The organism is Martinezella sp. CNPSo 3959, assembly GCF_057784355.1.
This window is the reverse complement of record NZ_JBXSOV010000007.1, coordinates 111,310-166,913: the sequence shown is the minus strand read 5'-3', so window position 1 is coordinate 166,913 and position 55,604 is coordinate 111,310. Positions and strand designations below refer to the sequence as shown.

Sequence of the window (55,604 nt, the reverse complement as noted above, 5' to 3'; positions counted from 1 at the left end):
GGCGATCATGTCTGAGACAGGCAGCTTTGCCCTCTTCGCCCGTTCGGCCATCTTGTCCGCGAAAACCGGTGACCCCGGATCCAGAGCTGGGAAATGGGGGTCGAGATCGAACGGCCGTTCCTGCAGCGATATCGAGGGATCAAGCAGCAGCATCGATGTGTGATCGTTGAAGGCAATGGAGGGCCGGCGAGGACCTGACAATGCATCGCGAATAAGATCGATCGCCTCAAAACAAAATGTTTCCCAGCGCAATTGGACCCGGTTGTCGATCATCAACCTGGAAGCCAGCGTATCGAGGGAGGAAACCACCGCGCGGCCGTTGTCGACCGAACGCAACCCCGGCTCCCAACTCAAGGTCAGTGCGTGGAAGGCTGTGGCGATGCCATTGGCAGCAAGCTGTCGATCCGTTTCGAGCAGCGCCGGCGCAACAGGCAACATCGTGCCCGGACGCGGCATGAGCTGTCGCTCGAAAGCGTCGCCGTGGACATCCACGAAAGCCGGCCCGAGAAGATGACCGCGCCCGTCGATAACGGCGGCTCCGTCGCGCGCACCGTCGATATCAGTGATACGTCCCTCTTCGATCCGTATCGATGCTGGTTGCAGACGGTCGCCGAAGACAACGGTGGCACCCTCGATGAGAATGGGAGAATTGTGGTGCATGGGCGGCCTGTTTCGCAACGTGACGAGGGCGGGAATCGCAGCCCTGTAGCGGCTGATTTCCAGCACGTGCTTCTAGTGACATGATATGACAGATTTGAGAATGCCGCTGCTGTTTGGTCTCCGTAGTGAAAACGGTCATCCCGCGAGCAGGGCGATGACGAGGGCTGCCAATATCCCCCACATTTTCATTGGTTAGCCCCATAGATAATTTGGGCGACGGCCCTCAGGCACATGCCGGTAAAATCCTCGCGAGAAAGATTGAAACGACCGGAGCGATGCATTCCGACCCGCCATTGCAGCATGCCCCATGAGAGCATGGCAATCTCCAGCGCATCGCCCTGGTGTACCAAGCCGTGCTGCTGTCCGTCTGCCAGGCGAGCCGCAAAGCCACCGATCACTGGAGGTGCCCACCCTTTTCCCGGTGGCGCACAGGCTGAGCTTGGGCGCAGAAGGCTCGCATCAGAATTCCTATTGCAACCATAGGGTTTTAAAGTATCTTCTAATTAGCGAATGGGCCGTTGCGATACAGGTTTCAGGAGGGAGTCATGAGTCAGCCTTCGAAGTGGTGGTGGGGCCTGATCCCGCTTGCGGTCCTTTGGATTATCGGCACCCTCATTACCGGCAGATCCATCGCCACCGATCTGGGCAACAGGGCGACCTCGTCAGTAGGATCGGCCATTCTCAATCCGGTATTCAACGTGGCTGGCCGGGACCTTGCTCTTAACGGAACGGTGTTCTCTCCGGGAGCGGCGAACCAGGTCGCGTCTTCGGTGGATCAGGTATGGGGTGTTCGCAAGGTTCTGGTCAACGCCAAAGAGCCCGAAGTTGCTAAGCCTTTCAAATGGGCAATAACCCATGAAGACGCTAGCATTGTTCTCTCCGGCAGCGTTCCAAATCCCGAGATGCGCGACAAGATTGTCGCCGCCGCGAAAGCGACCTTCGCCGGAGCTGATGTCAAGGATGAAATGCAATATGCCAGCGGCGTCCCCGCCAGCTACGCGAGCGGTGCCCAATTCGGCATCGATCAGCTGGGCAAGTTGGCAAAAGGTAGCGCATCCTTGTCCGACAATGAACTGACGATTTCCGGCAGTGCCGATACCAATGATGCTTACAATGCCATCTCGGCTGGACTCAAGGCATTGCCGGAAGGGCTCACGCTCGCCAAATCCGACATTTCAGCACCGAAGCCGCCACCGGTGGCGGTCGTCACGCCGGCGGCGCAAACTCCGGTCGCGACAGCCGTTGCGACAGTATCCTCTTCGGTTGCGGCTCTCGCTCCATACGGCTTCGGCGCCGCAAGAGACGCGGATAAACTCACTCTTTCCGGCAACTATCCCGACGACGATATGCATTCCAAGATTCTGGATGCGACCAAGAGCCTCTTTCCGGGTGACGTCGTCAATGACCAGCTGACCGCCGCTCCCGGCGCACCGAACGGCTTTGCAAACGCTGCGCTTGCAGGGTTGAACGCCTTGTCGCGTCTCGCAAAGGGGACCTTCTCGCTTTCCGGGACGAATGCAACCCTCTCGGGCGAGGCGCTTTACGATGGCGCTGTAAGCAGTGTTCAAAGCGGATTTGCGGCGGCACTTCCCGACGGCTTTAAGGCGGCTCCTGCAACAATCGCCGTCAGTGCACCGGCTCCGGCAGTCGACGCGGCCAATTGTCAATCAATGCTCAACGGGATCGTAACCAAATCGAAAATCAACTTCGAAACGGGCAAGGCACAGATTTCTCCGGTCTCCTCCGGCCTGTTGGACACGATCGTCGCTACGATCAATCGTTGCCCGAGCTCAAACATCGAGGTGTCGGGCCACACGGATTCGAGCGGAGATGAGAAAGCGAACATCGCCCTCTCCGAACAGCGTGCCAAGGCGGTCGTCACCTATCTAACGACTGCAGGTGTGCAGGCGAGCCGGCTGACTGCTGTTGGGCTCGGCTCCTCCCATCCGCTTGCGTCAAATGGCACCGAGGAAGGCAAGGCACTCAATCGACGCATCGAATTCTCTGTCAAATAGGGGAAGGGGCAATGACCTATCTGTTGTCAACATACTGGTTGTGGATGCTGCTCGCATTGATGCTCGGCGGCATCGTCGGCTTTACCTCATTCCTGCGGTCGGCTAGCGGTTGGTGGCCGCAGTCTTGGCCCGGTTGGTTCAAGCTGTTGTGCGTTCTGTTCGCGGTTGGTCTTGTCGTGGCACTGCTGAAATGGCTTCCGGGCCTGGCCGGTCATTATCTGGAGACCGCACTACTCTTCGTCGGCAGCTACATCGTCGGCTGCTTCCTTGGCAGCTGGCTCGCAAGCTTACGCGCGACGCGGCCGCTCGTTGCGGGCAATAACGTGGCGACGGCCTCGACAGGTACGCCTTCGCAGCAACCATCGTCCACGCCGGTATCAACTCCGGCGCCATCGCCGGTTCCAACGCCTGCGCCGTCCCTGGCGGCTGTTGCGACCGCCGCGCCTGCATCAACGCCCGTGTCGCCAAAACCGGTTCCGGTCGTACCGGCCGCCGCGGTTTCGCCAATTGTGGCGCCCGTATCGGCGTCAGTGGTGCCAGATCCTGTTTCCGGCGAGCACGAGCATGCCGGCAAGCGCCCCTCGGCTGAGGAAAGAACTGACATCGTGCCTGACAATTTGAAGCGCATTTCCGGCATCGGCCATGTCAATGAGGAAAAGCTCAACGAGCTCGGGATCTGGACTTTCCGCCAGATTGCGGCCTGGACGCCCGAAAACGCCGAATGGGTCGGCAGCTATATGGCTTTTCCCGGTCGCATCGAACGCGAGGACTGGATCGGCCAGGCCGGCAAGCTTGCGCAGGGGGGCGAGACGGAATTCTCGCGCCGGGTCGATCATGGCGACGTGCCGACATCCCTTTAAGCTTTTTCTTCCGCCCTATCGTACTCTGCGGCGTGGCTGCCGCAGAGTACGATAGGGCGGTTTCGAATTAGAACAACATTCTCTTCATGACCTCATCCTTGCGGACGAAATGGTGCCAAAGGGCGGCCAGGATATGCAGGCTGACGACGGCATACAGGCAATAGGCGCCATATTCGTGAATCTCGGCGGCTGTTCTCTCTAGGCCCCTATCGAGCGACAGCAGGTTGGGCCATTGGAAGAGACCGAACCATGGCAGATCATGCCCCCCAGCAGCAGAGGTGGTGTAGCCGGCAAGCGGCATCAAGATCATCAGGGCGTACAGCAGGATATGTGCGCCGCGCGCTGCGTAATGGTTGAAGACGTCCAGCGGACGCCGATGGGCGGGTTCGCCAAACGAAAGTCTCAGCGGCAGTCGGATGGCGATGAGGATAAGCGCCGTCATGCCGAGCGATTTATGTACATCGAGGAGGGCGCGGCGCAGAGGCGTGCCGGGTGTGAGATAAGAGCAATAGAGACCGATGAGGAGCGCGGAAATGATGATGACAGCCATTAGCCAATGCAGGAGCCGTTGCGATGGCCGGTAGCGGGCTGTTGGAACCGCGGTTGATGCTTCGTTGGTGATGGACATATGTTTCTCCGGTCGTCCTGGGGTACGGCGCGGATGCGGTGATCGACGCGAATGTGGCTGATTTGAGGGCCTATTCATTCACCTTCTTGCGAGCAGAGTCGGATCGACAGCCGGCAAGGCTTTCCAGGGCGGCAAAACGGGTTGTCCGTTGCTTCATATTGAACAGGCCTGCCGCCCGGCGCTTTGCTCGTGCTAGTGCCGGTCGCCGATCCTATCGGTCTGCCTTCGGAGGGAGGATCTGGCCCCTGTCGCCGGCGGTAGACAGGATCTCGCAGCTCTCGGTATGGGACGGCGCTTGGCCCTCCGTGGCGAGAGCCTTGGTACAGATGCCGATCTCGTGCCCCTGGATCCGGAAGAAGGCGATGCCTCCGGTCTCGAGCGCCAGTCGCAGTTGCGCTTCCGTCGCCCGATGCAGGCTATGGCGATTGCCCTCGTAATCGCGGATCGTGCTGCGCGACACGCCCGAGCGGTCGGCAAGGTCCATCTGCGTCCAATCGAGGAAGCCGCGGGCCGCCCGGCAGAGCGCTGGTGTCAAAATCATCGCCATCTTACCTTGACGCAGGGTTTCAAGCTGCCCATATTGGGCGATATCTATCATATAGGGCATAATATAGCGGATTTCCAGGGGTTTTGCCGACTGGCGTGATCCGACCAAGCGAAGGAGCAACGTTTTGGGATAACGAGCGGGCCTATTTTTATTTTAGCACTTTTGGCTCTGCCGTTTATCGGAAGTCTTCTTTCCGTATGCCTCTTGCGCACGCAGTCACGGCGTGGCCCGGCCTGGATTGCCGGAGCTGTCACATTTCTGGCGCTGTTGATTTCCGCAAGTTTCTATCCTGCCGTCAAAAACGGCGGCGTCGTCCATTATAGCATAGAATGGCTGCCGCAGCTTGGGCTCGATTTCAGCCTCAGATTGGATGGCTTTGCGTGGCTGTTTTCGCTTGTCATCACCGCCATCGGTTTTCTCGTCATCGTCTATGCTCGTTACTACATGTCGGAGGAGGACCCGGTTCCGCGCTTCTTCTCTTTCCTGCTTGCCTTCATGGGCGCGATGCTCGGCATTGTGCTGTCGGGCAATGTCATCCTGCTCTCGATATTCTGGGAGCTGACCAGCATCTTCTCCTTCCTGCTGATCAGCTATTGGCACAATACCGCCGCGGCGCGCGATGGTGCCCGCATGGCGCTGACGATCACCGGGATTGGCGGGTTCTGCCTGCTGGTCGGGCTGATCCTGCTCGGCCATATCGTCGGCAGCTATGATCTGGATAAGATCCTGGCATCGGGCGATATCATCCGCAATCATCCGCTCTATCTGCCCGCGCTGATCCTCATCCTGCTCGGCGCGCTGACGAAGAGTGCGCAGTTTCCCTTCCATTTCTGGCTTCCGAATGCGATGGCAGCGCCGACGCCGGTCTCCGCCTATCTGCATTCAGCTACCCTGGTGAAGGCAGGCGTTTTCCTGCTTGCGCGCTTCTGGCCCGTTCTCGCCGGCACGAATGAGTGGTTCTACATCGTCGGGGCCGCCGGCATCATCACGCTGCTGCTCGGCGCCTATTTCGCGATGTTCCAGCAGGATCTCAAAGGGTTGCTGGCCTATTCGACGATCAGCCATCTTGGTCTCATCACCACGTTGCTTAGCCTCGGTAGCCCACTTGCGACAGTTGCCGCCATCTTCCACATGCTGAACCACGCGACCTTCAAGGCGTCGCTGTTCATGGCGGCCGGCATCATCGATCACGAGACCGGCACGCGTGACATGCGCCGCTTGAGTGGCCTGTTCCGCTATATGCCGTTCACTGGGGCGCTTGCGATCGTCGCGAGTGCCGCCATGGCCGGCGTGCCGCTGCTCAATGGCTTTCTATCCAAGGAAATGTTCTTCGCCGAAGCGATCGAAACCCATGCGGATTCCATCCTCGATCGTATGCTTCCATATGTGGCGACGCTCGCAAGCGCCTTTAGCGTCGCCTATTCACTGCGCTTCATTCAGACGGTGTTTTTCGGGCCGGCGCCGACCGATCTGCCGATCGCCAAGCCGCATGAGCCGCCGCGCTGGATGCGCTTCCCGATCGAGTTTCTGGTCGTGGTATGCTTGGTCGTCGGCATCGTTCCGGCGCTTTCGGTGGCGCCTTTCCTGCATGCGGCTGTCGTCAGCGTTCTCAACGCCGATACGCCGCAATACAGCCTCTCGCTCTGGCACGGCTTCAATCTGCCTGTTATCATGAGCATTGTCGCATTGGTCGGCGGGACGGTGTTCTATTTCGCCTTCAAGGATTATTTTTCGCGATGTGACGACGGTCCGCCCCTCTTTCGCCGCCTGAAGGGGCAGCGCATCTTCGAGCGGGTGCTGGTCGAGGTTTCCTGGCACTGGGCGCGAATAGCTGAAAAGCGGATCGGCACGCGCAAGTTGCAGCCGCAGCTTCGCTGGGTCGTCGTGACAGGGTTTGCAGCTGGCCTGCTGCCGCTCTATCTGTCGGGCTTCGAGGCGAAGCATTTTGCCTTTTCAGGCGCCGATCCGGTCTTTGCCTCCATTTGGGTGATCGGCATCTGCCTGGCGATCGGCACCGCCTTCTTCGCCAAATATCACCGGCTTGTCGCGCTCGTGATGCTGGGCGGGGTCGGATTGATCGTCTGCATGACGTTCATCTGGCTGTCGGCACCGGATCTTGCGATTACCCAACTTCTCGTCGAGATCGTCACGACGGTGCTCATCCTGCTGGGCTTGCGCTGGCTGCCGAAGCGAACGGAAGGGATTGACGATACGGTGAATTTGCGCGCCCGTTTCCGACGCTTCCGCGATCTGGCGCTCGCTGTCATCTGCGGCGTCGGCATGATGTTCATTTCCTATGCCGTCATGACCATGCCGGTGCCTGACGCCATCGCGAATTACTTCTTGGAAAACGCCTATTCGAAGGGCGGCGGCCGCAATGTCGTCAACGTCATTCTGGTCGATTTCCGTGGCTTCGATACGCTTGGCGAAATCGCCGTCCTCGGTGTCGTCGCCTTGACCGTCTATGCGTTGCTGCGTCGTTTCCGCCCGGCGCCCGACAGCATGGAAATGCCGGAACAGCAGCGGATACAGAACCGTTTCGACGAGGAACGGCCGGAGCGCTCGGCCGGCGATACCGTGCGCGACTATCTGCTCGTGCCATCCGTCATCATGCAGTGGATGTTCCCCTTCGTGATCGCCCTTTCGGTCTATATCTTCATGCGGGGGCATGACGCGCCGGGCGGCGGCTTCTCGGCCGGCCTCACACTCTCGATCGCCTTCCTGCTGCAATATCTTGCCGGCGGTACGCGTTGGGCGGAGGATCGCATCCGCATCCTGCCGCTGCGGTGGATGGGTGCCGGGCTTCTGATCGCGACAGCAACGGGCATCGGCGCCTGGTTCTTCGGCTATCCATTCCTCACCTCGCATTTCCAGTATCTGGACCTGCCGTTGATCGGCAAGGTTCCGGCGGCAAGCGCGCTGCTCTTCGATCTCGGCGTTTTCCTATTGGTTGTCGGCTCCACTGTTCTGATCCTCGTCGCGCTTGCGCACCAGTCGATCCGTATAAACCGCCTGCGTGCGCTCGACGCCGACAAGGCAAAGGGGGACTGATGGAGCTCATCTTGTCCATTGCAATCGGTGTAATGACGGCTTGCGGGGTCTGGCTGATCCTGCGCCCGCGCACCTACCAGGTCATCATCGGTCTGTCCTTGCTCTCCTATGCGGTCAATCTCTTCATCTTCGGCGTCGGCGGTGTGAAGACGAATGTGCCGCCGCTGCTCGGCGATGGCACGGCAACGCACGCCTTGGCAGATCCGGTACCGCAGGCTCTGGTGCTGACTGCGATCGTTATCGGCTTTGCCACAACGGCTCTGTTCCTGGTCGTGCTGCTTGCCTCGCGCGGCCTGACCGGTACGGACCATGTCGATGGCAGGAGTGACCGCAAATGACGGGCTGGTTGCATCATCTCATCATCGCCCCGATCCTGGTTCCCCTTGTCGCGGGTGCGTTGCTTGTCTTCATCGATGAACGTTCGCGCACGCTCAAGGCGCTCATCAGCCTTGTTGCAACGCTGTTGCTGGTGGGCATTGCACTTGCGCTCTTCGGTGCAGAAGGTGGATCGCCTGGTCAGGAACGTGCCTATCTGCTGGGAAACTGGAGCGCGCCCTTTGGTATCGTGCTTGTGCTCGATGGTTTGTCGGCACTCATGCTTCTGCTGACATCCATTGTCGCCGTCGCCGCGTTGATATTTTCGTTGGCGCGTTGGCATGCGGTCGGTGCGCATTTCCACACCATGTTCCAGTTGCTGCTGATGGGGGTCAACGGTGCTTTCCTGACGGGTGATCTCTTCAATCTCTTCGTCTTCTTTGAGGTCATGCTGGCTGCGTCCTACGGCCTTCTGCTGCATGGCTCTGGGCCGCTGCGGGTCAAGGCGGGCATGCATTACATTGCCGTCAATCTCGCAGCCGCGCTGCTCTTCCTTATCGGCGTCAGCCTGATCTATGGCACGGCGGGAACGCTGAACATGGCGGATCTTGCCATGCGCATCCCGGAAATGTCGGCAGATCGCCGCATGTTGATGCAGGCTGGCGCCGGCGTGCTCGGCATCGCATTCCTCATCAAGGCCGGCATGTGGCCGCTCTGCTTCTGGCTGCCGACGGCCTATAGCGCGGCGTCGGCGCCGGTTGCCGGCATATTCGCGATCCTCAGCAAGCTTGGCATCTATGTCATCCTGCGGCTGACCATGCTCCTGTTCAGCGCCGGCCCGTCCGCCGGCTTCGGCGCGACCGTGCTTCTCTATGGCGGGATGGCAACCCTGATCTTCGGAACGGTCGGTGTGCTGGCGTCGCAGGCGCTTGGCCGGCTGGCTGGCTTCTCGGTGCTGGTCTCCTCCGGCACGTTGCTGATGGTGATCGGTATCAATGACGGCTCGATCTCGTCCGGCGCGCTGATGTATCTCGTCAGTTCGACGCTGACGATCAGCGCATTCTTCATGCTGATCGAACTCGTGGAGCGCGGACAGGACGCGGGCGCCAGCGTTCTCGCGGTCACGATGGAGGCCTATGGCGATGCCGAGGAGAAGGAGCCGGCAGAAGGCGATGGCGTGACGATGCCGGGCACGATGGCTATGCTCGGCATCTGCTTTGCCGCCTGCGGCATCCTGTTGGCCGGCCTGCCACCGCTTTCCGGCTTCGTCTCCAAGTTCGCCATGCTCTCGGCCATGATGGGGACCGGCGCGATCGGCATTCCGCCGAGCACTGCCGTCTGGATGTTGATCCTGCTGGTCATTCTCTCCGGCATTGCCGCCCTGATCGCGATGACGCGAGCCGGCATACGCACGTTCTGGAGTTCGCTGGAGGGCACGGTTCCCCGCGTGCTTGTCATCGAGATATTCCCGGTCATGGGCCTGCTCGCCTTGACTCTCGCATTGACCATCTGGGCCGGCCCCGTCATGCAGTACATGGATGCGACCATCCGCACGCTCAGCGATCCCAATCTCTATGTCGATGCGGTCCGCAATGCCGTGGTCGCGCCGGCAAAGACGGGAGGCCTGTGATGCTGCCTTATCCGTTCCTCGCGCTGAGCCTGATCCTGATGTGGCTGCTGCTGAACGGCTTCACGCTCGGTCAGCTTATCCTCGGCATCATCGTCGCGGTCTTTGCCTCCTGGGGGATGGCATCGCTACGGCCTGAAAAGCCGCGGCTCCGGAAATGGTATCTGCTGCCCAAACTCTTCTTCCGGGTCGTTTTCGATGTGGTGAAATCGAATGTACAAGTGGCCTGGATCATTCTGAGAGGGCGCTCGCGCAAGACGACGCCGGGTTTTGTGGTTCTTGAGCTCAGGGTGCGGGACCAGATCCCGCTGGCGCTGCTTGCGGTTATCCTGACCAGCACTCCGGGCTCTGCGTGGCTGGAATATGATTCTAACGACAACACTGTGCTGCTGCATGTCCTCGATCTCGAAAACGAGGCGCAATGGCGCGATACGGTCGCCAATCGCTACGAGAGTCTGCTGATGGAGATATTTGCATGAGCGCCATGATCATCCAGATATCCGTGGCGGCCGCGCAGCTGATGATCGTGGCGGCGATGGCGATCGCCTCCATTCGTATGTTCCGGGGACCGCGCGCACAGGATCGCATCATTGCACTCGACACGCTCTATGTGAATGCGATGCTGTTATTGTTGACCTTCGGCATAGGTACCGGCCGTGTCGTCTATTTCGAGGCGGCACTCGTCATCGGCATGCTGGGCTTCGTCGCAACGGTTGCCTTGGCGAAATTCCTGATGCGCGGGGAGGTGATCGAATGAGCGCGCCATTTGAAAACATACCTCTGTGGGCCGCGATCCCCGTCGGTGGACTTCTCGTGATCGGCGCTTTCCTGGCGCTCGTCGGCGCCATCGGGTTCTTAAGGCTTGGAACATTCTACGAGCGCATTCACGCGCCGACATTGGGAACGAGCGGCGGTATCGGCGCGATCATGATCGCGTCGATGATCTTCTTTTCGGCCGCGACGCGGTCCCTCGTCATTCATGAACTGCTGATCGGTGTTTTCATAACGGTGACGACGCCGATCACCTTCATGCTGCTCGCCCGCGCGGCTCTGCATCGCGATCGTGCCGAGCAGAACGGCAATGTTCCGCCAAAACACTCGCCTGAGCAGAAGCCAGCCGAGGGGCGTCAGTCATAAACGACCAACGACTACTGCCGCATGAAGATGCGGCGCTGCGTCTTCTATGGATCGCGGTACCTAACGCTCAAGCATATAGCAGCACTGGACGATGATTTCGCGACGTGCCCGCGAAAAGAGCTCCCTGTAGCTGGCTTGGCGGAAGCCTAGTTTGGTCAGCACCCGTCCCGAGGCGGGGTTGTCGGATGCGTGACCGGATTCGAGCCTGGACAAGCCGATCGTTTGGAAGGCAAAGCCGATCAGTGCTCGCGCTGCCTCGAAGGCATAGCCCTTTCCCCAGGCTTGCCTTTCCAGCCAATAGCCAAGGCTGCCCTCACTCCCGGTAATGCCATCGACGTCGACGATGCCGATCATTCTTTCCTTTTGTTCGATGGCGAAACGATAAGCGGAGCCTTCGGCCCATTCGCGCTCATGGCTGGAAAACCAATTTCTGATATCGCTTTCGTCCGGAGGGTATGAGGCGTTGCTCAGCATACGTGTCACGGCCCAGTCGCTCTGGATTTCGAATGCGCGTGTAGCGTCGATGGCCGACGTAGGGCGCAAGCGGAGGCGCGCCGTCTCGATGGAAGAGCGCTGGATTGATTTTGCTGTCATCATGGAAGTGTCTTGCCGGTAGAAAGATGGCGATGTGCGGTGAGGGCTCCTGAGTTTACCATCTCTGCGCGAGATGACGATGGGAAGCAATTTTGTTAGGCTGCCGTTTTTTAGTTTTAGCCAATATATTGCCGCAATGGGCGCGCAAAAGCGCCGCCTCTTGCGGGCCTGGCCTGCGGGGATGTGGGACCGGCCGTGAGAGCGTTCCGTTTACGAGGGGCGAACCCCCTTTCGCGGTCCGGTCCTTTATCGCCGCGTCTTCCCGCCGACCGCTGAGGCCGTGCGCGTAGCCTTCATTGAGGCAGCGCGACGGCGCTGCCGGTACTCGCGTCCATGACATCTTCGTCGATTGTTTCCAGAACGTCTGCTCAATCATATTCGCATTGAAGATGCGGCATACGGACATGATAGCTTCGATCAAGATGCTGCAACAAAGTTCTTGTTCGATCGGCATGGCGACCTGACGAAGGTGGTCGCATCGATGAACACCTATGAATTTGCCGGACAACAAAATAGCGGTCAGCGCTAGCTGCTATCAATAAATTGTCGATACGGCACAAGTTTTATACTGTCGCGGGTTACTTCGAAGCGAGTATGCGCAGCAGCACGAGGGTGTCGAAGTTCCAGATCGGAACGAGAGTGGCCTGTCTCAGCGAAGGAAAAGATAAGAAATTTGCGCTTCGGGGTCGAAAAGGCGGCAATAGAACGGCCGAAATGGCGATTTTCCCCGCAATAATAACGGATTATGTTGCCATTATACATCTATCCTTTACATATATGCGGGCATCCCTGTGGAGGAGCTCCGTCAGCTTTTTGAAGCGATGGCGGCGTGACAAGGAACGCTAACCTGAAGAGATCGGATCAATGGCAAACTTTCTTGAGAAATGGACTTCCAAAAAGGCTGACAAGCCGAAGGCTGGTGCGCGGAACGTGGTTGATACATTTCGTGCCAGAGTAGCGGAGCAGAAGGCATATCTGGAGGAGTACGAGCGCGACGCGGCTGGTTTCAGGAAGTGGCGCTCCACCTGGTTCCAGCGCGTTCCAGGCGGATATGGTGTAACGGTCGGTCGTGACTCGATCAATGCCGGCCGCGGCTTGAGCTATGTCGTCGTCGATACCATCAAGGACGTGGCTGAGTTTCTCGATGATCTCGCCTATCATGCGGAACACGATGTTGGTTTCCAGCAGGCTCTCGAGCAGAACCGCCAGCGTCGTGTCGCACTCCTGAACGCGGCAAAGACGGGAGGCAAGGCAACAACGCCTAAAGCGAAAGCCAAGGCAAAGCCCGCAGCGGCAAAACCGGCTGCCGCCAAGCCCGCTGCCGCCAAGACGTCGACGAGAGCTACCCGGGCAAAGGCTGCTGTGGCAGCTCCCGCACCGGCTGCCGCAGAAGCGGCAAAGCCGAAGCGCACTCGCAGGACGAAGGCTGCCGGCGCAGCAGAATAAAGTTGAAGAAGCCCGCCTCGTGCGGGCTTCATTTTGTCTTCCTTCTGCATGGAGGATTATGCGTCAGTTGAGGTGAGACGCAGCATCTATGTTGCAGGTGCCGTTTCACGGACAAGAAAGAATACTCGGATCGCGATAGGCATAGCTGGCACTTCGGTCTTTATCGCATGAGTGGATCGATGAAATTTCCATCATGTGTGGCGGTCATTCAAAAGCCATAAAACTGGTGAGGCTTGGAACGGCAAGATGGATCGGTATGATCCAATAGCCGTTGCTTGATATGTTCGTGAGGCATCAGCCTGCATCACCGCATATCCCTGTTTGCAGCGTGCTCATCCAAAGGACCTGAGTGAGAAGGTTCGCCGCAACCAAAGCAAATCTGCGAGGTTCAATGCGATGCATTCCATCCAAGACCGCGTTCCCGTTTCCATCGTCATTGCGAACTATAACTACGGGCACTTTCTGAGGCGTAGTATCGACAGCGCCTTGGAGCAGGATTACGACGATGCTGAGGTCATCGTCGTCGATGATGCATCGACCGATGCGACCGCTGATGTCATCGCCTCCTATGGCTCTCGAATAAAGACATGTCTGCGTGAGGTGAACGGTGGACATGCTGCCGCGTTCAACACAGGCTTCGCATCCAGCCACGGCGAGATCGTGCTGTTTCTCGATGCAGATGATTATCTTTATCCGAATGCAGTATCGGAAGTTGTCGAAGCCTGGGAAGACAGGACAGCACAGGTGCAGTTCAGACTGCATATCGTTGACGAGCAAATGCAGGTGAAGGATGTATTCCCGCCTGTCGAATTGCACTTCGATTCCGGCGACGTCACTCCGGAACTGCTGCGGAAAGGCCGCTATCAGACGACGGTCACCAGCGGTTTGGCATTCAAGCGTTCGGTGCTGGACAAGGTCATGCCGGTGCCCGAGCCGGAGTTTCGGCAGGGAGCGGATGGATATCTTGCCACGGTTGCGCCGCTTCATGGTGAGGTAACCTCCATCGAAGATTGCCTCGGTGCCTATCGTATTCATGGTGCAAATCATTCTGTCTTCGCCGAAAAGCTCGGACAGCGCGCGCGCTGGCGGATAAAACATGATTTCCGCCGGCTGGAGGCCCTGTCGGATCGGGCAAGCGAGATCGGACTGAACATGCGTGACGATGCCGGCCTCCACGATCCCGTGCATCTGGAAGAGCGTCTGGCATCACTTTGCATCGACAGGGACCAGCATCCTGTCGCGAATGATTCCAGACTCTCCCTAGCCGCGGCCGGCGCGGCTGCCAGTCTCAAGATGAATGCGTCGCGAAAGCGCCGGCTGATGCTGGCCGGATGGTTTCTTTCCGTCGGTGTCCTGCCCAGGGATATGGCAAGGACTATTCTGTCATGGAAGCTCGTTGCCTCATCGAGGCCTCGGTTCCTTTTGCGTCTCTCGAAGACCATAAGACATGCGATGGGATAGCGGGTCCGGAAGACCTAGAGCGCGTCGCGCGAAAGAATGGCATTGATCCTATTCGGCCTTGCCTGACTTGCGTGATGGTCCCATCAAGGCGTCGACCACGGCTTGATGATGGATATTCCTGTCATAGCGGCTGTCGGTCGCAAGCTGCATCAATCCGGCAAAGGCGCTCCTGGCGGAAGGTTTCTTGCCCTCGCCGTTGAGATAGGCAATCAGGCGGCGATAATTTGCATTCGTCTTGATCTCCAGCGGATTGCCGGCGCCCATTTTCTTCAGTGGCCACCATGACCAGCCGATGCCGTTTTTTTCCTGCAATGCGGCGGCGCGGGCATACCATTCAGTATTGTTTTCGCCGGATTCGCCATTCCATAGCGGCATGTCATATTGTTCGCGCAGCTTCAGGAAAGGCTCGATCGATTCCTGCGTCGTCGGTGTCCAGTATTTGTGAAAGCTGAGCGTCGTGTTGCGGTCATCGATCGGCAGCACGCCGGCATAATTGTTGCCCCAGCAATTGCCCTCGATAATAAGCATGTGGTTGGTGTCGATCGCGCGGATCGCGCGGATGGTGCGCTGATAGATATCGCGAAGCGGTTGGTTCTCGGTTTCGCGGCAACCGCCCTTGTCGCCCTGATCCTGAAAATCCCAATTCGGCTCATTGAGGAGATCGTAACCCGCGATCGTCGGTTCGTCCTTATAGCGACGGGCGATCTCGCTCCACAGCGCGATCATCATTGCCTGGTTCTCATCGCTGTGCCAGAGCGACGATTTGTTCGGATTGCGATCGGAAATGGCGATGTCGTGACCCTGGCCGCCGGGTGCTGCATGCAGATCGAGGATCAAGTACATGTCATTGGCTTTCAGCCAGTGGATCACAAGATCGACCCGCCGAAAGCCCTCTTCGTTCCAGACAATGTTCTTGGACGTGTTCCTGCCGTGCTTGTCCTCGATGAACAGGTTCCAGTGCATTGGCAGGCGCACACTGTTGAAGCCCCATTTGGCCATCGCGTCGATATCAGCTTTCGTCACGGCATTATCGAGCCAGGATCGATAGAATTGCTCGGTCCTTTTCTCGCCGATGACTTCGGAAATGCGGCGGCGAATGATGTGCTGCGCCTTAAGATTGGCAAGGCCCATCATGTAGCCTTCCTGCACCATCCAGCCGCCGAGGCCGAGACCGCGCAGGATCAGCGGATTGCCCTTGTCGTCGACGATCCGCTGATGATCGGCGCGAACGAATCCCTCGGCATATGCCGGCGGTGTAAATGACCCCAGGCAGATAGTGAACAGGCCGGCGAGCAACAGCAGAAAATGCCTCATGAATCCCAACTCGCGTGAAACTTTGGCGCCATGTGGGCAAGGTAGCGCGCAGAGGGCCAAAGTCTCGTGACAACATCTACGCCGGTTGCTCCAATGGCGCGCCGAAGATGATTTCCTGATAGGCAGCAAGCAGGGCAGGTTCCTCGATGGAGCCGTGATGGTGAAGCTGACGCCAGACGCCGTCGATCCGGGTGAACCAGCGTGTCGTTCGAATGCGAAGCTCGATACTCCTGTCGGCCGTGACGCAACTTCCCCTCTCACGCCCGACGAACAGGTGCCAGTCATCGCCGCCCTGGCTGGTAAAATCGTGGAATGCGACCTGGACTTTCGCCTTTCCACCAAACAGCTTCGCATAGCCCTCACGGATCGACGGCCATCCGCGCCGAATGCCTCCGATCGGATTGTCCATGCTTGGCTTGTCGCCATCGGCCCAGTTGGCAGCGAGAGCTTCCAGATCGCCGGCATTGAAGGCGCGATAGAAGCCGATAAGGGCATCGAGTGCGCCGCCTTCGCCAAACATGTTTTCGCTGCCGGTAATCTCAGTCAAAAGTTCTGCCATGTCCAATTCTCCTGCTGTTATGAATCATGATCCTGGGCGTGCTTCCGAGCGGATAAACACTGCGACGGAGAGGTCGATCGCCAGGGCGAGAACCATGGCGCCGGCCCCGATCAAGAAGAGCATGCCGTAGTTTCCGCCGGTTCGGGCAAAGACGAAGGAAAGTCCGTAGGCGGCTGCCGCCTGAAACAGGGCGAAGAATACGGTTGCCAGGCTCCAGGCGACTTTCTGTTGCGCCTGATGGTGTGGCAGTAGTTCTGAGATCCTACCGAGCATCAAGGGAACCGTGCCGGTTACGAAGGCGCCGACGATCAGGCTCGAGGCGATGAGCCACGCCTGCCCAAGGCCAGAGGCGGGAATGGCGACTGCGACTGCCTCGAGAAGAAAGGCGAACCGCAGCGCTGCGGCAAAACCGGTGCGATCAGCCAGATGACCGGCAAGGATCGGGCCGATGGTGGCGCCGAGGCCAAACAGCACCCAGTATTCCGCGCCCACCTGCAAGCCCTCTCCCAATCCTCGGGCAACGAAATCCACGAGGAAGATCATGTGCGGAACCCAGCCGGCGGCATTCAGCGCATATTCGATGTAGAGCGCACGCAGCGTCCAGCGTTTCGGGACATGCATGGGATTATGGCTTGTGGCGGTGTGGCCGACGACATCACGCGGCCATCCGGCCCAGGCAATGATCGTGAGCAGCAGCGATAGGGCGCCGAGGCCAAGCCATGTCTCGCCCAGCCCCTGTTGCAGCAGCAGGGGAACCAATGTGCCCGATAGTGCGACGCCAGCGCCGATGCCCATAAAGATTATACCGCTAGCAAGCCCTCGGCGAGACGGTGCGATCAGTGGCAGGACGGTCGGCGCCGCGAGTACCATCAGGGCGCCACCGGCAAGGCCGGCTGCGAAACGCCATGCGAAGAACCATAGAAAGCTGATGGGAAAGGCGCAGGCAAAGAAGGCTGCCGTTGCGGCAAGCATCATGACCCTGACCGTCAGGACGGTGGAAGCACGTGCGGCGATCGTCCGTCCGAGCAATGCGCCGACCAGATAACCGGAAAGATTTGCGGCACCGAGATAGGCGGCTGCCGGGGCTTCGAACCAGTGGGCATCGACGATAGCAGGCAGAAGCGGCGTATAGGCGAAGCGGGCAAGGCCAATGCCGATCAGGCAAGCGCAGAATGCCGACAGGATGGCACGCCATGCCATCCGGGCATTCTGATGGTTCCGGTCGGTTTCATGCGCGGCGGTGTCGGTCATGGGAACTCTCTCAGCGATCTGTGCTTGAGAGAATACGCCGCGCGTTATATCATAAAAACTGAATTATTATGAGAGCAGTTATCTCTATTGGAGATAAGACGAAGATGGACGTATCCGATCTTAGGGTATTCGAAGCGGTATCGCGGCATGGCAGCATGAACCGGGCGGCGCAGGAGCTGCACACTGTTCAATCGAATGTGACGGCGCGGATCCGGGCACTGGAAGAAGAGCTGGGCGTCAGCCTGTTCCAGCGGCATGCAAGAGGCGTGTCGACCACGCCGGCAGGACAACGAATTCTGCCATTTGTCGGTCGCATCACCAGGCTTCTGGCCGATGCCCGCACCGCCGCCAAGGATGATGGCGAGCCGGGCGGGACGCTTTCACTCGGCAGCCTGGAAACAACCACGGCGTTGCGATTGTCACCGCTTTTGGGCCAATTTGCCAAGACCTATCCGCAGGTGCGTCTTGTCGTGACAACAGGCACGACCCGCCGGCTGATTGACGATGTCGTTTCATGCCGGGTTGAGGGTGCCTTCGTGGCGGGTCCCGTCAACCACCCCGATCTCGATCACGAGGTGATCTTTAAAGAGGAGCTTGTCCTCGTTACAACGCCTGCCATTCGTGGAGTGGAAGATCTGGCCGGCATTGTCGATCTGAAGACTATCGTCTTCCAGATCGGATGTTCTTATCGGCAGCGGCTGGAGTCGCTTCTTGCCGATATGGGTATCGTCACGTCGAAGCCGCTGGAATTCGGTTCTCTCGACACGATCATAAGCTGCGTATCGGCCGGCGTCGGCATCACTCTTCTGCCGAGAGGCGTCGTCGCTGCCGCTGTCCGGGAGGGGAGGGTTGCAATCCACGAGCTCCCGCCGGAACGGTCGCTGGTGGATACTCTCTTCGTACGCCGATCGGACGCCTATACGACGAGCGCCATGACCGCGCTTCTCGATATGCTCGGTTCGACGCGTACGGCCTAGCTCGAAGCCATGATCTCCTGCCAGGCGCTATAGGCGGAAAGCACTGTTTCCATCTGCGCGGTATGGCCGGCGATGAATGCGTCGCCATAAATGGTCTCGTCCGGATATTCGGTGATCAAGGTCATAGGCACCGTATGGCGATCGTCGATATTGGCGAGGCAGGGGAAGCCGTTGATGATGCTGAAGCCTGTTTCGCCGGCATGTATTTCATAGAGTGCGATCTGGCGATCGTTATAATCCAGCAGACCCGGTATGGCGCCGAGGTGCCGGGTGACCTTGTCGAGAAGCCGCTCCGCCTGAGCGGCCCAGCCGGAATGATAGCGAGCAATCAGGAAAAAGCCCTTGGGCAGTGTCCACATGGCGAAATTGCGCGGGACATAACCGGAAAGCGGGCGCGTCCATTCATGGGCCGGGTAGCCATGGAGATTGACGTGCAGGCGTGCGCCGCTCAGCCTTTCCGCCTGGAAGCGGATTTTCTTCTCGAGAAGATACGGGCCGGCAGTCTCTTCGGTCCGATATTCGAGATCGTCGCCGAGCGCGGTGTAGCGGGCGGCATGATACATGTGCCGCGGGCTGTCGTTGCGCAGGCGCTGATGCAGTGCGTAACCGTCGGGATTTTCGAGGGGCGAAATAGTGAAATGCGCGCCTTCGAGCTTGGCAAGCCGACGCGCGGCACGCAGAGCTCCCGCGCCGCCGGTTGTCTCGTTGGCGTGCTGTCCGCCGCTGATCATCACGGCTGCATCGCGGCCCTTGATATAGCGGGCTCTGACCGTGCGGCCGGAGCGAGTAAGAGCCTCAAATGCTTGGCCGCCAATCTTGTCAAGCTCGGCCTCGATCTGCTGCACGGCCAGAGGTTCTGTTGCTGTCTCGATCTGCTGTTCGGCTCCATCCCAATAGCGAGACGTCAGCGGCTGCGTTTCCACTCGGACGAAAATATCGCCGGAGGAGGGCAGAATCTGCGGAACGATCTGCCCCGGCTTCAAGCCGCGGTCGCCGAGCGGGCGGCCTGACTTTTTCTGGAAGAATTCGAGCAGGGAAAAATAGAAATCCTCATGCAGCGCCTCGCGAAGGCTCATGACTTCGTCGCCGATAGGCAAGGCCTCATCCAACGCCGGGAGGGCAACGCGAATGTTCAGTTCGTCGAAATAGGGTTCGCTTCCGCCCCAGTCGAAGTGCGTGACCGCTTTGATGGTCTCCTCGAAGAGCTGCTCATAGTCCGTGGCGAGCCGGTCGCCCGCCGCATTGCCGTTCCTCATGAGCCAGCCGGTCGGGGAGACGCTCGTTTCGCCGGCGGCATCAATATGGACGCGATTGGGCGCCAACACCTGCAATCGGCGTCCCTGGCCGGCATTGCCTTTCAGCAGAACGTCATAATGAAAGTCGCTATCGGCTCTTGCGACAAAGGTGATCTCGCGATTTCCCACCATTGCAGCGAGCGGATATGCTTCAAGGCGGAAGCGGTTATCCGGTGCGTTGGGATGAACCGGATAGCGGATCTCGATCGCATCCACATCCTGCAGGTCGATTTCCTCGATGAAGGCATTGACCAGCGGCTTGTACGCGCTGCGAATGCGGGCCTTTATGCCCTTTTCTGCGAGCTTGCGTTCCGTCTGCTGGCGGCTTTCACGGTCATCGAAGGTCCATGCCTCGAAATTCTGGCCGGCCTTGGAATTCACGACGAGCTGTGAAAGCGTCCGTTCGAAGCTTCTTTCGAAAATCAGAGTCATGATGTCTTACCTTGTCGTTCTGCCGGTCGGATCGAGGCTGTCGCGCAGCCAATCACCGAGGAGATTGAGACCGAGCACCGTCAAAAGGATTGCAAGGCCAGGGAAGAGGCTCACCCACCACGCCGTCTGCAGATAGGTGCGGCCATCGGCCAGCATGCCGCCCCAGCTCGGAATTGTCGGGTCGACACCCATGCCAAGGAAGGTGAGGCTGCTTTCCAGAAGGATGTTGTTGGCAATGTTCAGCGTCATCAGCACGATCACCGGGCCGATGAGGTTCGGCAGCAGATGCTGGAAGATAATGCGCCAGTCTTTGACGCCGATCGCGCGTGCCGAGAGAATGAATTCCCGCTCGCGCAGGCTCAGCACGGAACCGCGCACGAGGCGTGCATATTGCACCCATTGCGAGACGATCAAGAGGATGATCGTATTGGTGAGACTGCCGCCGACGATGGCGATGAAGGTAATTGCCAGCAGAATGAAGGGCATGGCGAGCTGAATATCGGCAAAGCGCATCAGCAGCATGTCCCAGATGCCGCGATAGTAACCCGCGGCAAGGCCGACCAGCACGCCGAGCACCACGCCGCCGATCACGGAGGTGAGGCCAACCGTCAGCGATATCTTGCCACCTGCGACGACGCGAGCCAGCACGTCGCGGCCGAGCGGATCGGTGCCGAAGGGATGGGCGAGGCTGGCGAAGGGCTTCGCAAGCCTTGCCATCAGATCGATTTTTTCGGCGCCGCCGGGAAAGAGCACATCGGAGAGAAGCACGGCAAGGCAGATGATGACGGTGATCAGGGCTCCAGCGATGAATTCGAAGCTGTAGAAACGCGAACGGCGTGAAATCGTGGCGGCCATCAGCATTACTCCGTGCGAATGCGGGGATCGACGAGGCCATAGGCGATGTCGACGAGGAGGTTGACGCCGACGATGAATAGCGCCAGCACGGTGATCACGCCCTGCAAGACCGGGTAGTCGCGGGCGCCGACGGCGTCGAATGCCAGTGTGCCGAGGCCGGGCCAGTTGAAGACACGCTCGATGACGACAATGCCGCCGAGCAGGCCGCCGAACTGGATGCCGAAATAGGTAATGAGCGGTATCGCGCAATTGCGCAGCGCGTGCTTGTAGAGCACCTTGCTCTCGCTGAGGCCCTTGGCACGCGCGACCATAATGTATTGAGATTGCAGCGTCTCCAGCATGGCGGTGCGCACCAGGCGAACATTCGTCGCCGTCAGGATGACGCCCATCGTCACTGCCGGCATGACGTAGCTCGAAATCCCGACCATGCCGCTCGGCGGCAGCCAGCCGAGCGTGATGGAAAACAACAGCACCATCATCAGCGCCAGCCAGAAGTTTGGGAAGGAAAGGCCGAGCAGTGAGTGAACGCGGATGATCTGGTCTGCCGTCTTTCCACGTGCCGTTGCCGCCTTGATACCGAGCGGGATGGAGAGCGCAATCGAGACCACCATGGAAATGAAAGCAAGCAGCAGCGTGGCGGGCAAGGCATTGGCGATCAGTTGCGAGACCGGCGTACCGCCGGTGAAGCTGCGGCCGAAATTGAGCGTCAGCAGTCCCTTCAGGAAGCTGAAATACTGCACGAGGAATGGCTGATCGGTGCCAAGCGCTGCGCGAATGCGCGCAAGATCGTCTTCCGTCATGCTGCCGCCGCCCTGAAACATCATCACGGCAGGGTCGCCGGTGAGGCGGATGGCAAATGAGACGAGAAGAGTGATGGCGATCACGACGAAAATCGCCTGCAGCAATCGCTTGATGAGAAAACCGGCCACGTTCTTACCCCGAGAGCTTTCGGATGACGCCGCCGACCGAGCCGGCGGCGCCTGCTTGATGATTAGTCGACGGTGACTTCGTTCAACTTGATGCGGGTATCCGGAGCGGGCACAAAGCCCTTGACGCGCTTGCTGACGCCGTAGATCGCGTTGCTGTTGTAGAGCGGCAGTTCGAGCGCCTTGTCGGCGACATACTTGCCGATGTCCTTCAGCACCTTTTCGCGCTCGGCGCGATCGGTGAGCGGGCGCTGCGATTCCAACAGCTTGTCCAGCGTCGCATCCTTTTCGTAGGGATTCCACTTTTCGCCGGAGTGGTACATCGAATAGGCGGTGTTGTCGTAGTCGAAGGTCCAGCCGCCCCATTTCTGCTGGAACATCGCGCCGGTCTTGCCCTGCGGGATGATGTCGTTCAACAGAACGTTGGTTTCATACGGCTTGATGGTGGCGGTGAGGCCGATCATCTGCAGATAGCTTGCGACGACCTGCGCCACCTCGTTCATCGTCGCATCATTGCCACGAATGTCGATCTGCAATGCCGTGCCCGGCTTCACGCCAGCTTCGGCGAGCAGCTTCTTGGCGCCTGCCGGATCATAGGGAAGTGGCTTCAGATCGGCATCGTAGCCGAAGGACAGAGAATTCTGGAAGCTGACGATTTCTGTTCCCTGTCCAGCGAGGATCGACTTGACGATCGTGTCGCGGTCGACGGCCATGATGATCGCCTTGCGCACGCGCGGATCGGCCGTGATGCCGTCGCGGGTGTTGAAGCGCAGCGCATCGACCGTCGGACCGGGAACGCTGGCAATTTCCAGCTTGGAATCGCCCTGGATGACCGGCAGCATACCGATCGGTATGGTCGGCGGGATGACGAGATCGACGCGGCCTGCCTGAAGCTCGGCAACAGCCGTCGCCGGCTCGCTGATGAAGCGGTATTCGAGCTCCGAAAGCTTCGGCGCGCCGCCCCAGTAATCCGGATTGGCTTCGAGCTTGATGTTCACCTTCGGCGTATAAGAAACGAACTTGAAGGCGCCGGTGCCGACCGGGTTGAGATTGAAATAATCCTCGCCCTTTTCCTTGATGTATTTCGGCGGAACGATCATCGCGCCATAGCCGGCAAGCTTCGTCAGGAGCACGGGGTCAGGCGTCTTCAGCTTCATGTCGACCGTGTAGTCGTCGATGACATCGACGCTTTCGATCGCAGTGTAGTTCGAGCGCTGCGGTCCCTTGGCGCCCTGCTCGCCGAGCAGGCGATCGAAGGTGAACTTCACCGCTTCGGCATTGAAGGGCTCGCCGTCATGGAACTTCACGTTATGACGCAGCTTGAAGCGGATGCGCTTGCCCTGGTCCAGTTCCTCCCAGGATTCGGCAAGGCCCGGCACCAGCTTGAGATCGGGACCGCGATAGGTGAGGCCGTCGAAGATGTTGGTCGAAACGGCGGCCCATGCCACCAGGAAGGTGTCGATCGGGTCCCAGCTGCCGGGATCCTGCGACGATGATACCGTCAGCTTGCCGGCCGCGAAAGCGGGAGCGGCGGTGATGGCGACGCTCGACATGACGAGTGCGGTCAGAGCGGTCTTCAATCCCCATTTCATTCTTTTCATTGAACCTGTTTCCTCTTCAGATCGATGCGATGGTTGGTGGTCGTTTAGGCGCTCTTGGCGATGAAGTGGCCTGAGGTGATTTCCTCGTGAGCCAGGATCGGCGGCTCGTCGCCGACGCGGCGAACGGGATTGGGGATCTCGCCCTCGATGAGCGCGGTTCGGCGCTGCTGCGTCGGATCGGCGATTGGCACGGCCGAGATCAGGCGCTGCGTATAGGCGTGCATCGGTGTTTCGAAGACCTGGCGCCGGCTGCCGATCTCCATGATCTGGCCGAGATAAAGGACGGCGACGCGGTGGCTGATCTTCTCCACGACAGCCATATCATGGCTGATGAACAGATAGGCGAGCCCCCGTTCGGCCTGGAGATCCATCAAGAGATTGATGATCTGGGCCTGGATCGACACGTCGAGCGCAGAAAGCGCTTCGTCGGCGATGATGAGCTTGGGATCGGAGGCGAGGGCGCGGGCGATGCAGACGCGCTGGCGCTGGCCGCCGGAAAATTCGTGCGGATAGCGATCGGCATGGGCAGACGTCAGCCCGACGCGCTCCAAAAGTTCGTCCACCCGGCGGCGGACCGGCTTCGATCCGGAGATGATGCCATGCGTGTTGATCGGTTCTGCGATCGAGAATCCCACAGTCTTGCGCGGGTCGAGCGATGCGAAGGGATCCTGGAAGATATACTGCACGTCGCGGCGCAGGCGGAACCTCTCCAGCGCCGACATGCCGGCAAAGCTCTTGCCATTGAAGGTGATTTCGCCCGAGCGTGCCTTCTGCAACTGCTGGATCGTGCGTCCGATCGTCGACTTGCCGGAGCCGGATTCGCCGACGAGGGCCAGCGTCTCGCCGGGATGTATGTCGAAAGCGACCTTCTGGACGGCACTGCAGCGATGCGTGACCTGGCCGAATATGTTCTTCTTGATATCGAAGCGCACGAAGAGATCGCGCACCGACAGGAGCGGTTGCTGGTCGTAGCGGGCGGTATTCTGCACCCGCTCCTCGCCGACGACTTTCGGCGTGCCGCCGTCCAGCACGGTCAAAGGCATGCGCTTCGGAAAATCCTGGCCGGCCATGCTGCCAAGTTTGGGAACTGCGGCGAGGAGCGCCTTCGTATAAGGGTGCTGCGGATTGGCGAATATCTCGCGAACCGGGCCCTCCTCGACCTTCTTGCCCTTCCACATGACCACGACATCATCTGCCATTTCGGCAACCACGCCCATGTCGTGGGTGATGAAGATCATGCCCATGCCAAGATCCTTCTGCAGATCCCGCATGATGTTGAGAATCTGCGCCTGGATCGTCACATCAAGCGCCGTCGTCGGCTCATCGGCAATCAACAGCTTCGGGCGGCAGGCAAGCGCCATGGCGATCATGACGCGCTGGCGCATCCCGCCAGAAAGCTGATGCGGATAGCGGTTCAAAAGGGCGGCCGCATCGGGCAGGCGTACCATCTCCAGCAGGCGACGAGCTTCCGCCATGGCGGCGGATTTGCCGAGTTTCTCATGAAGAAGAAGGACTTCGCAGATCTGGTCGCCGATGGTGAAGACGGGATTGAGCGAGGTCATCGGCTCCTGGAAGATCATGGCGATCTCCTTGCCGCGAACGGAACGCATGTCCTTCTGCGAGAGCTTCAGCAGGTCCTTGCCGTTGAACAGGATGCTACCCGTTTCGAAGCGCGCGCCCATCATGTCGGCAAGGCGCATGACCGAAAGCGAGGTCACCGATTTGCCGGAGCCGGATTCGCCGACGACCGCGAGCGTCCTGCCTGGCTCGACCGAAAAGGAAAGTCCTTCGACCACGCGGTTTTCGCCGAACCGCACAGTCAGATCCGTTACGGACAGAAGCGGTTTGTTGTCGCCAGCGGCCTTGGTCATGCGCTTACCTCGGTATTGGGCAGGTCGTTCATGGCATCCGGGATGATAGCCGTGTTGTTCCTTGCATCGATGATGCAGGCGCACTCGCTGGGATCGCCACCCGGTTCGGACCGCAGCATGCTCATGCCGGCACCTGTTGCATCCTGACAAAATCAGGCGATGTTTTTCTACAAGACGGGCGTCTCATGAACATCTGTATCTGCGTTCCCATTATATTTGTTAGGGCGTGAGATAGCATCAAACGACAATCCGGTCTATATTGTTCAACAATTTTCATATTGCCAATCAAAAATGGGGACAAATCTGCGCAAAATCGTCCACCGGATCTGGCCGTCGACAGGCCGCCAGCCCCAGGCAAGCGGAATACCCGCTCGCTTTCCAGCCGGCGCCTGATATTGCGGGCGTTCGAGACGATTGAATGCAGATGCCGGGAGAGCGAATGAAGCAGACAAATCTTGCCAGCATCGAGCCGGCGACCGTCGCGGAGACGGGGCAGACGCTTGCAGAACTGACCGCCGCCCGCATCCGAGAGCGCGTGATCAGCGGCACGCTCTCGCCCGGCAGCCATTTATCGGAGGCGGCTCTTTGCGAGGAGCTGCAGGTCTCGCGCAACACTCTGCGCGAAGTCTTCCGGCTGCTGACGAAAGAGGGCGTGCTGCGTCACGAAGCCAATCGCGGCGTTTTCGTTTCCACGCCGAGCATTTCGACGATCATGGACATCTTCCAGATTCGTCGCCTGATCGAGTGTTCGGCACTCGCCAACGCACATCACCGCCACCCGAGCGTCGACAAGATGCGTGCCGCCATCGATGCCGCCGTCCAGCATCGTGAGCGTGGCGAATGGCTGGAGGTCGGCAGCGCCGATATCGCCTTTCATGCGGCGATCGTCGAGCTTGCCGATAGTCCGAGGCTTTCGGCCTTCTATGCGCAGATCTCGCTGGAGCTGCGCCTCGTCTTTGGGCTAATCCGCGATCCCGAATATCTGCACGCTCCCTATGTCGGCCAGAACGCGACCATTCTTGCGCATCTGGAGGCGGGGGCGCCGGCGAGCGCCGCCGACGCACTTGAAAAATATCTGTTCCAGGCCGAGCGCTTCATTCTGGCTGCCTATTCCCGGGCGATGCCTGGCTGAATGCCTAATTGTCCCGATTGATATGATGAATGATGTGGACAATCCACGTCCGAAGGGGGCAAGCGCAATGCAACCATTTGCGTCTCGATCAGCTTTGACGGAAGGATATCCCGCGCCTCGGATGAAGGCGTGATTTGCAACATCCTCGATCCCGCCAATGACCCGCCTTCTTCCCGACGTTTTCCGCGACCCGACCATACGGGTGAGCATGCTTGCGATCTTTGCCTTTGGTTTTGCCGGAGCTGCGACGTCGCCCTATCAATCGGTCGTCGGCATCCGCGAGCTCGGCCTCAGCAACGGGCTCTATTCGACGCTGATCTTCTGCGCGGCGGCGGTGAATGTCGTCGTCAGTATTCTACTTGGAAATCTGGCGGACAGGCTCGGCCAATATAGAGTGATGATGCTGACGGTCGCCACTTTCGGCGTGCTGGGCTATGGCGCCGTCTATATCGTGCCGGCGCAGGCGACTTTCGTGCTCAGCGCCTTGTTCTTCCTGCCGGTCTATGGCTCGCTCAACTCGCTGCTCTTTGCCAATGTCCGCGTTGCGACGAGGGGAATGGAGCGCAACGATATCGCCACGGTCAATTCCGGCGTGCGGGCGATGATCTCTCTTTCCTGGGTGCTGGTTCCCGGCATAACCGGAGCATTGCTTGCAAATTCGGCGAGCATGCTGCCGGCCTATCTGTTCGCCGGTCTCGCCTGCGTCGCCTGTTTCGGATTGATCGCGATTTTCCTGCCGCGCCAGGATGGCATAGACAAGGCGGCTGCCCATCACCTTTCCTATCTTGCGGCGCTGGGTGAGGTCATTTCGCCACCGGTCTTCCTGCGCCTGATCGCCGTCGCGCTGATCAGCAGCACGCTGCATGTCAACGGCGCCATCCTGCCGCTCATCGTCACCGGTGCGGCACACGGAACCGTGGCGGACATCGGCATTTTGGTTGGGATCGTTGCCCTTCTCGAAATCATCTTCATCGTCGTTTGGGGGCGGGCGCAGCGGATTATGAGCCACGTCGTGGCGCTGGCGATCGGTACGGTGATCTATATCGTCTATCTGGTCCTGCTCGGATTGGCGTCTGCGCCCTGGCACGTCTACGCGCTGACCCTCATCAGCGGGATCGGGGCGGCTGCCCTGATTAGTATTCCGATCACCTACCTGCAGGATCTGATTGCCGAGCGCCCGGGTTTGGGCAGCGCCCTGATCTCGGTCAATATCTTTCTGAGCGCAGGTCTTAGCGCCCTTCTTTTCGCGATCGGCACGGCCGTCAGCAATTATTCCGGAACGGCGCTTATCGGGGCCGCTGCCGGTTTGCTGGGGCTCGGCTTGCTGCTCTTCTTCGAAAGGGTGAGACGGCATAGCTAGTCGGTCGTTCGTCTGGTGAAAATCATTGACGAGGCATCGAGTATTGCCTAAGTGATAAAGTCATCCGATGACTTGATGAAAGTTCAGCCGTGCGCGCTCTGACAAAAACGACGCTTGCGGATACAGCCGTTGAAGCAATCCGCAGCGAAATCACCGCCCGACGTTGGCTGGTGGGGGAAAAGCTGCCGAACGAAGCCTCTCTCTCATCCATACTGTCGGTCAGCCGCGGTACGATCCGCGAGGCCGTGAGGGTGCTCGTCTCCCAGGGCTATCTCGAAACCAGGCAGGGATCCGGGACCTATGTTCGGTCGAACAAGGATGTCAGTCTCCCCCTGGATATGGCGCGCCGCGCTGGATTGAGGGATCAGTTCGAGGCCCGGCTTGCGCTGGAGGTCGAGGCCGCACGGCTTGCCGCTCTACGCCACTCACCGGACGTCGTTTCACAGTTGCGTGCCTTGCTGGTCGCCCGCGGCAATTATACGGGGGGCGATAAGGCCGCATTCGTCGAGCGCGATCTTGCCTTTCACAGGGCGGTCGTTGCTGCCTCGCAGAACAGGGCCATGATCGAAATCTATGAGTTCTTCTCTTTCTCGATCGCCGAAACCATCGAGGCGACGCTCGGTGAGGATATTCCCGAGCCGGATATGCAGGCGCATATCGCCATCGTCGATGCCATCGAAAGCGGCAGTCCCGAAGCGGCCGACAGAGCCGTGCGCCACTTCATGGCCCCCATCGTCGCTACTCTCGATCGGTTGCTTATGTCATGACCATGCCCTCGCAAAATCCCGCCTCGGTCGAATTGATCGATGCCGAGGCCGATGAAATTCCGGCACCGCTGCCGCATGAAGGTAAATCGCCGATCGGCAGGTTCTTGCTGGGGGCGAGCCTTGTTCTCATCGCTTTCAATCTGAGGCCGGTCTTTTCCAGCGCATCGACGCTCTTGCCGGAGATACGGACCGGGCTTGGTCTCTCCGCCTTCGGCACCAGCATTCTCACGACCTTGCCCGTCATCTGCATGGGACTGTTTTCACCACTTGCGCCAAGGCTCGCACAACGCATGGGCACCGAGCGTGTTCTGCTCGGCGTCGTTTTCCTTCTTGCGCTCGGTACGGCGTTGCGGGGCTTTTCCTCGATAACGCTGCTGTTCTTGGGAACGGGCTTGGCCGGTGCCTGCATTGCGATCGGCAATGTGCTGCTGCCGGGCGTGGTCAAGCGGGATTTCCCCGACAGGGCGGCGCTCATGACGGGTTGCTATACGATGGCGCTATGCGCGGGAGCTGCGAGTGCGGCCGGGTTCACGCTTCCCGTCGAACATGCTCTCGGCGGTTCGCTGGGCGGCGCGCTCGCCATCTGGGCCCTGCCTGCCTTCACAGTCGGACTTCTCTGGTTGCCGCAGGTGATCAGAGCGCATAGTCAGGCGCGGCGTACCGGCTTTCGTGTCTCGGGCTTATGGCGTGACCGCATCGCCTGGCAGGTGACGCTTTTCATGGGGCTGCAATCGGCGCTCGCCTACTGCGTCTTCGGCTGGCTCGTGCCCATTCTGCGCGAGCGTGGTCTCGACGGCGTGACGGCTGGCGTCATCGTGTCAGTCTCGGTCATGGTGCAGGCGGCCGCCTGCCTGGTGGCCCCACATATCGCCGTTAAGGGTAAGGATCAGCGCGCCATCAACGTCAGCCTGTGCGCGATCGCCGTCATCGCCTTGCTGGGCCTGCTTTTCGCTCCGCTTTGGACGGTCTGGTTCTGGGCCGTGCTTCAGGGCATCGGTCAGGGTGGATTGATCGCGGTGGCGCTGACGGTCATTGTGTTGCGTTCGCCTGATGCACATGTGGCGGCGCATCTCTCCGGCATGGCGCAATTCGTCGGTTATTTGCTCGCTGCAATTGGCCCGCTCGTCGTCGGCATGATTCATGGCTGGACGGGAAGCTTTGCCTGGTGCGCAGTGTTGTTCGTGCTGCTCGGTCTCGGGGCTGCGATCAACGGCTGGTTTGCCGGCCGCGCGATCACCGTCAATGCGAGGACAATCGAAACCCCATGATGGAATAGCGCTGGCCGCTTGCAGAGCGATGGGTGAGGGCGCGAAAGCACCGGGACGGATCTCATGTAGGCTCGCCAGCAGAGGGCGACTCGATCGACGTGTCGGCAGCCGGGATGAATTTGCTCACGCAACAGCGATCGCTCATTAAAAACGCGGTGCACGCTCACGGCGCCTGGCGAAGCGCCGGGGGTTATCCGATCTTGCGTTGCCGGCGGGGCGGCTCAACCACCGGAGGAATCTCGGTCGTGCCCTTGGCGTGGCCAAGGAGAGCCTTCTTGGCCAGCGTCGATCTTGCGGCGGCATAGGAGGCACACACCATTGGATAGTCTGCAGGCAAGCCCCATTTCCTTCGGTATTCTTCGGGCGTGAGACCATACTTGCTGTTCAAGTGCCGTTTTAGGGATTTGTATTTCCCACCGTCTTCCAGGCACACAAGATAATGATCCGTGATGGATTTCTTGATCGGGACTGCTGGCTTCTGAGATCTTTCCGTCGGCGCTGCCGACGGCACAAGTTGCTGAGAGCCTACAAGTGCGGAATAGGTTTCCGCAATGAGCCTCGACAAATCTTTCATCGCGAGCGTATTGTTAAGGACGTAGGCGGAGACAATCTTGCCCGTCAGCTCAAGAAACCTTTCGCCAGCGACAGTATTTCCTGTTTTCATTTCCCGCCTCCCACGATTATTTAATTATTTATGCAATATGGTTTCGGCTTTCAATAGAAGATTGAGCGATTTTGGAGATTATTTTTATAGGTTATTGCTATAGTAAATATGAGGGGTTTAGGATCTACAAATTGTTATTTGCTCTGCATGCGCGTTTTCGAACTCACGATCTCTGCCGCTTGGCCGAAAATCGATAGATTTCCACGAGGTAAGCCATATCGTGCTTTAGCTCTGCCGGAGTCGAATGTTAGTTGCCGGGGGATAGACTATATTGTCGGTGAAATGGCAGGACATGATATTCGGTAAGCGGCGCCATGACGATATCAGGCGGATTTTGTGGTGAAATCCAGCGAATCTCTTCGATCTCGGCCGTTGCCCTGATCCCGGCATCGTCCACGTGCAGCTCGAATATATCTGCGATGACGATATGCTCCGGCTCGTTGGCGGCCGGCGCCTGGAAGCGGCCGAGGAAAGTCAAATCGCTTGTCTCTATCGTAAGGCCGAGCTCTTCGAAAAGCTCTCTGACAACGGCTGCCTCTGCCGTTTCCTGGAGCTCGATCTTGCCTCCCGGTTGCATGAAGGCAATCGTGCCGCGCTTGCGCACAAGCAGCGTTTTTCCATCAAGGCGGAGCATCAGGGCCGCTGCTATGCGTATCGTTTTTGCCATGCCGTGATCTGGGCGGATTCGTGGCTCGGTTTCAACACTCCTGTCCGCGCATGGTGCCATGCGACATGCCTCGCTCCCGGGAATGTTCATCGTTACGGCGCCATCAGATGCTGCCGAAAAAATGTGGTGAGTGCGGCATTGAGATCCTTGTGGAATGCAGTGCGAGGGAAGCCGACGCACGAGCTATCTTGTATAAACAGATAGCTTGTTATATCCTCCCCTTGAAGCTGAGGCGTTTATGACTGACTCGATCCAAGTTCAATTGCGGAAGGGCGTGCTCGATCTTTGCGTCCTGGCCGTACTCTCCCGGGGCGAAAGCTACGGCTATGAAATTGCGAGCACACTTGTGGCGGCGGTCGGCATGGGTGAAGGAACGATCTACCCGCTGATGCGCAGAATGCAGAATGACGGCTTGGTCGCGACCCGCATCGTCGAGTCGAGCAACGGGCCGCCGCGTAAATATTATCGGCTCACGCCGTTGGGGCGTTCGATTTTCGAAGCACATCGCCGCGATTGGCGCACGTTAGCAGGCTCCGTCGACAAGCTACTTGAGGATTTGCCATGAGCAGGGAAGCCTTTTTGCGCACGCTGAGATTGGGGCTTGCAGGCCTGCCTCCGCACGAGATCGATGATATCGTGGCCGACTATTCTGCCCATTTCTCCGAATCCGAGGCGTCAGGCCGAAGCGAGGAGGAGGTTTGCGCCGCTCTCGGTGACCCCGCCAGGATCACAAGGGAATTGCGTGCAGATGTCGGGCTTCGTCGTTTCGAGGCGCAGTGGAGCGTACCAAACCTCCTGGCCGCCATGATGGCGCTGGCGGGTCTTGCCGTCGTCGATATCTTCTTCCTGCTACCTTTGCTGTTTGCGGCGATGTTCGTGACGTTCGGCCTTGCGATCGCTTTGGTAGCCGTTGGCGCCGTCGGTCTGAAGATTGTCGTGACGACCGTGCTGTTTCACGTCGGCTTGCCCTCCGTCGGCATGCTGGCTCGTCTGCTTGTTGGCGCCGGGCTGGTGAGTTGCTTCGTGGGCGGCGGGGCCTTGCTGCTGATGGGGTTGAGTTTGGGTATCCGCATGCTTGGGCAATATGCCCGCCTGCATTTCCGCTTGGCGCAGGTAGACGAAAGCCGCGCTTGAACGCTGGGCCGCGAATCGTTGGAGGAAATGAACAATGAACGGGAAATTGGCGACTATCGCGACGACCGGACTGATTTGTGCATTCGTCTTTCTGGCTCTCGGCATCGGGCTTTCCGGGCCGGATTGGGCAAACGCAGGGCATTGGTGGGGTGGTACGCAATCCAGTTGCGGATCTGCGGCATTCGGCGGGCAGCAGGTTATCCTGCCTTTCAGCTCCAATGGCAGCCTGACGATCGATATCCCGGCCTCTGTTCACTATCAGCCGGGCGGAAAGGCGGAGGCCGTCGTGAGCGGTGATCCAGCGCTGCTCAATCATGTGCGGCTGGAGGGCGGAAGGCTGAGCATGGATTGTAATCCGGGTTGGTCCAACTCCAAATTCGACGTCAGCCTATCAGGACCGCTCGTCACTGATTGGAGAGTACGGGGCAGCGGCGATCTCGCTCTGTCGCAGCTCGATCAATCAGACCTGCGCCTGAGGATATCCGGAAGCGGTAGCGTCACGGCCACGGGAAGCGCACGCTCGGTCGATCTCGATGTATCCGGTTCGGGCACTGCGCGTCTAAAGGACCTGACCGCTCAATCCGCGAAGATCAGAATTCAAGGCAGTGGCGACGCGGAAGTCGCCGCTGCCGCGGATGCCGATGTTTCGATCAGCGGAAGCGGCAATATCGAACTCTACGGGCATCCGGTGCTGCGGCGTTCTGAGATCAGAGGCAGCGGCCGCCTGGTAGAGGTGCCATAATCCATGGCGAGAAAGCGCGCCGCGCGGCGGCGATCTTTGCCATCGGCTTTGATCGATATCATGCGATCGCCTTGCTTTGAATGATTCTCATGTTAATCAGTGAGGGCCATAATCGAAGCGAATATGCAAAAGATGCAAAATCGAACAGACAGTGATGTGAGGCCGCGCGTTGAGCCGGAAACCGGGGCCACGCACCCCAAACGGCCACTGCGGGACCGTCGCCGTTCCCTAGCGATCGGACTTCTGCGCGCCCGCGAAGCGGTCATGAGCCATTTCAGGCCGATCCTGGTGGCGCATGATGTGACCGAGCAGCAATGGCGTGTCATTCGCGTTCTCTACGAAGGCGGAAAGCTCGATGCGACGGAACTCGCAGACAAGGCATCCATTCTTGCCCCGAGCCTGACGCGCATGATCCGTTCGCTCGAAGAGCGCGGCTTTATCACCAAGCATAAAGATGATGCCGATGGCCGCAGGGTATTGTTGCAGATCACAGCGGCCGGGGAGGCGGTTGTCGAGGATGTTATGCCGGAAAGCCTGAAGGTCTATGCAGATATCGATGCTCGGTTCGGCGTGGAGCGCGTCGAGAAGCTTCTCGATATGCTGGATGAATTGGCGGCATTGAAATTGGAGAACGGCTCGGTCGGCGAGGAATGAGGGGCCGCTTCGGTTTTATAGATCCGCAAAACACGCAATAGGCGAACGACGACCGCCGTGGCCCCTGCTATTAGTAGACCTTGACGTCCTCAGGCGGCTTGGCTGCATCCGCCTTCTTGAAATCGTCAAGAAGCTTGATGGTAGCATTGGCAAGCAGCGTGACGTCGTTGCCTATCGCGACGAAGGTGGCGCCAAGCTCCAGATAGCGTTTTGCCAGCGAGAGATCGCCGATCAAGATGCCCGCCGCCTTGCCATGCGACTGGATTTTTGCGAGCGCCTTTTCGACTTCTGCCTGCACTTCAGGGGCACCCGGCTTGCCGAGATAGCCCATGTCCGCGGCAAGATCGGATGGTCCGATAAAGACGCCGTCAACGCCTTCGGTCGAGGCGATGTCGTCAAGCGCTGCAAGCCCCGCGCGGCTTTCAACCTGCAGCAGCAGGCAGATCTCGTCGTTGGCCGTGGCAAGGTAGTCTGGAATGCGGTTGAAGGCGGAGGCGCGGGCGAGGGCTGCGCCGACGCCGCGTACGCCATGCGGCGGGTATCGCACCGCCTTGACCATGGTCTCGGCCATCTCCTTACTGTCGACCATCGGGATGAGCAGGGTCTGCGCGCCGATGTCGAGCATCTGCTTGATGATCCAGGTTTCGCCGATCGGCGGGCGGATCACCGCATGGCTCACTGTCCCCTTCATCGCCTGCAGCTGCGAGACGAGAAGCGGCACGTCGTTCGGCGCATGCTCGGCATCGAGCAGCAGCCAGTCGTAGCCGGCGCCCGCGCAGATTTCGACCGTGTAGGCATTGGCGAGCGCCTGCCAGAGGCCGATCTGCGCCCGGCCTTCCTTGAGGGCCTGTTTAAAAAGGTTCTTGGGCGCCGGCATACTTCACTCCTTCATGCAAAGAACAGGCTGACCGATCCGTAGGGGCCAAAATCGGCGTTGATCGTATCGCCATGCCGCGCCTCGATCGGGCGGATGAACGAACCGGCAAGCACGATCTGGCCGGCTTCGATGCCGTCGCCATATTGCGAAAGGCGATTGGCAAGCCAGGCGATCCCGCGCGCGGGCTGGTTGAGCACACCGGCGCCAAGCCCGGTTTCCTCCACTTCGGCATTGCGGCTGACGATCGCGCCCATCCAGCGCATGTCGATCTCACCGGGCCGCACGGCGCGGCCGCCGGTGACGATGCCGGCATTGGCGGCATTGTCGGAAATGGTGTCGACGATGGTGCGCGCCTTCTTCGTCTCCGGATCGACGCGAAGGATGCGCGTGTCAAGGATCTCGAGGGCTGGCGTCACATAGTCGGTGGCATTCAGCACGTCGAAGATCGAGATATCAGGCCCCTTGAGCGGAGCCTTCATCACAAAGGCGATCTCGGCTTCGATACGCGGCTGGATGAAACGGTCGGCCGGCACCGTCGCGCCGTCTTCGAAGACCATATCGTCAAAGAGTACCCCGGAATCGGGGATGTTGATGTTCAGCGCATATTGCATCGCCTTCGATGTCAGCCCGATCTTCCAACCGATCGGCTTGCGGCCGCTGGCGATCTTCTTCTGCACCCAGGCGCTCTGGACGGCATAGGAATCGTCCATCGTCATTTGCGGGTGCTTCAGCGACAGGAGCCCGGTCTGGACGCGCGTCCGCTCGGCCTGATCGAGGCTCTCGGCGGCGGCCTGGATTTCATCTTGCGACAGCATCAGCGCACCTCGTCGACAATGGTGTTTTTCAAGGTGCCAAGACCATCGGCCTCGACTTCGACGACATCGCCGGGCTTCAGCCAGATCGGCGGATCGAAGCGGGCGCCGGCGCCGGTCGGCGTTCCCGTGACGATGACATCACCGGGGACGAGCGTTGTGAAAGTGGAGATGTAGTTGATGATCTTGCGGAAGGAGAAGATCATCCGGCTTGTGCGGTCGCTCTGGCGCACTTCGCCGTTGACACGAGTCGTGAGCGCAATGTCGTCGAGCTGCGCTGCATCGGTGAACGGGATCAGCCACGGGCCGATCGAGCCGGTATTGTCGAAGTTCTTGCCCTGGGTGACGTTGAATTTCGCATGGCGCACCCAATCGCGGATCGTGCCCTCGTTGCAGAGCGACAGGGCCGCGATATGGGAGAAGGCGTCGGCCTCCGCGATCCGGCGGCCACCCTTGCCGATGACGATGACGACCTCGCCTTCATAGTCGAGCTGCGGGCTTTCCGGCGGCCGGATCAAGGGCTGTTCGTGCCCGGTGAACGACCGCGGGAAGCGGATGAAGAGCGAGGGGTTGGAGGGGGCGGCCTGCCCATCCTTATATTCCTCATTGCGGTCGGGGAAATTGACCCCGACGCAAATGATCTTTTCCGGCGACGGAATGGGAATCTCGAAGCGGATGTCGTCAAGTGCGAAATCCGGCTTCAATGATTTGGCTTCTTCTGCGAGCTGAGCGAGGCGACCGGCCTCGATCACCTCACGCAGCGTTGGCCAAGTCGCGCCGTGGCGCGCGGAGAGGTCGACGACACCGTTGCCGACCGCAAGTCCATAGCCATGACGGCCGTTTCTCGAAAAGGACAGGAATTTGGGATGGGTCATGCTTTCATGGCCTTCTCTTGACCTCAGACGACTCCGCCGAGGCAGACATATTTGATTTCGGTGAATTCCTCGATGCCGTAGCGCGAACCCTCGCGGCCCAGGCCGGAGAGCTTGACGCCGCCGAAGGGCGCTTCGGCTGTCGAGATCAGGCCGGTATTGACCCCGACCATGCCGTATTCCAGGGCTTCCGCGACACGGAAGACGCGGGCGAGGTCCTTGGCATAGAAATAGGAGGCAAGGCCGAACTCGGTGTCATTGGCCTGGGTGATGACGTCGGCCTCGTCCTTGAAGCGGAAGAGGGGAGCAACCGGCCCGAAGGTCTCTTCCTTCGCGACGGCCATGGCGGGCGTGACATCGGCAAGCACCGTCGCCTCATAAAAGCGTCCGCCGAGCTGATGGCGATGCCCGCCGGCGACGATACGGCCGCCTTTGGAAAGCGCATCGGCAACATGCTCCTCGACCTTGGCCAGGGCCGCCTCATCGATCAGCGGGCCGAGATTGATGCCTTCGTCGAAGCCGTTGCCTGTTTTCAGCGAACCGACAGCCTTGGAGAGTTTCTCGGCAAAGGCATCATAGACGCCCTCCTGCACGTAGAGCCTGTTCGCACAGACGCAGGTCTGGCCATTGTTGCGGAATTTGGCGATCAGTGCGCCCTCGACAGCGGCATCGAGATCGGCATCGTCAAAGACGATGAAGGGTGCGTTGCCCCCAAGCTCAAGACCGAGTTTCTTGATGGTCGGTGCACTCTGCTTATAGAGCTCGGAGCCCACTTCGGTCGAGCCGGTGAAGGTGAGCTTGCGCACGACCGAGCTTGCGGTCATCTCGCCGCCGATGGCACGGGCCGAGCCTGTGAGAACACTGAAGAGGCCCTTCGGTAGGCCGGCGCGTTCGGCAAGGATCGCAATGGCAATCGCCGAAAACGGCGTCTGCGAGGCGGGCTTCAGCACCATGGCGCAGCCGGCGGCAAAGGCCGGACCGGCCTTGCGGGTGATCATCGCATTCGGGAAGTTCCAGGGCGTGATCGCCGCGACCACGCCAATCGGCTGCTTCATGACCAGAATGCGCTTGTCCTTCTGGTGGCCGGGAATGATGTCGCCATAGACGCGGCGGGCCTCTTCGGCAAACCATTCGATGAAGCTTGCGCCATAGGCGATCTCGCCTTTGGCTTCGGGCAGGGGTTTGCCCTGTTCGGCCGTCAGGATGCGTCCAAGATCGTCCTGGTTTTCCATCATCAGCTCGAACCAGCGCCTGAGGATGCCGGAGCGTTCCTTGGCCGTGCGGGCCGCCCATTCCTTCTGCGCGGCTTCGGCTGCGGCAATCGCCTTTTTGGTCTCGGTAGCGCCCAGATTGGGAACGAGGCCGATGATTTCGCCCGTCGCGGGATTGTCGACCTTGATCGCATTGGATGGATCGGCTTCGATCCACTCGCCGCCGACCAATGCGGCCTGCCGGAACAATGTTGCGTCTTTCAATTTCATGACTGCCTCCTCGCGCTTTCGAACGTTGATGAGGAGCGGGCGTTTTTCCCGCTCTCAAGGGTAACGCTTAAGGCGCGATAATCGGCTGTGCCTTCAAGTCGGGCTCGGCCACTTCCGCACCGGCAAACAGGCTACCATGTTCGAACCAGGATTTGGGAGCCGGTGCACCCCACAATGTCTGACGCTGTGGATCCTTGAGATCCCACTTGATCGGCTCCAGATCGGGATCGACGGTCTGGTAGTCCGAGCAATAGATTTCGATGCGGTGGCCGTCCGGATCGAGAATGTAGAGGAAGAAGGCGTTGGAGATGCCGTGGCGTCCCGGACCCCGCTCGATATTGGCGACCCAGCCGGTGGTCGCCATCAGGTCGAGGAGGTCGATGATGTTGAGGGGCGTCGGCACCCAGAAGGCGGTGTGGTGCAGGCGCGGGCCGCGGCCGTTGGTGAAGGCGATGTCGTGGACGCCGCCCTTGCGGTGCGTCCACGCGGCCCAGAGACGGCCGGTCTCTTCATCCGCCGTATATTCGGTCACGCGGAAGCCGAGTTCGTTATAGAAGGCGACGCTTTCATCGACATTGGTCGAGAAGCAGTTGAAGTGGTCGATGCGCAGCGGTTTTACACCTTTGTAAAGCGCATATTTCTGATGGATCGGCGGCAGACGGTCCATCTTCGAATAGAATTCAAGCGGGATGCCCTGCGGGTCGCGGGTGCGGAACGTCCGCGCTTGGTAGGGGCGCTCGATCCATTCGACCGGAAGGTCCTTGCCCTTGAAGAAATGCGCCGCCTTATCGAGATCCTCGTCGCTGAAGACCTTGAAGCCGAGATCGCGGGCTTCGGCCTTGTCGGACTTTTTGAGCACGATGCAGTGATGACCGCGTTCTTCCATCGCTCGCAGATAAATTGTATCCGCGGTCTCGTCCGTCACCTGCAGGCCGAGCGTGTCGACATAGAAGGCGCGGGATTTGGCAAGATCGGTGACGCCGAATTCGATATGACTGAGGCGCACGATGTTGAAGGGCGGATAGAGATTGGGTTTCGGCAGGGGCATTTGTTCCTCCTCTTATGCGTATAGATATTGGCGGCTCAGCCGCCGAGTTTCTGGATCGTGTGCGGCTTGGTGGCGAAGGCGACGTTCTTGGTTTCCATGTAGAAATCGAAGGACCAGTCGCCGCCGTCGCGGCCGATGCCGGAGCTCTTGACCCCGCCGAAGGGTGTCGGCAGGTGACGCACGTTTTCCGAATTAACCCAGATCATGCCGGCTTCGAGGTGATCGGTGAAACGGAAGGCGCGGGTGACGTCGGACGTCCAGAGGTAGCCGGTCAGGCCATACTGGACGTCATTGGCCAGCGCCAGCGCATCGGCTTCGTCCTTGAAGGGAATGGCGGTCAGCACCGGCCCGAAGATCTCTTCCTGGGCGATGCGCATCTGGTTGTTGGCACCTGTGAAGAGTGTGGGCGAGACGTAGCAGCCACCGCCCGGGCCGTTGATCTTCTCGCCGCCAGCGGCCAGCGTCGCACCTTCCGAACGACCGATCTGAATATACTCCAGCACCTTCTTTTCATGCACGGGATGGACGAGCGGGCCGACGACCGTTTCCGGATCGAGGGGATGGCCGACCTTGATGCGTTTCGCCTTCTCTGCGATGATCGCGGTGAACTTGTCGTAGACGCTTTCCTCGACCAACAGGCGCGAGGACGAGGTGCAGCGCTCGCCGTTCAGCGAGTAGATCATGAAGACGGCGGCATCGGCGGCGCGCTCGAGATCGGCATCGGCAAAGACGATGACCGGGTTCTTGCCGCCGAGTTCGAAATGCACGCGCTTCAGCGTATCTGCGCCCTGCTTCATGATCATCGAGCCGGTGCGGCTTTCGCCGACGAAACCGATCGCCTTGATCAGGGGATGTTCCGTGAGAGCCTTGCCGGCATCTTCGCCGAAGCCGTTGACGAGGTTCCACACGCCCTTTGGCAGGCCGGCTTCCTCGGCGATCTCGACAAGCAGGCGCGCGGTCAGCGGCGAGAATTCTGCCGGCTTGTGAACGATGGTGCAGCCCGCAGCGAGAGCCGGCGCGATCTTCCAGGTCGACAGCATGAAGGGCGTGTTCCACGGTGTGATGATGCCGACTGGGCCGATCGGCACGCGCGTGGTCAGGTTCACCTGGCCTTCGGCGCGCAGCGCCTTGCCATCGCGCGCTTCCGGCGCGCGGTCGGCGAAAAAGCGGAAGTTTTCCGCCCCGCGCAGGGCGGCCTTGGCCATGAACTTCAGCGACTGCCCGGTGTCCATGCACTCGACGAAGGCAATCTCTTCGGCGCGGGCGACGATCGCATCGGCAATCTTGTGAAGGAGTTTCTTGCGCGCGTCGCCGGGCATCGCAGCCCATTCGGCGAAGGCAGCCTTTGCGGCCTTTGCTGCGCGATCGATATCGGCTGCCTTGCCACGGGCAACGGTTGCGAGCGGCTTCAGATCAACGGGGGAGATGGTCTCGAATGTGGAGCCATCATCGGCCCGCACATCCTCACCATTGATGCGGTTCAGTACGCCGCTATCCTTGAAACGGGCGAGGAAGCCTTCGGCCTTTGCGATGTTTTCCTGCAGTTTGGACATCGTCTATTCCTTTGGTGTTATGTCGTCCCACGAAGGGAATGTCACTTGCCGCGCAGCCGCGGATGAATGGCGTTTTTCTTCCAGCTGAGCTCCGCATCGATCTCGCGGATTTCAAGCGAAAGGGCGAAATGCGGCGTCTCGAAGAGCGGGCCGAGAACGTCGATGGCCGTAGCAAAGATCGCTTCGCCAGTGCGCTTCTTTTCGTCGTCGGTGCGGCCCCTGCCGATGCGGAAGTTCAGATCGACGAAGGCGTTTTCGGGTAGCTTGTCGGCGATGGCGTAATGCTCGGCGCGAAAGGCACGCACCCGCACGGCACCGATCTCGAAAAGGCCGGTGTCCAGAACCGTCTTCAGCAGCCGTTCGCAGAGCGCGTCGATATCGGCGCGGCCCTCCAGATTGGCCGAATATTCGATAGCGAGATGTGGCATCAAGTCCTCCCAAGACTTTAATTACTTAACACGTTAATAAATATCTCGCGGATGTCAAGCGGCAAAGTCGAGCTGTCTTGCCATCTCCAGACTTTCATGGACGTAACGCGACAAACGCTCGGCGGCGTCGGGAATTTCCGGACGCTCGGCGAGCCATCCGATATATGTAAGGTTCCGCAGCACCATGAATAGGGGCAGGGCCGCCAGAGCCGCCTCGGAGAGTGCGCGCCGGCTGCGATAGCCCGATATCAGCGCTTTCTCGATCACCGGATAAGCGGGTTCGTTGCGGTTCTTGAGCAGGGTGGTCGCAAGATCGAACAGGCGAAAGCCGTGCCCCGCATCATCGAAATCGATGAAGGCGACATTGCTGTCGGCTCCCGTCAGAAAGATGTTTTCCCGCACCAGATCGGCATGGATCAGTCCGTAGTCGAGGCTTTGGCTACCCGCGTTTGCGAGCAGTCGGCGCAGCTGGTGGCGTAACGCCGAGAGGGCGATAGTGCTCTCGGATGAAAGGCCGCGACAATCCCAGAAGCGGCCCCAGAGCGGCGTTTCGCCGACCAGCCCATCGATGTCCCAAACCGGGCGGTGAAAACGCGCTGGCGGGTCCCAGGCGTCGGCAAGCTCGTGCATGGTGGCCATGTTTTGCCCGATGCGGAAGAAGATTGCTTCCTGCATCTCAAAAGGTTGCGATAGCGGCACGCCACTTTGGCCAAGCGGCACACCATCGATCCAGCTCACCACGTCCGCATGCTGTTCGGCAAAATGCCTGTTGGCTGGCAATCGGACGAGGCTCTGCTTTCTGCTTGTTGGCACAGGGCTTGGTACATCCAGGCCGCCGAGCTTGAGGGCGGCCATGAAGTGCAGCTCCGAGCGCAGGCTCGTTTCGTCGTGATAGCCTGGCCGATGCAGCCGGAGCGCGGCGAACTGCCCTTCTTCCAGCGTAATGCGGAAAACGGCATTCTCCCGATATTTCATTAGGACAGGTTCGTGGGCCTGCACAGGCCAATGGTCGAGTGCTTCCAGCGCACGTTTCTGTAAGGCGTCGCGGATGGTCTGTAGCAACGGATCGGCCATATTGCCTCACAGGCCAGTCAATACGTCGTCGAAGATAGACAACATGAAGTCGGCATTGTCCCGGGTGAATGGCATGGGCGGGCGGATCTTCGTGGCGCATTGATGAATGCCGATCTTGCCCATCAGCACGCCGCGCTCGCGCGTGGCATTGATGATCCGGGTCGCCTCAGTGGCAGCCGGCTCCTTCGTTTGCCTGTCGAGCACGAATTCCGTACCCATGAAGAGGCCGCTGCCGCGCACGTCGCCGATGATCGAGTGCTTCTCGGCCAGCCGCTGGAAGGCATGGCGGGTATATTCGCCGACGTTGCGGGCATTCTCGACAAGATTTTCATCCTCGATGACATCGAGCACAGCCATGGCGGCCGCGCAGGAGACTGGATTTCCGCCGAAGGTGTTGAAATAGCGGAACGCCTTGCGGAAGGTGTTTATCGTATCGAGATTGGCAATCACGCCGCCGACCGGGTGCCCGTTCGCCATCGGTTTGCCGAGCGTGACGATATCGGGAACGATACCGGCGTGCTGGTGACCCCACATATGCATGCCGGTGCGGCCGAAACCGGGCTGTACTTCGTCGGTAATGACGAGGCCGCCGGCCTTGCGGACAGCAGCAACCGTTTTGTCGAGAAAGCCCCGCGGCAGATCCGGAAAGCCTTCATTGGCGAAGAACGGATCGATGATGATGGCCGAGAAGCCATGCGGGCTGTTCTCGAGCGAGGCGATCGCTTTTTCGACTTCTGCCGCGAACGCCGTGGCAAAGGCATCTCCGCCTTCCCCACCGAGTGGACGATAGCTATCAGGCGCGGGCACGTGCCGGACATGGCCGCCGAAGCCGCCGACCGGCGGCATGCGGGTCGACAGCTGCGATACCGCGGTCGTGTTGCCGTGATAGGTGTGGTTCGTGGCGATGATGCCGGTCTTTCCGGTCATGGCTTGTGCCATGCGCAGCGCTACGTCATTTGCCTCGCTGCCAGTGCAGGTCAGGATCGCGGCATTGAGGCTTTTGTCGAAGGTTGCCGTCAGCCGCTCGACATAGTCGAGAATGCCTTCATGCAGATAGCGGGTATGCGTGTTCAGCGTCGAGGCCTGCCGCGTGATCGCTTCCACCACGCGGGGATGGCAATGGCCGACATGCGGCACATTGTTGTAGCAATCCAGATATTTGCGGCCGTCGGCGTCCCAAAGCCAGACGCCTTCTCCGCGCACGAGATGCACTGGGTCGTCATAGAAGAGCGACATGTTGCGGCCTAAAAGCCGTTCACGGCGCGCGATAAGGGCTGCATTGTCGGACATGATCAGCCCCTCGCGGCAGTGAGGCCAGCGTCAAGCGCGGTCAGCATTGTCTGGACATTCTCGGCCGTCACGATCAGCGGCGGCGACATGATGACATTGGTGCCAGAGGTGCGGACCAAGACGCCGGCATCATAGGTCGCGTCCTGTACCTTCTGGACGATATCCTTGGCAGCACCGCTCTTCTTCGCGCGGTCGCTGACGAGTTCGAGGGCGCACATCAATCCCTTGCCTCTGACGTCGCCGACCAGCTCATGCTTGTCCTGCAGCTTCTTCAGGCCGGCGAGCAGCTCTTCGCCACGGGCTGCGGCATTGTCGGCGACGTTGAGCCGCTTGGTTTCCTTTAAGGTGGCGAGGGCTGCTGCGGCACCGACGGGATGGCCGGAATAGGTGTAGCCGTGGCCGATGCTGCCGAGCGGGCCTTTGTTGCTTTCGAAGACCTGCGCCACCTTGTCGGAGATCATCACCGCGCCGAAGGGGAAATAGCCGTTGGTGATCGCCTTGGCCGTCGACATCATGTCCGGCTGCACGCCCCAGAGGCGCGATCCGGTCCAGGCGCCCGTGCGGCCGAAAGCGGTGATCACCTCATCGGCGATCAGCAGGATCCCGTGCCGATCGCAGATCTCGCGCATCAGCGGCAGGAAGGTTTCGTGCGGAACGATGACGCCGCCGGCGCCGAGCACCGGCTCGACGATCAGGGCGGCGATTGTATCGGCGCCCTGGAAAGCGATTTCATCCTCGAAAAGCCTGCCGATAGCAGCCGCGATTTCCGCACCGTCTGTGGTGTTGAACGGGTTGCGATAGGGGAAGGGTGCGGGCAGGTGGAAGACGCCCGGAAGCAATGGCTCATAGTTGCGGCGGAAATTCTGGTTGCCGTTGACCGAGGCGCCGCCGAAATGCGTGCCATGATAGCCCTTTTTCAGCGCGACAAACTTGGTGCGCTCCGGTTGGCCGTTGACCTTGTGGTACTGGCGCGCCAGCCGCAGGCAGGTCTCGACCGAATCCGAACCACCCGAGGTGAAGAAGGAGCGGCTCAACCCATCCGGCTTGAACCATTCGGCAAGCTCGTAGGAAAGCTCGATCAGCGGGGAGTTCGTTGTGCCGCGGAAGGTCGAATAATAGGGCAGCTCGTCAAGCTGGTCGCGGATGGCCTTCTTCACCGGCTCGCAGGAATAGCCGAGATTGACGTTCCAGAGGCCGCCGACGGCATCCAGTACCTTCTGGCCGTGAATATCGACGATCTCGACGCCTTCGCCTGAATTGATGATGCGCGGCGGGTTGGCTTGCATCTCGGCTGGATGGGCCATCGGATGCCAGAGATGTCGGGCGTTGTTTTCGATGATGAAATTGGTCTCACGCATGTCAAATTCCTCTTGTTCAGAGCCCCAGCATCGCAAGTGCGCGGGCATAGCTTTCGGCAGGGCGGGTCACGTCGAAATGCACGTGAGGCAGGTTCACGGCTTTGGCACCCTCGATGTTCTTCCTCTGGTCGTCGACGAAGACGCAGGCCGCGCGCGGCAGGTTGAGCTCGGCAAGAACGAGCTCGTAGGCGCGGGGATCGGGTTTCAGGATTTTCGTGTAGGTGGCGTCGACGATGACGTCGAAAAGCTCGATCAGGCGAAAACGCTGGCGGAACTCGACGCCATAGAAAAGGTCGAGTTCGTTCGACAGGATCGCCAGCTTGAGGCCGGCCTCTTTGGCGCGCAAGATAGCATCGCGCGCTTCCGGCCGTAGAACCAGTTCCGGCTCGGCGCCGCGCGCCCTGCGCACGAAGGTCTGCATGTCGGTCCAGTTTTCACCGGCCAGCTTGCCGACTTCGCCTGCTCGGGTCAGCCAGTAGTCCCGTTCTGTGATCTCGCGGTTCTGCATTGCGACCCAAAGCGGATCCGTCGCCGTATCGAACGGGCCGAGCCAGGTCAGCGATCCCGGGGGAAGGCCAAGCGTGCGCTCGGTGACGTCATGGGTTTCGAACAGCGTGCGGGTAACGACACCGCCAAAGTCGAGAATAAGTGCGCGGTCTTGGGTCATGGCCGTCCCTCCGGGATGACGCCTTCGGCGACCCATCGATCGAAGATGGCAAGGGCGGCGGCAGAGAAGTCGGGCGCATTGATATGGGCGTCAACCTCATGAAGAGCGACAGAGGGCGGAACGGCGCGGCGCATCTCATCGATGAATGCGTCGAGGCCTTCCGGATCATGCAGGGGCTCATCCGGCTTGTCCCATTCCTGTAGCCCTTCGGTCGGCAGCAGGAAGGCGACTTTCGCTTCGGCGCGTTGCAATTTCTGTCCGATCAGCCGAGCGACTTCGCGTCGGCCCTCCGGCGAGGTCGTTACCGACCCGATCAGCCGGTTGTGGGCGTGGTACGGGCGATCTACAAAGATCTCTGGCAGGGCTTGCCATGCCTGAAGATCGACCATGTCGATCGCACCGGGTGCGACGATCTGCGGAATGCCGGCGCGTCCTGCGTTTTCCAAACGATCGGGTCCAGAAGTGACGACGCTGCTATAATGATGATTGCTGACTTCCTGGATGCAAAAGTCGAAGACGGCGGCAAAGTCCCCCTTGGAGGCAATCGCTTCATAGGCGCGGCCGCCCATGCCGGTCGAATGGAATACGGCAACGTCATAGCCGCGCTTTTCCAGCTCGGGCCGCAGATATTTCATATATTTGAGGCAGGAGGAGCCAAGCGACGTCATGCCGACGAGGGGACGTTCGCGATCGGGCTTGGTGCCGTGCCTTGCAGCGCCGACCACCGCGCCGCAGGCCTGTGAGAGCACGGAGCGGCAGATGCTGTTAAGGCCGTAGAGACCGCCAGCCCAAAGAATCATCATCAGGTCGGGCGCAATGCGTTCGGGTGGAATGAGATGGGAGTAGGCAATGGTCGAAACCACGAATTTCGGGACGCCGAGCGGCAGGACGGCGGCAACATCGAGCGCCAGATCCGTACCCATGGAGCCGCCGAGCACGATGATGCCGTCGACGAGTCCATCTTCATAGAGGCGGAGGGTCAGGGCCGACGCACCTTTCGCCATAGCCGCCATCGCGCTGTTTTCATCGCCGCTTTCGGCAATCGCCGCAATCGTGGTTCCGGCAGCCTCGGCAATGTCATGCTTGGAATAATCCGGATGATAGGGCGGATCGCTGAGAATGCTGACATCCATCATGACCGGTCGGCCACCGGCTTCGGAGATGACGGATGCCATGAATTGCAGTTCGTCGCATTTGGTGTCACCGGTTCCGATGACGAGTATCCGCGGTGAGGGAGCCTCCGGGCTCATCAATCCGTCCTCCTGAGTTTCGCAATGGTTCCCGTGGGTCTTTCCGACCCGTAGTATTTTTCTGAGATCGCGTTGGCTGCGGTGGCGGCCTGTGCGCCGAATTCGTGAATGGCGGCCGTGTTGGTGCGCGAGAGCGGAGCGGCGATCGCGACACAGCCAATCGGGCGGCCGCCTGGCGTGCGCACCGGTGCGGCTGTGCTGATGACGCCGGCCTCCAGGCCCTGGTCAATGATGGAAAAGCCCCGTGCTGCGGTTTCAACGAGCATCTTACGCAGCAATTGGGGATCGGTGACGGTATGATCGGTAAATTTCTCGATCGGCTTTTTAAGCGCTGCGTCGATTTCTGCCGGTGGACAGAAGGCCAGAAAGGCAAGGCCGGATGCCGTCGCATGGAAGGGAAGGAGGCTGCCGACATCGACGATGATGCGGTGCGCGCGCGGCGAATCCTCGACGTGAATGGTCGAGAGCTGTCCGCCTGAAAACTCCGAGAGATGAACGGTCTCGGTCGAGGCTTCGGCAAGCGCTTTGATGAAAGGAATTGCGATCCGCAGGAAGGGGAAGCGTGCCTCCCGGATGCGAGCGAGGCGGACCGGCGCCGAACCGATGCGATAGCGGCGCGTGTCCTGATCCTGCTCGACGAAGCCGTGTTTTTCCAGCTCCACGAGAAAGCGTCGTGCCGTTGCCTTGTCCAGCGCGCACAGGCGGGCGATGTCGGTCAGACCCGCCTCCTTGTCCAGCCGTGACAGGGTATCCAGCAATGCCAGCGCCTTTCCGATCGTGCTCATCATTCCTCCTCTTGGGTTGGTCAGGTTCTGATTCTGTGCGTCCAGCCTCGGCTTCCCGTCAAATCAGCTTGCTGACCCTGCGCCGCGACACGATAGCAGCGACCCAAGATACTTAACATGCGAAATAACTTGACAGAGGCCGACAATGTTTGCAAGTCTATATTTGAAGCTAGGGTTCAAATAATGAACCTTAAGCGCTGACGGCGGCTAAATCAACAAAAGCATAAGCCCCGTTCGTCAGTCCGGTTTTTGGTGGAGGTCGCACGCGTGCAATCGCGGCGATGATCGGATGTTCTTAAACAAGGGGAACGAACGCAGATGAACACGCAAAATTCGCAAGGTGCCGCTGAAAACCAGCTGCGCAAGAACAGTCTCGGCGTTGGTGCCGTGACCTTCCTCGTCGTTTCGGCCGCCGCACCGCTGACGGCTGTTGCCGGCGGCGTGCCGCTTTCGATGATGCTCGGCAACGGGCCGGGTATTCCGCTCACCTTCCTGCTGGTGACGGGTATTCTGTTGCTGTTTGCAGTCGGCTACGTCGCGATGGCCCGCCATATAAGAAATGCCGGCGCCTTCTATGCCTATACCGCCCAGGGCCTTGGCGGCCTCATGGGCGGTGCCGCCGCGCTCATTGCCATTCTTGCCTATAATGCCATGCAGGTCGGCGTTCTCGGGCTTTTCGGTGCTGCAACCAAGGGCTTCTTCGCCGAGCAGCTGGGCCTCGATCTTCCGTGGTGGGTCTGGAGCTTTATCGGCATCGCCTTCGTTGCTGTCTTCGGCTATCGGCGTGTGGATCTGTCGGCCAAGGTGCTGACCGTGCTTGTCATTCTCGAATATCTCGTCGTGCTCGTCATCGATGCCGCGATCTTCGCCAAAGGTGGTGATGCCGGCCTCTCAGCAGCGCCTTTCACGCCGACCGCCTTTTGGAGCGGAACGCCGGCAATCGGCCTTCTGTTCTGCTTTGCCGCCTTCATCGGCTTCGAAGCGACGACCATCTACAGCGAAGAAGCTCGCGAGCCGGAAAAGACCGTGCCGCGCGCGACCTACATTTCTGTTCTCATCATCGGCCTCTTCTATATGCTGACCTCGTGGCTGATGGTCATAGGCGCCGGCGTCGATAAGCTTGTTCCCGCGCTGCAGGGCCTCGCCGATCCCACCACCTTCCTCTTCGGCCTTGCCGAGCGCTATGTCGGCCACTGGATTACCGTCGTGATGAGCGTGCTCTTCATCACCAGCCTGTTTGCCGGCATCCTTGCCTTCCACAATGGTGTGGCGCGCTACATGTATGTCGCCGGCCGCGAAGGCCTGCTGCCGAAGTCAGTCGGCGTCACGCATCCGGTCTTCCAGAGCCCGCATGTCGGCTCGATTATTCAGACCGTTATCGCCGTGCTCGTCGTCGCGCTCTTTGCGGTGACGAGGCAGGATCCGGTGCTGGCGCTCTTCTCCTGGCTGACCAATGTCGCGACGCTCGCAATTATCCTGCTGATGGCCTTCACCGCCTTCTCGATCGTGGCGTTCTTCAGCCGCAATCCGGGGCTTGAGCGCAATGTGCTTGCTATCAAGGTGCTGCCGATCGTGACGGGTCTGATCCTTCTGACGCTCGTCTATTATATCTCGGCGAATTTCGGCGCGATTGCCGGCGCCAATGGCGTGCTTGCGGTGGTCTTGCCGGGCCTGGTGCTGATCGCAGGGATCATCGGGTTCATCGCGGCTGCTCGCCTGAAGTCTTCGGATGCGGCAGGCTATGCCCGCCTCGGCGCCGGCCAGGAAGCCTGAACCAGTTCCAATCACGGTGGCGGGAAAACCCCGCCACCCTCTCTGTGAGACAATGAGATGCAGGAAAAGATCGACCAGCTCCGGACATTATCCGTTTCGCCGCAGGCATTGTTCATCGCAGGCGCCTGGCGCCAGCCGGTCAGCGGCGCTGCGATGGACGTCATTTCGCCGATCGACGGAACAAAGCTGACCACGATTGCCGATGCCGGCACGGAGGATGTCGATCTGGCGGTCAAGGCCGCGCGGCACGCTTTCGAAAAGGGCAGTTGGTCGAAGGCGGCACCGGGCGAACGCAAGAAGGTACTGCTGAAAATTGCCGAGCTGATCGAGAAGAACGCGCTCGAACTGGCCGTGCTGGGTGTCCGCGACAATGGCACGGAAATCTCGATGGCGCTGAAGGCCGAACCCGGCAGCGCTGCCGGCACGTTCCGTTACTATGCCGAGGCGATCGACAAGGTCTATGGCGAGATCGCGCCGACCGCTCAGAATATTCTCGGTCTCGTCCATCGCGAGGCCATCGGCGTCGTTGCCGCCATCGTGCCGTGGAATTTCCCGATGATGATCGGCGCCTGGAAGATTGCTCCGGCGCTTGCTGTGGGCAATTCCGTCGTGCTGAAGCCCGCCGAGGGCGCGTCGCTGACGCTGCTGAGGCTTGCCGAAATTTGCGCCGAAGCCGGATTGCCCGAAGGCGTGTTCAACGTCGTCACAGGCCGCGGCGCGGTCTGCGGCGAGGCACTGGGGCTGCACATGGATATCGATGTCCTAGCCTTCACTGGTTCCGGTCCTGTCGGACGGCGACTTCTGGAATATTCGGCGCGCTCGAACCTGAAGCGCGTCTATCTGGAGCTTGGCGGCAAGTCGCCGAACATCGTCTTTGCCGATGCGCCCAATCTCGATCAGGCGGCCAAGGTTTCCGCCTATGGCATTTTTCGCAATTCCGGCCAGGTCTGTGTCGCCGGTTCCCGGCTGCTGGTCGAGAAGTCGATTCATAAGGCCTTCTTCGAGAAGGTGGCCCGCATCGCCGAAAGCATGAAAGTCGGCGATCCATTGCAGCTTACGACGGAAGCGGGGGCTATTTCCAGCGAGATCCAGCTGAAGAAGGATCTTGGCTACGTCTCGCAGGCGATGTCGGAGGGTGCATCGCTGCGCGCCGGTGGTTCGCGTATTCTTGAGGAGACGGGCGGTTATTACATGCGGCCGACCGTATTCGACGTGACGCCGTCGATGACCCTGGCGCGGGAAGAGGTCTTCGGCCCGATCCTGTCGATCATCCCCTTCGAAACGGAGGCCGAAGCACTTGAGATCGCCAATGGCACGGAATACGGCCTTGCCTCGGCCGTCTGGACCTCGAACTTGTCGCGCGCCCATCGAATGGTGCGGGGCATCCGCGCCGGTGTGGTGCATGTCAATACCTATGGCGGCAGCGATAACAGCGTGCCGCTCGGTGGCGTCAGGCAATCCGGCAATGGTCATGATAAATCGCTGCATGCGCTCGACAAGTATGTCGATCTGAAGACGGCTTGGATTCAGCTCTGACGGATTGCTTACTCATGCAAACAGGGTGCCGCTTATCATCGGCACCCTGTTTTCGTTTCTCGTGATCGCCGGCCATCCATGCGGCCCCTAACCGCCGAAGCTGCCCGTCTGCGTCGGTACATGCACATAGTTGCGGTCGAAATAGAGCAGCGCATGCCCATCCTTGCGGCTGCGAATATCCATCACTTCACCGATGAAGATATGGTGCGTGCCGACCAGGCGCGCTTCCGTCAGGCGGCAATCGAAGGAGACGATGGCATCGGAAAGCGCCTGGCTGCCGGAGCGGAAGTTGATCCATTCCGCCGCGGCATAGCGTTCCTCCATGTCGGCGCGTTGGCCGGCGAAATAGCCGGCCAGTTCCTTGTGCTCCTGCGTCAGGACATTGACGCAGAAGCGGCGGTTGTCGAGGAAGAGGCTTGTTTGCGCCGAGCGACTGTTCATGCAGACCAGCAGCGTCGGCGGCTCGTCGGTGACGCTGCACATGGCCGTCGCCGTAAAGCCGCCGCGGCCGGCAGGGCCGTTGGTGGTGATGACGTTCACCGGCGCACAGACCCTGGCCATGGCGTTGCGAAATTCGGTTTTCGAGAGCTGCTCCTCCATGGCAACGTCCTCACTCGGCGGCGCTGCGGACTGGGGAGGTGTCACCCAGCGGCGGCAGCCACGTATCTCCGGTCCAGCCGTTTTCGTCGTAGTCGCTCATGCACTGATCGACGAGCGCTTCCATCTCCTTCAACCGGCCACCACGCTCGGCGCCCTTCAGCACCTGCAGGCGAACTTCCTCCGGCGCGCCGGCATAGTTGAGTTCGTAAAGGGCGTGGCGTCCGCCGAATTCGGTGCCTGTGGCGTCCCAGAGCAGCTTCATGATCTTGATGCGCTCGATATGACCCATGTCGTTGGAACCGCGCACATATTGCGCGAGGTAGCGGTCGATCTCCGGATTGCCGAAGTCCTTGGCCGAAGAGGGCAGGTAGATCAGCCCAGAAGCGATGACCCTGCGTACGGTTTCGATGACGCGCGGATAGGTCTCCGACATGAAGGTGCGATAGGAGAGGGCTGCTTCCATGTTCGGCAGCACCGCGCCATTAGCCCAAGGCTGCGGATTATAGGCCATGGCGTTGGAAAACGACCAGAACATGTGGCGAAGCGCAATGATTTCACCGAGTGCCGCCTGGTTGCCACGGAAGGCATCGCCGCCAGTCGCGCGCAATGCCTTGGCGAGCAGCCCGGCGATGAAGTCGAGCTTCACGGCGAAACGGGTGCACCCCTGGAAGCAATAGCCATGCATGAAGCCGGAGGCCGGATGAAAGGAGAGGATCTTGGCCGCATCACGCAGCACGAGCACGTCCTCCCAGGGCACGAAGACATTATCAAGCACCAGGATCGCGTCGTTCTCGTCGAAGCGAGAAGACAGCGGATAGTCGAAGGGATGTCCCACGGTATTGGCGGTCTGCTCGTAGGAGACGCGGCAGAACATCTTGATCCCGGGCGCATTCATCGGAACGATGAACATGACCGACAGAGAGGGGTCTTCCGTGACGGTCGCCGAGCTCTGGGCAAGGAAATTATAGTGGGTCAACGCCGAAGACGTGGCTACCACCTTGGCACCGGAAACGTAGATGCCGGCATCGGTTTCCTTGGTGATGTGGACGAAAACGTCCTTAACGGCGTCGGCAGGCTTGTGACGGTCGATCGGCGGATTGACGATCGCGTGGTTCATGAAGAGCACGGATTCCTGCGCCCGCTTATGCCATGAAAGCGCATTGTCCTTGAACGGCCCGTACCAGTCGGCATTGGCGCCGAGTGTGTTCATCAGAGCCGCCTTGTAATCGGCGGTACGGCCCATCCAGCCATAGGACATGCGCGCCCAATCGGCGATTGCGCCCTGCTGGGCGACAAGCTCGGCGGAAGATTTCGCCACCCGGAAGTATTTGTGGGTATAGCCGCCTGAACCGGTATCGGTCGGCGATGTCAGGCGTTCCTTGGTCTTTTCGTCGTGCAGCGCGTCGTACATGCGGGCGAGCGAGCGGACAGAGTTGCGCATGGCTGGATGCGCAGTCACATCGGCAATGCGCTCGCCATTGATATAGACTTCGCGGCCGTCGCGCAGGCTTTCCAGATATTCGGCGCCGGTAAACGGACGGGTCTTGTCGCTGCGGTGATCTTCAGCTCGCATCTCGTATTCCTCCCTTGAGATCATGATCAATGCTACGTCCGGGACATCGCCGCGACCATGGACAAAGGGGGCAATTCGCTGGTACTTTTTCCGGCATGTCGCAGAAGAACGAGATCCCGAATTTCTTTGTCTATGGCGTGCCGAGCCGCGCGCTTGACGTCGGATTCCTGCATGTGGAAACGGTCATGGACCGAAAAACACTGCATTTTGGGCATGTCGCATCCCATAAACACCCGCTGATGGGGCAGATCACCTATTGGTACAAGGGCGGCGGTCGCTACCGGATCGAGGATCGGACTTGGAATTTTTCCGCTCCGACGATCAGTTTCGTACCGAGCAACATCATTCACGGATTCGATGTCGACGATCAGTCCGATGCCATCGTCGTCTCGATATCGGACGATACCCTAAAGGCTTTGGCACCCCAGGTGGATTTAAGCCTTGATGTGCCGACCTTTCTGACGGCGCAGCCGGACGATCCTGCCTGGCAGAAGATCGACACGCTGTTGCAGATGGTGAGTGCGGAATATCGCGAGCGCGGCGGCCAGAGCGAAAAGGTCATGCTGGGGCTGATCGGCGTTGTACTGTCGCTGATGAGTCGGCTTGGCGGCAGCGCGGCGCTGCCTTCGGCTTCGCCGACCGTGGCGCTCGCGCTCGCGCTGCGGAGCGCCATCGACCGGCATTACAAGAGCGATTGGCCGGTCGGCGACTATGTCGACCTGCTCGCCACGACGCCGCATCTGCTCGATAAGGCGGCGCGCGAGGTATTCGGGCACAGCGTCAAGGAGATGCTTTTGGACCGACGGCTGCTGGAAGCCAAGCGCCTGCTGATGTTCACCATCCGCTCCGTCGAGGACATCGGCCGCGAAGTGGGTTTTGAGGATCCAGCCTATTTTTCGCGCTTTTTTCGCAAGCGGATGGGGGAGGCGCCGGCGGCCTGGCGGCGCCGGAATTTGGAGCGGGAGCCATCGGGTAATGATGCGGCGTAACGCGGACGGGTCGCTTCGACGTGTTCGACATATCTTGATCGATCAGATTCTCCGGTAGCGGGCGCGGAATTCGCGCGGCGTGCAGCTTTCGCGCTCATGGAATAGCCGGGAGAAGTAGAATGGATCATCGAATCCGACTTTCGAGGCGATGATCTCGATCTTGTCGTCCGTCATCGTCAGCAACTCCTTGGCGCGGTCCATGCGCAGGCGCAGCTGAAAGGCTTTCGGCGGCAGCCCGACTTCCGCGGTGATTTTCCGTCGCAGCGTTGCGGGTGACATGCCGTATTCGGCGGCAAAAGCTGTCATATCAAGGGATTGTGTTGCTCTTTGGCGAAGCGTCTCGATGATTTCGCCGATATCCGAGCCTTGCTGAGGGGAGGGAACGGCCTGGTTCGCCTGCCGCGCAGCCAGAATGACGATCTGATGGAGAGCGGAGGCGGCAGCGGCTCTCGACAGATTGGTATCTTCGATAAGGTCGTCGTGGATCGTGCTTAAGAGACGCTGCACGCTGTCGAGGTTGCGCAGGGTAATGAGCGGATTCTGCTCGCTGATGAGGCGGAGGCGCAGAAAGTCGCGTACGAGAGAGCCTTCGAAAAGCGCCCATCGTTCGCTCCAACCTTCAGCATCGGGGCCGTAAGAGTGCTGGCGGTTAGGGAAGAGCCAGAAGAGCGCCGGGCCCTTCACGCCTCTGCGACCGCCGGCATCGGTTTCGAGAAAGCCCTGGCCGCTTTCGACGAGAACCACCGCATAGCTCGGAAGCTTCCGTGCTCTAACGGCATGCATGGCATGCTGCCTGCCGCTGCCGGTGACCGACAGTCCTCCGGCGGCCGCAAGTGGCGAGCGGTAAATGGCATGTGTTGCCGGTTTCATGGTGAGCGAAAAGTCCAGTATCACTTTCGTCCATGTAGTGAACCATCGCTAACAGCTAGATTCAATGGGCAATCAATTCAAACCGTGGGCGAGTGAAATGTCGATTCCCATGCAGGCCGTGCCCTCCCGCGAGAGTGCACTCAACCTTGTTGCCAATGGAAAGGTTCTCTCCAACGCGCCGCATCGGCTCGGCTATCTCACCCCGACCGAGCCGGGCATCGGTATGGAGGCAATCCGCCGGCTTTATGAGGAGAACGGCTATGTATGGCTCAAGGGTTTCCTGCCGCGCAGGGACGTGATCGATTTTCGCGGCTGGGTCTTCGGTCATATGGCGAAGACAGGGCTGATCGACGAGGGAACGGACCCGAGGGATGGCATATCCTCGGCTTCAGCGCCGGAAGGCCGGGATGTCGATTGTTGCCTGATGTCGCTCGTGCGCTCGGTCGCCTATGAGGGCTTTTGCGCACAGCCCCGTCTTTCGCGCTTCATGGACGAATTCCTCGCGGGCATCTCCTATCTGCACAAGCGCAAGATCATGCGCCATGTGCGGCCGGGAGCGACGACGGCGACACCAGCCCATTACGATCTGGTTTATCTTCGCGGCGGCACCAGCCGGATCGTGACGGCATGGATACCGATCGGCGATATCCCGATCGAAATGGGCGGTCTAATCTATTTGGAGGGATCGCACGCGATCGGTGCCCGGATGGAGCACGAGTTCAGCGAAAAGAACAAGGATCTCAGTCCTGAGGAACGCGTGAGCGCCTATAATCGAAATATGACGGAGGGTGGCTGGGTTTCGAAGGATCTGCCCGACATGGCGGAACGCTTCGATACGCGCTGGCTGGTCGCCGACTATGAGGCGGGCGACGTCATGCTCCATTCACCATTCATGATCCACGCCTCGACCACCAATCAGGACAGGCAGCATAGACTGCGGCTTTCCACAGATATTCGC

General features: G+C 59.8%; 54 protein-coding genes and 1 pseudogene (2 of these 55 only partly in view). 24 read left to right on the top strand and 31 right to left on the bottom strand.

From position 1 onward, the window contains the following. On the bottom strand, window positions 1-660 hold the 5' portion of the coding sequence (locus AC13RE_RS17175; protein WP_488563817.1) for an alpha-D-ribose 1-methylphosphonate 5-triphosphate diphosphatase. 567 nt of this gene lie to the left of the window's left edge; only the first 660 of its 1,227 coding nucleotides appear in the window; its start codon is at window positions 658-660; its stop codon lies off the left edge, out of view. Between the two features lie 545 nt (window positions 661-1,205). On the opposite strand from AC13RE_RS17175, the gene AC13RE_RS17170 reads away from it, so the two are divergent. Both AC13RE_RS17170 and AC13RE_RS17165 read left to right on the top strand, forming a co-directional pair. Continuing rightward, window positions 1,206-2,675, top strand: a complete 1,470-nt coding sequence (locus AC13RE_RS17170) for an OmpA family protein (protein WP_488563816.1) — start codon at window positions 1,206-1,208, stop codon at window positions 2,673-2,675. 11 nt (window positions 2,676-2,686) lie between these two features. Then, entirely contained in the window at window positions 2,687-3,535 is an 849-nt protein-coding gene (locus tag AC13RE_RS17165; protein ID WP_488563815.1) for a hypothetical protein, read from the top strand. Window positions 3,536-3,602: 67 nt separating this feature from the next. On the opposite strand, the gene AC13RE_RS17160 is transcribed toward AC13RE_RS17165, so the two are convergent. Both AC13RE_RS17160 and AC13RE_RS17155 read right to left on the bottom strand, forming a co-directional pair. Continuing rightward, window positions 3,603-4,163, bottom strand: a complete 561-nt coding sequence (locus AC13RE_RS17160) for a cytochrome b (RefSeq protein ID WP_488563814.1) — start codon at window positions 4,161-4,163, stop codon at window positions 3,603-3,605. Between the two features lie 322 nt (window positions 4,164-4,485). Further along, window positions 4,486-4,770: pseudogene (locus tag AC13RE_RS17155) on the bottom strand (helix-turn-helix transcriptional regulator); the annotation flags it as partial. Window positions 4,771-4,839: 69 nt separating this feature from the next. On the opposite strand from AC13RE_RS17155, the gene AC13RE_RS17150 reads away from it, so the two are divergent. Genes AC13RE_RS17150 through mnhG form a run of 6 tightly spaced genes read left to right on the top strand, consistent with a single transcriptional unit; the run spans window position 4,840 to window position 10,840 of the window. Then, on the top strand, window positions 4,840-7,761 hold the full coding sequence (locus AC13RE_RS17150; RefSeq protein WP_488563893.1) for a monovalent cation/H+ antiporter subunit A: 2,922 nt from the start codon (window positions 4,840-4,842) through the stop codon (window positions 7,759-7,761). Then, on the top strand, window positions 7,761-8,099 hold the full coding sequence (locus AC13RE_RS17145; RefSeq protein WP_015342763.1) for a Na+/H+ antiporter subunit C: 339 nt from the start codon (window positions 7,761-7,763) through the stop codon (window positions 8,097-8,099). Before AC13RE_RS17150 ends, AC13RE_RS17145 begins: the two co-directional genes overlap by 1 nt. Beyond that, window positions 8,096-9,706 (top strand): monovalent cation/H+ antiporter subunit D, encoded by a 1,611-nt coding sequence (locus tag AC13RE_RS17140; protein ID WP_132717999.1) that lies wholly within the window; start codon window positions 8,096-8,098, stop codon window positions 9,704-9,706. Before AC13RE_RS17145 ends, AC13RE_RS17140 begins: the two co-directional genes overlap by 4 nt. Then, complete coding sequence (locus tag AC13RE_RS17135; RefSeq protein WP_488563813.1) at window positions 9,706-10,182, top strand: Na+/H+ antiporter subunit E; 477 nt, start codon at window positions 9,706-9,708, stop codon at window positions 10,180-10,182. The genes AC13RE_RS17140 and AC13RE_RS17135 overlap by 1 nt, the downstream gene beginning before the upstream one ends. After that, complete coding sequence (locus tag AC13RE_RS17130) at window positions 10,179-10,460, top strand: K+/H+ antiporter subunit F (protein ID WP_068393522.1); 282 nt, start codon at window positions 10,179-10,181, stop codon at window positions 10,458-10,460. Before AC13RE_RS17135 ends, AC13RE_RS17130 begins: the two co-directional genes overlap by 4 nt. Next, a complete protein-coding gene (mnhG, locus tag AC13RE_RS17125; protein ID WP_488563812.1) occupies window positions 10,457-10,840 on the top strand; it encodes a monovalent cation/H(+) antiporter subunit G in 384 nt (127 codons plus the stop codon). Before AC13RE_RS17130 ends, mnhG begins: the two co-directional genes overlap by 4 nt. Window positions 10,841-10,900: 60 nt before the next feature. On the opposite strand, the gene AC13RE_RS17120 is transcribed toward mnhG, so the two are convergent. Beyond that, a complete protein-coding gene (locus tag AC13RE_RS17120) occupies window positions 10,901-11,437 on the bottom strand; it encodes a GNAT family N-acetyltransferase (RefSeq protein ID WP_488482612.1) in 537 nt (178 codons plus the stop codon). 346 nt (window positions 11,438-11,783) lie between these two features. Here AC13RE_RS17120 and AC13RE_RS17115 point away from each other — a divergent pair, with 346 nt between their 5' ends. The 3 genes from AC13RE_RS17115 (at window position 11,784) to AC13RE_RS17105 (ending at window position 14,341) form a co-directional block, all read left to right on the top strand. After that, entirely contained in the window at window positions 11,784-11,963 is a 180-nt protein-coding gene (locus AC13RE_RS17115) for a hypothetical protein (protein WP_488482613.1), read from the top strand. Between the two features lie 335 nt (window positions 11,964-12,298). Then, window positions 12,299-12,880, top strand: coding sequence for a hypothetical protein (locus AC13RE_RS17110; RefSeq protein WP_488563811.1), 582 nt, complete (start codon window positions 12,299-12,301; stop codon window positions 12,878-12,880). A 396-nt stretch (window positions 12,881-13,276) separates the two neighbouring features. Further along, window positions 13,277-14,341, top strand: a complete 1,065-nt coding sequence (locus tag AC13RE_RS17105; protein ID WP_488563810.1) for a glycosyltransferase family 2 protein — start codon at window positions 13,277-13,279, stop codon at window positions 14,339-14,341. 48 nt (window positions 14,342-14,389) lie between these two features. Here the strand turns inward: AC13RE_RS17105 and AC13RE_RS17100 are convergent, their stop codons facing one another. The 3 genes from AC13RE_RS17100 to AC13RE_RS17090 form a co-directional block, all read right to left on the bottom strand. Further along, on the bottom strand, window positions 14,390-15,655 hold the full coding sequence (locus AC13RE_RS17100; protein ID WP_488563809.1) for a glycoside hydrolase family 5 protein: 1,266 nt from the start codon (window positions 15,653-15,655) through the stop codon (window positions 14,390-14,392). A gap of 76 nt (window positions 15,656-15,731) precedes the next feature. Next, window positions 15,732-16,214, bottom strand: a complete 483-nt coding sequence (locus AC13RE_RS17095; RefSeq protein WP_488563808.1) for a YybH family protein — start codon at window positions 16,212-16,214, stop codon at window positions 15,732-15,734. 24 nt (window positions 16,215-16,238) lie between these two features. Continuing rightward, a complete protein-coding gene (locus tag AC13RE_RS17090) occupies window positions 16,239-17,465 on the bottom strand; it encodes a YbfB/YjiJ family MFS transporter (protein WP_488563807.1) in 1,227 nt (408 codons plus the stop codon). A gap of 104 nt (window positions 17,466-17,569) precedes the next feature. Here AC13RE_RS17090 and AC13RE_RS17085 point away from each other — a divergent pair, with 104 nt between their 5' ends. Beyond that, the gene (locus AC13RE_RS17085) at window positions 17,570-18,442 is read left to right on the top strand and encodes a LysR substrate-binding domain-containing protein (RefSeq protein WP_488563806.1); all 873 of its coding nucleotides are present in this window, start codon (window positions 17,570-17,572) and stop codon (window positions 18,440-18,442) included. Here the strand turns inward: AC13RE_RS17085 and AC13RE_RS17080 are convergent. The 6 genes from AC13RE_RS17080 to AC13RE_RS17055 all read right to left on the bottom strand — a co-directional run bounded on the left by AC13RE_RS17080 (window position 18,439) and on the right by AC13RE_RS17055 (window position 25,547). Then, window positions 18,439-20,169 carry a M14 family metallopeptidase gene (locus tag AC13RE_RS17080; protein ID WP_488563805.1) on the bottom strand — a complete coding sequence of 577 codons (1,731 nt, stop codon included), beginning with the start codon at window positions 20,167-20,169 and terminating at the stop codon, window positions 18,439-18,441. The two genes, AC13RE_RS17085 and AC13RE_RS17080, sit on opposite strands and share 4 nt — an antisense overlap. 6 nt (window positions 20,170-20,175) lie before the next feature. After that, window positions 20,176-21,024, bottom strand: a complete 849-nt coding sequence (locus tag AC13RE_RS17075) for an ABC transporter permease (protein WP_132718011.1) — start codon at window positions 21,022-21,024, stop codon at window positions 20,176-20,178. Between the two features lie 5 nt (window positions 21,025-21,029). After that, window positions 21,030-21,953, bottom strand: coding sequence for an ABC transporter permease (locus AC13RE_RS17070; RefSeq protein ID WP_488563804.1), 924 nt, complete (start codon window positions 21,951-21,953; stop codon window positions 21,030-21,032). Between the two features lie 62 nt (window positions 21,954-22,015). After that, the gene (locus AC13RE_RS17065) at window positions 22,016-23,551 is read right to left on the bottom strand and encodes an ABC transporter substrate-binding protein (protein WP_488563803.1); all 1,536 of its coding nucleotides are present in this window, start codon (window positions 23,549-23,551) and stop codon (window positions 22,016-22,018) included. 44 nt (window positions 23,552-23,595) lie between these two features. Beyond that, window positions 23,596-25,422 carry an ABC transporter ATP-binding protein gene (locus AC13RE_RS17060; RefSeq protein WP_488563802.1) on the bottom strand — a complete coding sequence of 609 codons (1,827 nt, stop codon included), beginning with the start codon at window positions 25,420-25,422 and terminating at the stop codon, window positions 23,596-23,598. Then, a complete protein-coding gene (locus tag AC13RE_RS17055) occupies window positions 25,419-25,547 on the bottom strand; it encodes a hypothetical protein (RefSeq protein ID WP_488563801.1) in 129 nt (42 codons plus the stop codon). Before AC13RE_RS17055 ends, AC13RE_RS17060 begins: the two co-directional genes overlap by 4 nt. Window positions 25,548-25,861: 314 nt before the next feature. Between AC13RE_RS17055 and AC13RE_RS17050 the strand changes: the two genes are divergently transcribed. The 4 genes from AC13RE_RS17050 to AC13RE_RS17035 all read left to right on the top strand — a co-directional run bounded on the left by AC13RE_RS17050 (window position 25,862) and on the right by AC13RE_RS17035 (window position 29,949). Then, entirely contained in the window at window positions 25,862-26,554 is a 693-nt protein-coding gene (locus AC13RE_RS17050; protein WP_488563800.1) for a GntR family transcriptional regulator, read from the top strand. 157 nt (window positions 26,555-26,711) lie between these two features. Next, window positions 26,712-27,914 carry an MFS transporter gene (locus AC13RE_RS17045; RefSeq protein ID WP_488563799.1) on the top strand — a complete coding sequence of 401 codons (1,203 nt, stop codon included), beginning with the start codon at window positions 26,712-26,714 and terminating at the stop codon, window positions 27,912-27,914. 89 nt (window positions 27,915-28,003) lie between these two features. Further along, window positions 28,004-28,681 (top strand): FadR/GntR family transcriptional regulator, encoded by a 678-nt coding sequence (locus AC13RE_RS17040; protein ID WP_488563798.1) that lies wholly within the window; start codon window positions 28,004-28,006, stop codon window positions 28,679-28,681. Beyond that, a complete protein-coding gene (locus tag AC13RE_RS17035) occupies window positions 28,678-29,949 on the top strand; it encodes a CynX/NimT family MFS transporter (RefSeq protein ID WP_488563797.1) in 1,272 nt (423 codons plus the stop codon). The genes AC13RE_RS17040 and AC13RE_RS17035 overlap by 4 nt, the downstream gene beginning before the upstream one ends. A 190-nt stretch (window positions 29,950-30,139) precedes the next feature. Here AC13RE_RS17035 and AC13RE_RS17030 read toward each other — a convergent pair whose 3' ends face one another. Next, window positions 30,140-30,613, bottom strand: coding sequence for a Ros/MucR family transcriptional regulator (locus AC13RE_RS17030; RefSeq protein ID WP_132718018.1), 474 nt, complete (start codon window positions 30,611-30,613; stop codon window positions 30,140-30,142). 247 nt (window positions 30,614-30,860) lie between these two features. Continuing rightward, window positions 30,861-31,280, bottom strand: coding sequence for an NUDIX hydrolase (locus AC13RE_RS17025; RefSeq protein ID WP_488563796.1), 420 nt, complete (start codon window positions 31,278-31,280; stop codon window positions 30,861-30,863). Window positions 31,281-31,518: 238 nt separating this feature from the next. Here AC13RE_RS17025 and AC13RE_RS17020 point away from each other — a divergent pair, with 238 nt between their 5' ends. The 4 genes from AC13RE_RS17020 to hpaR all read left to right on the top strand — a co-directional run bounded on the left by AC13RE_RS17020 (window position 31,519) and on the right by hpaR (window position 33,810). Further along, window positions 31,519-31,845 (top strand): PadR family transcriptional regulator, encoded by a 327-nt coding sequence (locus AC13RE_RS17020; RefSeq protein WP_112337348.1) that lies wholly within the window; start codon window positions 31,519-31,521, stop codon window positions 31,843-31,845. Next, on the top strand, window positions 31,842-32,414 hold the full coding sequence (locus AC13RE_RS17015; RefSeq protein WP_488563795.1) for a DUF1700 domain-containing protein: 573 nt from the start codon (window positions 31,842-31,844) through the stop codon (window positions 32,412-32,414). Before AC13RE_RS17020 ends, AC13RE_RS17015 begins: the two co-directional genes overlap by 4 nt. Window positions 32,415-32,448: 34 nt before the next feature. Continuing rightward, on the top strand, window positions 32,449-33,156 hold the full coding sequence (locus AC13RE_RS17010) for a GIN domain-containing protein (RefSeq protein WP_488563794.1): 708 nt from the start codon (window positions 32,449-32,451) through the stop codon (window positions 33,154-33,156). 132 nt (window positions 33,157-33,288) lie between these two features. Then, a complete protein-coding gene (hpaR, locus tag AC13RE_RS17005) occupies window positions 33,289-33,810 on the top strand; it encodes a homoprotocatechuate degradation operon regulator HpaR (RefSeq protein ID WP_488563793.1) in 522 nt (173 codons plus the stop codon). A 70-nt stretch (window positions 33,811-33,880) separates the two neighbouring features. Here the strand turns inward: hpaR and hpaI are convergent, their stop codons facing one another. The 13 genes from hpaI to AC13RE_RS16940 form a co-directional block, all read right to left on the bottom strand. After that, the gene (hpaI, locus tag AC13RE_RS17000) at window positions 33,881-34,687 is read right to left on the bottom strand and encodes a 4-hydroxy-2-oxoheptanedioate aldolase (RefSeq protein ID WP_488563792.1); all 807 of its coding nucleotides are present in this window, start codon (window positions 34,685-34,687) and stop codon (window positions 33,881-33,883) included. 11 nt (window positions 34,688-34,698) lie between these two features. Continuing rightward, the gene (gene hpaH, locus AC13RE_RS16995) at window positions 34,699-35,502 is read right to left on the bottom strand and encodes a 2-oxo-hept-4-ene-1,7-dioate hydratase (protein WP_132718023.1); all 804 of its coding nucleotides are present in this window, start codon (window positions 35,500-35,502) and stop codon (window positions 34,699-34,701) included. After that, the gene (locus AC13RE_RS16990) at window positions 35,502-36,374 is read right to left on the bottom strand and encodes a fumarylacetoacetate hydrolase family protein (RefSeq protein ID WP_488563791.1); all 873 of its coding nucleotides are present in this window, start codon (window positions 36,372-36,374) and stop codon (window positions 35,502-35,504) included. Before AC13RE_RS16990 ends, hpaH begins: the two co-directional genes overlap by 1 nt. A 23-nt stretch (window positions 36,375-36,397) precedes the next feature. After that, a complete protein-coding gene (gene gabD / locus AC13RE_RS16985; RefSeq protein ID WP_488563790.1) occupies window positions 36,398-37,852 on the bottom strand; it encodes an NADP-dependent succinate-semialdehyde dehydrogenase in 1,455 nt (484 codons plus the stop codon). Between the two features lie 67 nt (window positions 37,853-37,919). Further along, window positions 37,920-38,900 (bottom strand): 3,4-dihydroxyphenylacetate 2,3-dioxygenase, encoded by a 981-nt coding sequence (hpaD, locus tag AC13RE_RS16980; protein ID WP_488563789.1) that lies wholly within the window; start codon window positions 38,898-38,900, stop codon window positions 37,920-37,922. Between the two features lie 35 nt (window positions 38,901-38,935). Continuing rightward, window positions 38,936-40,453 (bottom strand): 5-carboxymethyl-2-hydroxymuconate semialdehyde dehydrogenase, encoded by a 1,518-nt coding sequence (hpaE, locus tag AC13RE_RS16975; RefSeq protein WP_488563788.1) that lies wholly within the window; start codon window positions 40,451-40,453, stop codon window positions 38,936-38,938. Between the two features lie 41 nt (window positions 40,454-40,494). Further along, a complete protein-coding gene (locus tag AC13RE_RS16970; RefSeq protein ID WP_132718031.1) occupies window positions 40,495-40,881 on the bottom strand; it encodes a 5-carboxymethyl-2-hydroxymuconate Delta-isomerase in 387 nt (128 codons plus the stop codon). A gap of 54 nt (window positions 40,882-40,935) precedes the next feature. After that, on the bottom strand, window positions 40,936-41,955 hold the full coding sequence (locus AC13RE_RS16965) for a phosphotransferase (protein ID WP_488563787.1): 1,020 nt from the start codon (window positions 41,953-41,955) through the stop codon (window positions 40,936-40,938). A 6-nt stretch (window positions 41,956-41,961) separates the two neighbouring features. Beyond that, entirely contained in the window at window positions 41,962-43,245 is a 1,284-nt protein-coding gene (locus AC13RE_RS16960) for an aspartate aminotransferase family protein (protein WP_488563786.1), read from the bottom strand. Between the two features lie 2 nt (window positions 43,246-43,247). Then, window positions 43,248-44,603 (bottom strand): aminotransferase class III-fold pyridoxal phosphate-dependent enzyme, encoded by a 1,356-nt coding sequence (locus AC13RE_RS16955; protein ID WP_488563785.1) that lies wholly within the window; start codon window positions 44,601-44,603, stop codon window positions 43,248-43,250. Between the two features lie 16 nt (window positions 44,604-44,619). After that, window positions 44,620-45,270: an HAD family hydrolase gene (locus tag AC13RE_RS16950; protein ID WP_488563784.1), complete on the bottom strand. Its 651-nt coding sequence runs from the start codon at window positions 45,268-45,270 to the stop codon at window positions 44,620-44,622. After that, a complete protein-coding gene (locus AC13RE_RS16945) occupies window positions 45,267-46,520 on the bottom strand; it encodes a Tm-1-like ATP-binding domain-containing protein (RefSeq protein WP_488563783.1) in 1,254 nt (417 codons plus the stop codon). Before AC13RE_RS16945 ends, AC13RE_RS16950 begins: the two co-directional genes overlap by 4 nt. Next, complete coding sequence (locus AC13RE_RS16940) at window positions 46,520-47,305, bottom strand: IclR family transcriptional regulator (RefSeq protein WP_488563892.1); 786 nt, start codon at window positions 47,303-47,305, stop codon at window positions 46,520-46,522. The genes AC13RE_RS16945 and AC13RE_RS16940 overlap by 1 nt, the downstream gene beginning before the upstream one ends. Before the next feature lie 318 nt (window positions 47,306-47,623). On the opposite strand from AC13RE_RS16940, the gene AC13RE_RS16935 reads away from it, so the two are divergent. Then, window positions 47,624-49,078, top strand: coding sequence for an APC family permease (locus tag AC13RE_RS16935; RefSeq protein ID WP_488563782.1), 1,455 nt, complete (start codon window positions 47,624-47,626; stop codon window positions 49,076-49,078). Window positions 49,079-49,135: 57 nt separating this feature from the next. Next, window positions 49,136-50,614 (top strand): aldehyde dehydrogenase, encoded by a 1,479-nt coding sequence (locus AC13RE_RS16930; protein WP_488563781.1) that lies wholly within the window; start codon window positions 49,136-49,138, stop codon window positions 50,612-50,614. Window positions 50,615-50,701: 87 nt separating this feature from the next. On the opposite strand, the gene AC13RE_RS16925 is transcribed toward AC13RE_RS16930, so the two are convergent. Continuing rightward, window positions 50,702-51,214: a flavin reductase gene (locus tag AC13RE_RS16925; RefSeq protein WP_015342805.1), complete on the bottom strand. Its 513-nt coding sequence runs from the start codon at window positions 51,212-51,214 to the stop codon at window positions 50,702-50,704. Between the two features lie 10 nt (window positions 51,215-51,224). After that, entirely contained in the window at window positions 51,225-52,787 is a 1,563-nt protein-coding gene (locus tag AC13RE_RS16920) for a 4-hydroxyphenylacetate 3-hydroxylase N-terminal domain-containing protein (RefSeq protein WP_488563780.1), read from the bottom strand. A gap of 95 nt (window positions 52,788-52,882) precedes the next feature. On the opposite strand from AC13RE_RS16920, the gene AC13RE_RS16915 reads away from it, so the two are divergent. Further along, complete coding sequence (locus tag AC13RE_RS16915; RefSeq protein WP_488563779.1) at window positions 52,883-53,776, top strand: helix-turn-helix domain-containing protein; 894 nt, start codon at window positions 52,883-52,885, stop codon at window positions 53,774-53,776. A gap of 42 nt (window positions 53,777-53,818) precedes the next feature. Here AC13RE_RS16915 and AC13RE_RS16910 read toward each other — a convergent pair whose 3' ends face one another. After that, a complete protein-coding gene (locus tag AC13RE_RS16910) occupies window positions 53,819-54,646 on the bottom strand; it encodes a helix-turn-helix transcriptional regulator (RefSeq protein WP_488563778.1) in 828 nt (275 codons plus the stop codon). 97 nt (window positions 54,647-54,743) lie between these two features. Between AC13RE_RS16910 and AC13RE_RS16905 the strand changes: the two genes are divergently transcribed. Continuing rightward, window positions 54,744-55,604, top strand: the 5' portion of a protein-coding gene (locus AC13RE_RS16905; RefSeq protein WP_488563777.1) for a phytanoyl-CoA dioxygenase family protein. It continues 69 nt past the right edge of the window; 861 of the gene's 930 nt are visible here — the first part of the coding sequence; its start codon is at window positions 54,744-54,746; its stop codon lies off the right edge, out of view.

What these genes read in the sequence shown, in the direction of transcription:
- AC13RE_RS17030 (WP_132718018.1), bottom strand. Translation starts at nt 30,613, where the DNA reads ATGAAAACAGGAAATACTGTCGCTGGCGAAAGGTTTCTTGAGCTGACG.
- AC13RE_RS17060 (WP_488563802.1), bottom strand. Translation starts at nt 25,422, where the DNA reads ATGACCAAGGCCGCTGGCGACAACAAACCGCTTCTGTCCGTAACGGAT.
- hpaH (WP_132718023.1), bottom strand. Translation starts at nt 35,502, where the DNA reads ATGCTGTCGCAAGATGAAATCCAGGCCGCCGCCGAGAGCCTCGATCAG.
- AC13RE_RS17095 (WP_488563808.1), bottom strand. Translation starts at nt 16,214, where the DNA reads ATGGCAGAACTTTTGACTGAGATTACCGGCAGCGAAAACATGTTTGGC.
- AC13RE_RS16930 (WP_488563781.1), top strand. Translation starts at nt 49,136, where the DNA reads ATGCAGGAAAAGATCGACCAGCTCCGGACATTATCCGTTTCGCCGCAG.
- AC13RE_RS16970 (WP_132718031.1), bottom strand. Translation starts at nt 40,881, where the DNA reads ATGCCACATCTCGCTATCGAATATTCGGCCAATCTGGAGGGCCGCGCC.
- AC13RE_RS16940 (WP_488563892.1), bottom strand. Translation starts at nt 47,305, where the DNA reads ATGAGCACGATCGGAAAGGCGCTGGCATTGCTGGATACCCTGTCACGG.
- AC13RE_RS17140 (WP_132717999.1), top strand. Translation starts at nt 8,096, where the DNA reads ATGACGGGCTGGTTGCATCATCTCATCATCGCCCCGATCCTGGTTCCC.
- AC13RE_RS17025 (WP_488563796.1), bottom strand. Translation starts at nt 31,280, where the DNA reads ATGGCAAAAACGATACGCATAGCAGCGGCCCTGATGCTCCGCCTTGAT.
- AC13RE_RS17010 (WP_488563794.1), top strand. Translation starts at nt 32,449, where the DNA reads ATGAACGGGAAATTGGCGACTATCGCGACGACCGGACTGATTTGTGCA.
- AC13RE_RS16920 (WP_488563780.1), bottom strand. Translation starts at nt 52,787, where the DNA reads ATGCGAGCTGAAGATCACCGCAGCGACAAGACCCGTCCGTTTACCGGC.
- AC13RE_RS17100 (WP_488563809.1), bottom strand. Translation starts at nt 15,655, where the DNA reads ATGAGGCATTTTCTGCTGTTGCTCGCCGGCCTGTTCACTATCTGCCTG.
- AC13RE_RS16960 (WP_488563786.1), bottom strand. Translation starts at nt 43,245, where the DNA reads ATGTCCGACAATGCAGCCCTTATCGCGCGCCGTGAACGGCTTTTAGGC.
- AC13RE_RS17035 (WP_488563797.1), top strand. Translation starts at nt 28,678, where the DNA reads ATGACCATGCCCTCGCAAAATCCCGCCTCGGTCGAATTGATCGATGCC.
- AC13RE_RS16950 (WP_488563784.1), bottom strand. Translation starts at nt 45,270, where the DNA reads ATGACCCAAGACCGCGCACTTATTCTCGACTTTGGCGGTGTCGTTACC.
- AC13RE_RS17075 (WP_132718011.1), bottom strand. Translation starts at nt 21,024, where the DNA reads ATGGCCGCCACGATTTCACGCCGTTCGCGTTTCTACAGCTTCGAATTC.
- AC13RE_RS17130 (WP_068393522.1), top strand. Translation starts at nt 10,179, where the DNA reads ATGAGCGCCATGATCATCCAGATATCCGTGGCGGCCGCGCAGCTGATG.
- AC13RE_RS17020 (WP_112337348.1), top strand. Translation starts at nt 31,519, where the DNA reads ATGACTGACTCGATCCAAGTTCAATTGCGGAAGGGCGTGCTCGATCTT.
- AC13RE_RS17080 (WP_488563805.1), bottom strand. Translation starts at nt 20,169, where the DNA reads ATGACTCTGATTTTCGAAAGAAGCTTCGAACGGACGCTTTCACAGCTC.
- AC13RE_RS16935 (WP_488563782.1), top strand. Translation starts at nt 47,624, where the DNA reads ATGAACACGCAAAATTCGCAAGGTGCCGCTGAAAACCAGCTGCGCAAG.
- AC13RE_RS17135 (WP_488563813.1), top strand. Translation starts at nt 9,706, where the DNA reads ATGCTGCCTTATCCGTTCCTCGCGCTGAGCCTGATCCTGATGTGGCTG.
- AC13RE_RS16945 (WP_488563783.1), bottom strand. Translation starts at nt 46,520, where the DNA reads ATGAGCCCGGAGGCTCCCTCACCGCGGATACTCGTCATCGGAACCGGT.
- hpaI (WP_488563792.1), bottom strand. Translation starts at nt 34,687, where the DNA reads ATGCCGGCGCCCAAGAACCTTTTTAAACAGGCCCTCAAGGAAGGCCGG.
- AC13RE_RS16990 (WP_488563791.1), bottom strand. Translation starts at nt 36,374, where the DNA reads ATGACCCATCCCAAATTCCTGTCCTTTTCGAGAAACGGCCGTCATGGC.
- AC13RE_RS17160 (WP_488563814.1), bottom strand. Translation starts at nt 4,163, where the DNA reads ATGTCCATCACCAACGAAGCATCAACCGCGGTTCCAACAGCCCGCTAC.
- gabD (WP_488563790.1), bottom strand. Translation starts at nt 37,852, where the DNA reads ATGAAATTGAAAGACGCAACATTGTTCCGGCAGGCCGCATTGGTCGGC.
- AC13RE_RS17015 (WP_488563795.1), top strand. Translation starts at nt 31,842, where the DNA reads ATGAGCAGGGAAGCCTTTTTGCGCACGCTGAGATTGGGGCTTGCAGGC.
- hpaE (WP_488563788.1), bottom strand. Translation starts at nt 40,453, where the DNA reads ATGTCCAAACTGCAGGAAAACATCGCAAAGGCCGAAGGCTTCCTCGCC.
- AC13RE_RS17105 (WP_488563810.1), top strand. Translation starts at nt 13,277, where the DNA reads ATGCATTCCATCCAAGACCGCGTTCCCGTTTCCATCGTCATTGCGAAC.
- AC13RE_RS16925 (WP_015342805.1), bottom strand. Translation starts at nt 51,214, where the DNA reads ATGGAGGAGCAGCTCTCGAAAACCGAATTTCGCAACGCCATGGCCAGG.
- mnhG (WP_488563812.1), top strand. Translation starts at nt 10,457, where the DNA reads ATGAGCGCGCCATTTGAAAACATACCTCTGTGGGCCGCGATCCCCGTC.
- AC13RE_RS16955 (WP_488563785.1), bottom strand. Translation starts at nt 44,603, where the DNA reads ATGCGTGAGACCAATTTCATCATCGAAAACAACGCCCGACATCTCTGG.
- AC13RE_RS16965 (WP_488563787.1), bottom strand. Translation starts at nt 41,955, where the DNA reads ATGGCCGATCCGTTGCTACAGACCATCCGCGACGCCTTACAGAAACGT.
- AC13RE_RS17050 (WP_488563800.1), top strand. Translation starts at nt 25,862, where the DNA reads ATGAAGCAGACAAATCTTGCCAGCATCGAGCCGGCGACCGTCGCGGAG.
- AC13RE_RS17055 (WP_488563801.1), bottom strand. Translation starts at nt 25,547, where the DNA reads ATGAGCATGCTGCGGTCCGAACCGGGTGGCGATCCCAGCGAGTGCGCC.
- hpaR (WP_488563793.1), top strand. Translation starts at nt 33,289, where the DNA reads ATGCAAAATCGAACAGACAGTGATGTGAGGCCGCGCGTTGAGCCGGAA.
- AC13RE_RS17165 (WP_488563815.1), top strand. Translation starts at nt 2,687, where the DNA reads ATGACCTATCTGTTGTCAACATACTGGTTGTGGATGCTGCTCGCATTG.
- AC13RE_RS16910 (WP_488563778.1), bottom strand. Translation starts at nt 54,646, where the DNA reads ATGAAACCGGCAACACATGCCATTTACCGCTCGCCACTTGCGGCCGCC.
- AC13RE_RS17090 (WP_488563807.1), bottom strand. Translation starts at nt 17,465, where the DNA reads ATGACCGACACCGCCGCGCATGAAACCGACCGGAACCATCAGAATGCC.
- AC13RE_RS17170 (WP_488563816.1), top strand. Translation starts at nt 1,206, where the DNA reads ATGAGTCAGCCTTCGAAGTGGTGGTGGGGCCTGATCCCGCTTGCGGTC.
- AC13RE_RS17045 (WP_488563799.1), top strand. Translation starts at nt 26,712, where the DNA reads ATGACCCGCCTTCTTCCCGACGTTTTCCGCGACCCGACCATACGGGTG.
- hpaD (WP_488563789.1), bottom strand. Translation starts at nt 38,900, where the DNA reads ATGCCCCTGCCGAAACCCAATCTCTATCCGCCCTTCAACATCGTGCGC.
- AC13RE_RS17085 (WP_488563806.1), top strand. Translation starts at nt 17,570, where the DNA reads ATGGACGTATCCGATCTTAGGGTATTCGAAGCGGTATCGCGGCATGGC.
- AC13RE_RS17145 (WP_015342763.1), top strand. Translation starts at nt 7,761, where the DNA reads ATGGAGCTCATCTTGTCCATTGCAATCGGTGTAATGACGGCTTGCGGG.
- AC13RE_RS17110 (WP_488563811.1), top strand. Translation starts at nt 12,299, where the DNA reads ATGGCAAACTTTCTTGAGAAATGGACTTCCAAAAAGGCTGACAAGCCG.
- AC13RE_RS17065 (WP_488563803.1), bottom strand. Translation starts at nt 23,551, where the DNA reads ATGAAAAGAATGAAATGGGGATTGAAGACCGCTCTGACCGCACTCGTC.
- AC13RE_RS17120 (WP_488482612.1), bottom strand. Translation starts at nt 11,437, where the DNA reads ATGATGACAGCAAAATCAATCCAGCGCTCTTCCATCGAGACGGCGCGC.
- AC13RE_RS16915 (WP_488563779.1), top strand. Translation starts at nt 52,883, where the DNA reads ATGTCGCAGAAGAACGAGATCCCGAATTTCTTTGTCTATGGCGTGCCG.